Source organism: Pseudomonas sp. LBUM1651, from assembly GCF_059716135.1.
Genome location: NZ_CP166805.1, coordinates 3494465 through 3550783 on the forward strand (window position 1 = coordinate 3494465; position 56319 = coordinate 3550783).

At 59.8% G+C, this 56319-nt stretch carries 55 protein-coding genes and 1 pseudogene (2 of these 56 only partly in view); 37 read left to right on the forward strand and 19 right to left on the reverse strand.

Translation table 11 applies throughout. The features are described from left to right. From ACA066_RS16165 to ACA066_RS16205, 9 genes are all read left to right on the forward strand, one after another. On the forward strand, positions 1-202 hold the final stretch of the coding sequence (locus ACA066_RS16165) for an alginate O-acetyltransferase AlgX-related protein (RefSeq protein WP_497695711.1). Its footprint begins 1193 nt before the window's first position; the window shows 202 of its 1395 coding nt (coding positions 1194-1395); its start codon lies beyond the left edge, outside the window; it ends in the stop codon at positions 200-202. Next, on the forward strand, positions 202-1293 hold the full coding sequence (locus ACA066_RS16170) for a mannuronate-specific alginate lyase (RefSeq protein WP_497699892.1): 1092 nt from the start codon (positions 202-204) through the stop codon (positions 1291-1293). Before ACA066_RS16165 ends, ACA066_RS16170 begins: the two co-directional genes overlap by 1 nt. A 135-nt stretch (positions 1294-1428) precedes the next feature. After that, entirely contained in the window at positions 1429-2850 is a 1422-nt protein-coding gene (locus tag ACA066_RS16175; protein ID WP_497695712.1) for a mannose-1-phosphate guanylyltransferase/mannose-6-phosphate isomerase, read from the forward strand. 118 nt (positions 2851-2968) lie between these two features. Beyond that, positions 2969-3601 carry a CGNR zinc finger domain-containing protein gene (locus ACA066_RS16180; RefSeq protein ID WP_497695713.1) on the forward strand — a complete coding sequence of 211 codons (633 nt, stop codon included), beginning with the start codon at positions 2969-2971 and terminating at the stop codon, positions 3599-3601. A 112-nt stretch (positions 3602-3713) separates the two neighbouring features. Next, complete coding sequence (locus tag ACA066_RS16185; RefSeq protein ID WP_497695714.1) at positions 3714-4589, forward strand: alpha/beta fold hydrolase; 876 nt, start codon at positions 3714-3716, stop codon at positions 4587-4589. Positions 4590-4708: 119 nt separating this feature from the next. Then, on the forward strand, positions 4709-4927 hold the full coding sequence (locus ACA066_RS16190; protein ID WP_214384194.1) for a PLD nuclease N-terminal domain-containing protein: 219 nt from the start codon (positions 4709-4711) through the stop codon (positions 4925-4927). Positions 4928-5503: 576 nt separating this feature from the next. Then, positions 5504-5797, forward strand: a complete 294-nt coding sequence (locus ACA066_RS16195) for a fructose-bisphosphate aldolase (protein ID WP_497695715.1) — start codon at positions 5504-5506, stop codon at positions 5795-5797. Between the two features lie 199 nt (positions 5798-5996). After that, positions 5997-6359 (forward strand): hypothetical protein, encoded by a 363-nt coding sequence (locus tag ACA066_RS16200; protein WP_497695716.1) that lies wholly within the window; start codon positions 5997-5999, stop codon positions 6357-6359. Positions 6360-6440: 81 nt separating this feature from the next. Next, positions 6441-7079 (forward strand): ATPase, encoded by a 639-nt coding sequence (locus tag ACA066_RS16205; RefSeq protein WP_497695717.1) that lies wholly within the window; start codon positions 6441-6443, stop codon positions 7077-7079. Positions 7080-7211: 132 nt separating this feature from the next. Here ACA066_RS16205 and ACA066_RS16210 read toward each other — a convergent pair whose 3' ends face one another. The 6 genes from ACA066_RS16210 to ACA066_RS16235 form a co-directional block, all read right to left on the reverse strand. Further along, complete coding sequence (locus ACA066_RS16210; RefSeq protein ID WP_497695718.1) at positions 7212-7637, reverse strand: hypothetical protein; 426 nt, start codon at positions 7635-7637, stop codon at positions 7212-7214. A gap of 71 nt (positions 7638-7708) precedes the next feature. Next, on the reverse strand, positions 7709-8155 hold the full coding sequence (locus ACA066_RS16215) for an NUDIX hydrolase (protein ID WP_497695719.1): 447 nt from the start codon (positions 8153-8155) through the stop codon (positions 7709-7711). Between the two features lie 116 nt (positions 8156-8271). Further along, entirely contained in the window at positions 8272-8820 is a 549-nt protein-coding gene (locus ACA066_RS16220; protein WP_007946335.1) for a cupin domain-containing protein, read from the reverse strand. A 443-nt stretch (positions 8821-9263) separates the two neighbouring features. After that, on the reverse strand, positions 9264-10547 hold the full coding sequence (locus ACA066_RS16225; RefSeq protein ID WP_497695720.1) for an NAD(P)/FAD-dependent oxidoreductase: 1284 nt from the start codon (positions 10545-10547) through the stop codon (positions 9264-9266). 52 nt (positions 10548-10599) lie between these two features. Then, entirely contained in the window at positions 10600-12090 is a 1491-nt protein-coding gene (locus ACA066_RS16230) for an aldehyde dehydrogenase (RefSeq protein ID WP_497695721.1), read from the reverse strand. A gap of 200 nt (positions 12091-12290) precedes the next feature. Further along, entirely contained in the window at positions 12291-13667 is a 1377-nt protein-coding gene (locus tag ACA066_RS16235) for a glutamine synthetase family protein (protein ID WP_497695722.1), read from the reverse strand. A 280-nt stretch (positions 13668-13947) separates the two neighbouring features. On the opposite strand from ACA066_RS16235, the gene ACA066_RS16240 reads away from it, so the two are divergent. The 5 genes from ACA066_RS16240 to ACA066_RS16260 all read left to right on the forward strand — a co-directional run bounded on the left by ACA066_RS16240 (position 13948) and on the right by ACA066_RS16260 (position 19310). After that, positions 13948-14709: a gamma-glutamyl-gamma-aminobutyrate hydrolase family protein gene (locus ACA066_RS16240; RefSeq protein WP_497695723.1), complete on the forward strand. Its 762-nt coding sequence runs from the start codon at positions 13948-13950 to the stop codon at positions 14707-14709. A 325-nt stretch (positions 14710-15034) separates the two neighbouring features. Beyond that, the gene (locus ACA066_RS16245; RefSeq protein WP_497695724.1) at positions 15035-16177 is read left to right on the forward strand and encodes an ABC transporter ATP-binding protein; all 1143 of its coding nucleotides are present in this window, start codon (positions 15035-15037) and stop codon (positions 16175-16177) included. Between the two features lie 29 nt (positions 16178-16206). Then, positions 16207-17088: an ABC transporter permease subunit gene (locus ACA066_RS16250; protein ID WP_497699893.1), complete on the forward strand. Its 882-nt coding sequence runs from the start codon at positions 16207-16209 to the stop codon at positions 17086-17088. Next, positions 17085-17969, forward strand: a complete 885-nt coding sequence (locus ACA066_RS16255) for an ABC transporter permease subunit (protein WP_497403481.1) — start codon at positions 17085-17087, stop codon at positions 17967-17969. Before ACA066_RS16250 ends, ACA066_RS16255 begins: the two co-directional genes overlap by 4 nt. 243 nt (positions 17970-18212) lie before the next feature. Next, positions 18213-19310: a polyamine ABC transporter substrate-binding protein gene (locus ACA066_RS16260; RefSeq protein ID WP_497695725.1), complete on the forward strand. Its 1098-nt coding sequence runs from the start codon at positions 18213-18215 to the stop codon at positions 19308-19310. A gap of 261 nt (positions 19311-19571) precedes the next feature. Here ACA066_RS16260 and thpR read toward each other — a convergent pair whose 3' ends face one another. After that, complete coding sequence (thpR, locus tag ACA066_RS16265) at positions 19572-20111, reverse strand: RNA 2',3'-cyclic phosphodiesterase (RefSeq protein WP_497695726.1); 540 nt, start codon at positions 20109-20111, stop codon at positions 19572-19574. Between the two features lie 60 nt (positions 20112-20171). Here thpR and ACA066_RS16270 point away from each other — a divergent pair, with 60 nt between their 5' ends. After that, complete coding sequence (locus ACA066_RS16270; protein ID WP_214384218.1) at positions 20172-20366, forward strand: hypothetical protein; 195 nt, start codon at positions 20172-20174, stop codon at positions 20364-20366. Positions 20367-20381: 15 nt separating this feature from the next. On the opposite strand, the gene ACA066_RS16275 is transcribed toward ACA066_RS16270, so the two are convergent. Both ACA066_RS16275 and ACA066_RS16280 read right to left on the reverse strand, forming a co-directional pair. Beyond that, positions 20382-20735, reverse strand: a complete 354-nt coding sequence (locus ACA066_RS16275; protein WP_497695727.1) for a DUF1428 domain-containing protein — start codon at positions 20733-20735, stop codon at positions 20382-20384. Between the two features lie 16 nt (positions 20736-20751). Then, a complete protein-coding gene (locus ACA066_RS16280) occupies positions 20752-21819 on the reverse strand; it encodes a hypothetical protein (RefSeq protein WP_497695728.1) in 1068 nt (355 codons plus the stop codon). Between the two features lie 367 nt (positions 21820-22186). On the opposite strand from ACA066_RS16280, the gene ACA066_RS16285 reads away from it, so the two are divergent. Then, entirely contained in the window at positions 22187-22447 is a 261-nt protein-coding gene (locus ACA066_RS16285) for a hypothetical protein (protein WP_497695729.1), read from the forward strand. Between the two features lie 43 nt (positions 22448-22490). Here the strand turns inward: ACA066_RS16285 and ACA066_RS16290 are convergent, their stop codons facing one another. Further along, positions 22491-23414 (reverse strand): LysR family transcriptional regulator, encoded by a 924-nt coding sequence (locus ACA066_RS16290; protein WP_497695730.1) that lies wholly within the window; start codon positions 23412-23414, stop codon positions 22491-22493. A 135-nt stretch (positions 23415-23549) separates the two neighbouring features. On the opposite strand from ACA066_RS16290, the gene ACA066_RS16295 reads away from it, so the two are divergent. Continuing rightward, a complete protein-coding gene (locus ACA066_RS16295) occupies positions 23550-24968 on the forward strand; it encodes an MFS transporter (RefSeq protein WP_497695731.1) in 1419 nt (472 codons plus the stop codon). 100 nt (positions 24969-25068) lie between these two features. Here ACA066_RS16295 and ACA066_RS16300 read toward each other — a convergent pair whose 3' ends face one another. Further along, positions 25069-25518 (reverse strand): cupin domain-containing protein, encoded by a 450-nt coding sequence (locus ACA066_RS16300; protein ID WP_497695732.1) that lies wholly within the window; start codon positions 25516-25518, stop codon positions 25069-25071. 137 nt (positions 25519-25655) lie between these two features. Continuing rightward, positions 25656-26042, reverse strand: coding sequence for a DUF1801 domain-containing protein (locus tag ACA066_RS16305; protein WP_497695733.1), 387 nt, complete (start codon positions 26040-26042; stop codon positions 25656-25658). A 207-nt stretch (positions 26043-26249) separates the two neighbouring features. On the opposite strand from ACA066_RS16305, the gene ACA066_RS16310 reads away from it, so the two are divergent. Both ACA066_RS16310 and ACA066_RS16315 read left to right on the forward strand, forming a co-directional pair. Next, the gene (locus ACA066_RS16310) at positions 26250-27626 is read left to right on the forward strand and encodes a pyridoxal-phosphate dependent enzyme (protein ID WP_497695734.1); all 1377 of its coding nucleotides are present in this window, start codon (positions 26250-26252) and stop codon (positions 27624-27626) included. Beyond that, a complete protein-coding gene (locus ACA066_RS16315) occupies positions 27623-28801 on the forward strand; it encodes a cystathionine gamma-synthase (RefSeq protein ID WP_497695735.1) in 1179 nt (392 codons plus the stop codon). The genes ACA066_RS16310 and ACA066_RS16315 overlap by 4 nt, the downstream gene beginning before the upstream one ends. A 138-nt stretch (positions 28802-28939) precedes the next feature. Here ACA066_RS16315 and ACA066_RS16320 read toward each other — a convergent pair whose 3' ends face one another. After that, positions 28940-30040, reverse strand: coding sequence for a polyamine ABC transporter substrate-binding protein (locus ACA066_RS16320; protein WP_497695736.1), 1101 nt, complete (start codon positions 30038-30040; stop codon positions 28940-28942). A gap of 1556 nt (positions 30041-31596) precedes the next feature. Here ACA066_RS16320 and ACA066_RS16325 point away from each other — a divergent pair. Beyond that, positions 31597-31866, forward strand: a complete 270-nt coding sequence (locus ACA066_RS16325; protein WP_497695737.1) for a DUF2790 domain-containing protein — start codon at positions 31597-31599, stop codon at positions 31864-31866. 253 nt (positions 31867-32119) lie between these two features. Here ACA066_RS16325 and ACA066_RS16330 read toward each other — a convergent pair. After that, positions 32120-33193 (reverse strand): annotated as a pseudogene (locus ACA066_RS16330) (HlyD family secretion protein); the annotation flags it as partial. A gap of 225 nt (positions 33194-33418) precedes the next feature. On the opposite strand from ACA066_RS16330, the gene ACA066_RS16335 reads away from it, so the two are divergent. The 10 genes from ACA066_RS16335 to ACA066_RS16380 all read left to right on the forward strand — a co-directional run bounded on the left by ACA066_RS16335 (position 33419) and on the right by ACA066_RS16380 (position 44221). Then, a complete protein-coding gene (locus tag ACA066_RS16335; protein WP_497695738.1) occupies positions 33419-34042 on the forward strand; it encodes a TetR/AcrR family transcriptional regulator in 624 nt (207 codons plus the stop codon). A 12-nt stretch (positions 34043-34054) separates the two neighbouring features. Further along, positions 34055-34582 carry a G/U mismatch-specific DNA glycosylase gene (mug, locus tag ACA066_RS16340; protein WP_497695739.1) on the forward strand — a complete coding sequence of 176 codons (528 nt, stop codon included), beginning with the start codon at positions 34055-34057 and terminating at the stop codon, positions 34580-34582. Between the two features lie 100 nt (positions 34583-34682). Then, the gene (locus ACA066_RS16345) at positions 34683-35111 is read left to right on the forward strand and encodes a nuclear transport factor 2 family protein (protein ID WP_497699894.1); all 429 of its coding nucleotides are present in this window, start codon (positions 34683-34685) and stop codon (positions 35109-35111) included. A 230-nt stretch (positions 35112-35341) separates the two neighbouring features. Further along, on the forward strand, positions 35342-36472 hold the full coding sequence (locus tag ACA066_RS16350) for a PAS domain-containing protein (protein ID WP_497695740.1): 1131 nt from the start codon (positions 35342-35344) through the stop codon (positions 36470-36472). Next, the gene (locus ACA066_RS16355) at positions 36469-37896 is read left to right on the forward strand and encodes a sigma-54 interaction domain-containing protein (RefSeq protein ID WP_497695741.1); all 1428 of its coding nucleotides are present in this window, start codon (positions 36469-36471) and stop codon (positions 37894-37896) included. Before ACA066_RS16350 ends, ACA066_RS16355 begins: the two co-directional genes overlap by 4 nt. A gap of 338 nt (positions 37897-38234) precedes the next feature. Further along, positions 38235-38837, forward strand: a complete 603-nt coding sequence (locus ACA066_RS16360; RefSeq protein ID WP_497695742.1) for a dimethylamine monooxygenase subunit DmmA family protein — start codon at positions 38235-38237, stop codon at positions 38835-38837. After that, a complete protein-coding gene (locus ACA066_RS16365) occupies positions 38834-39802 on the forward strand; it encodes a PDR/VanB family oxidoreductase (protein ID WP_497695743.1) in 969 nt (322 codons plus the stop codon). Before ACA066_RS16360 ends, ACA066_RS16365 begins: the two co-directional genes overlap by 4 nt. Positions 39803-39820: 18 nt before the next feature. After that, the gene (locus tag ACA066_RS16370) at positions 39821-40861 is read left to right on the forward strand and encodes a heme-dependent oxidative N-demethylase family protein (RefSeq protein ID WP_497695744.1); all 1041 of its coding nucleotides are present in this window, start codon (positions 39821-39823) and stop codon (positions 40859-40861) included. A 196-nt stretch (positions 40862-41057) separates the two neighbouring features. After that, the gene (locus tag ACA066_RS16375) at positions 41058-42596 is read left to right on the forward strand and encodes an APC family permease (RefSeq protein ID WP_497695745.1); all 1539 of its coding nucleotides are present in this window, start codon (positions 41058-41060) and stop codon (positions 42594-42596) included. Between the two features lie 200 nt (positions 42597-42796). Continuing rightward, entirely contained in the window at positions 42797-44221 is a 1425-nt protein-coding gene (locus ACA066_RS16380; protein ID WP_497695746.1) for a gamma-aminobutyraldehyde dehydrogenase, read from the forward strand. Between the two features lie 124 nt (positions 44222-44345). Here ACA066_RS16380 and ACA066_RS16385 read toward each other — a convergent pair whose 3' ends face one another. Beyond that, positions 44346-44582, reverse strand: a complete 237-nt coding sequence (locus ACA066_RS16385; RefSeq protein WP_497695747.1) for a hypothetical protein — start codon at positions 44580-44582, stop codon at positions 44346-44348. 181 nt (positions 44583-44763) lie between these two features. Between ACA066_RS16385 and ACA066_RS16390 the strand changes: the two genes are divergently transcribed. The 5 genes from ACA066_RS16390 (at position 44764) to ACA066_RS16410 (ending at position 51626) form a co-directional block, all read left to right on the forward strand. Beyond that, a complete protein-coding gene (locus ACA066_RS16390; protein WP_497695748.1) occupies positions 44764-46527 on the forward strand; it encodes an L-lactate permease in 1764 nt (587 codons plus the stop codon). An 889-nt stretch (positions 46528-47416) separates the two neighbouring features. After that, complete coding sequence (glcD, locus tag ACA066_RS16395; RefSeq protein WP_497695749.1) at positions 47417-48916, forward strand: glycolate oxidase subunit GlcD; 1500 nt, start codon at positions 47417-47419, stop codon at positions 48914-48916. Continuing rightward, positions 48916-49980, forward strand: a complete 1065-nt coding sequence (gene glcE / locus ACA066_RS16400; RefSeq protein ID WP_497695750.1) for a glycolate oxidase subunit GlcE — start codon at positions 48916-48918, stop codon at positions 49978-49980. Before glcD ends, glcE begins: the two co-directional genes overlap by 1 nt. 3 nt (positions 49981-49983) lie before the next feature. Then, on the forward strand, positions 49984-51225 hold the full coding sequence (glcF, locus tag ACA066_RS16405; protein WP_497695751.1) for a glycolate oxidase subunit GlcF: 1242 nt from the start codon (positions 49984-49986) through the stop codon (positions 51223-51225). Further along, positions 51222-51626, forward strand: coding sequence for a heme-binding protein (locus ACA066_RS16410; RefSeq protein ID WP_497695752.1), 405 nt, complete (start codon positions 51222-51224; stop codon positions 51624-51626). The genes glcF and ACA066_RS16410 overlap by 4 nt, the downstream gene beginning before the upstream one ends. A 39-nt stretch (positions 51627-51665) precedes the next feature. Here ACA066_RS16410 and ACA066_RS16415 read toward each other — a convergent pair whose 3' ends face one another. From ACA066_RS16415 to ACA066_RS16430, 4 genes are all read right to left on the reverse strand, one after another. Further along, positions 51666-53150, reverse strand: coding sequence for a bacteriocin immunity protein (locus ACA066_RS16415; protein WP_497695753.1), 1485 nt, complete (start codon positions 53148-53150; stop codon positions 51666-51668). Between the two features lie 91 nt (positions 53151-53241). Then, positions 53242-53517: a bacteriocin immunity protein gene (locus tag ACA066_RS16420; protein WP_497695754.1), complete on the reverse strand. Its 276-nt coding sequence runs from the start codon at positions 53515-53517 to the stop codon at positions 53242-53244. A gap of 2 nt (positions 53518-53519) precedes the next feature. Continuing rightward, positions 53520-53816 (reverse strand): pyocin-S2/colicin E7-DNase domain-containing protein, encoded by a 297-nt coding sequence (locus ACA066_RS16425; protein ID WP_497699895.1) that lies wholly within the window; start codon positions 53814-53816, stop codon positions 53520-53522. Positions 53817-53819: 3 nt separating this feature from the next. Beyond that, positions 53820-55088 carry a pyocin-S2/colicin E7-DNase domain-containing protein gene (locus ACA066_RS16430; RefSeq protein WP_497695755.1) on the reverse strand — a complete coding sequence of 423 codons (1269 nt, stop codon included), beginning with the start codon at positions 55086-55088 and terminating at the stop codon, positions 53820-53822. Positions 55089-55208: 120 nt separating this feature from the next. On the opposite strand from ACA066_RS16430, the gene ACA066_RS16435 reads away from it, so the two are divergent. Both ACA066_RS16435 and yghX read left to right on the forward strand, forming a co-directional pair. Continuing rightward, the gene (locus tag ACA066_RS16435; protein WP_497695756.1) at positions 55209-55550 is read left to right on the forward strand and encodes a hypothetical protein; all 342 of its coding nucleotides are present in this window, start codon (positions 55209-55211) and stop codon (positions 55548-55550) included. Between the two features lie 619 nt (positions 55551-56169). Further along, positions 56170-56319, forward strand: partial view of a YghX family hydrolase gene (gene yghX / locus ACA066_RS16440; protein WP_497695757.1) — the 5' end (the start) only. 759 nt of this gene lie beyond the right edge of the window; only the first 150 of its 909 coding nucleotides appear in the window; it begins with the start codon at positions 56170-56172; the stop codon falls past the right edge of the window.

Sequence of the window (56319 nt, forward strand, 5' to 3'; positions counted from 1 at the left end):
GAGCCGTTCGCCAACGATCAATACCCAGGGCCGCTTCGCCTTCGAGCTGCGCGCTGACGGGGACTGGGACGAACAGACTTTTCTTTCCATGGACGTGCAGCCACCGCCAGGAACGAGCTCCATGGAGCTCTCGACCCGCTTGTGTGCCAAACCAGTCATCACGGCACCTTCCCTGCGCACCGCGCAGACGGAGGGGCAATGATGAGTCAGGCACACTGGGCCGCCTTTGGCGTGGCCTTCATTCTGGCGGTGTCGGGCGTGCAGGCGGCGGCCGCTCAACTTCGCCCGCCGCAGGGCTATTACGCGCCGGCCGTGGACAAGAAAGGCGACGCGCCGAGCTGTCCGGCGACGCCAAAACCCTATACCGGTGACCTGATGATCCCCAGTAAGTACGAGGGCTCGGGCAAGGCGCGTGACCAGTTCAACGCGCAATCCAACCAGCGCTACAAACAAATGTCGGCCGATATCAACGAATTGGAAAAGGGCGTCAACAAACAAGTCGCCGCCTATTTACGGCTCGGCCGCACAGGTCATGTGGATTGCACCCTGATCTGGCTGGGCGATTGGGCCAAGGCGCAGGCGCTGCTGAGCACGACCTACACCCATACCGGCAAGTCGATGCGCAAATGGGCGCTGGGCAGTATTTCTTCGGCCTGGCTGCGGCTCAAGTATTCGAGTTCGCAGCCGTTGAAGGGCCGTGAGGCGCAGACCCGCCCGATCGAGGCCTGGATCGGCCTGGTCGCCGATCAGGTGGTGCGGGATTGGCGCGACCAGCCGCTGGACCGGCTGAACAATCACCAGTATTGGGCGGCCTGGTCCGTGATGGCGGCCTCGGTGGTGGTTGATCGGCGCGACCTGTTCGACTGGTCGGTCGCGCAGTTTCGCATCGGCGCTTCCCAGGTCGATGCAGACGGCTATCTGCCCAACGAACTGAGACGCGAAACCCGTGCACTGGCTTACCACAACTACGCGATGGGGCCGCTGATGATGATCGCCGCCTTTGCCCAAGCCAACGGCGTCGACCTGCGCGAAGAAAACCACGGCGCCATGCGGCGTCTGGCGGCGCGGGTGGAAGAAGGCATCAAGGATCCCCGCTCGTTTGAACGCAAGACCGGCTACAATCAAGAACTCGAGGACCTCAACGAGGACGGCAAGTTTGCCTGGCTGGAACCTTACTGCGCGCTGTACGACTGCTCGGAGCAAACCAACCGCTGGCGCCAATCGTTCGAACCGATGAAAACCTACCGTCTGGGCGGCGACATCACCCAGCTCTTTGCTGACCAGAAAGAATAAAGGCATCAGCCGGCACGCTCCGGAGACCCGGTGGAGCCATTCTGAATTGAGCTTGTGTTTCAAATAATGGAAGGCAGTCCTTCGCTGTGCGAAGCGCCTTCATGTCGAGTGATGAAGGTGCGGGAGGTAAGAGAAATGATTCCAGTCATTCTGTCCGGCGGCAGTGGTTCGCGGTTGTGGCCACTGTCGCGCAAGCTGTATCCCAAACAATTCCTGAGTCTGGCCGGCGAAGGATCGCTGTTTCAGCAAACCCTGCAGCGCCTGGCGTTCGATGGCATCGGCAAGCCGATCGTGGTCTGTAATCAGGAGCATCGCTTTATCGTCAATGAACAACTCGCCGCCATCGGCTGCACGCCGCAGACGATCCTGCTCGAACCCTTCGGTCGCAACACTGCACCGGCAGTAGCACTGGCGGCCCTCAAACTGATCGCCGAAGGCCGTGATGAGCTCATGCTGGTACTACCTGCCGACCATGTGATCGGCGACGTTCCCGCCTTGCGCGCCACACTGGCACACGCGCAGGAAGAGGCGCTCAAAGGCAATCTGGTGCTGTTCGGCATTCCGGCGACGCGTCCGGAAACCGGCTTCGGCTACATCAAGGCTGACTGCAGTGATGCCGGCGCCAGTGCTTTCAAGGTCGAAAAATTTATCGAGAAACCCGACTCGCAAACTGCCGCCGAATTTGTCCGCTCCGGCGAATACTTCTGGAACAGCGGCATGTTCCTTTTCCGTGCCAGCCGCTACCTCGACGAGCTGCGCACTCACGAACCGGACATTTACGAGAACTGCGTGCTCGCCCTGGAGCGTAGCCCCAGCAACGAAGGCGTGACCAGCATCGATCGGGCCACCTTCGAATGCTGCCCGGACAACTCCATCGACTATGCGGTGATGGAGCGCACCAACCGTGCCTGGGTTGTCCCGCTCAGCGCTGGCTGGAGTGATGTCGGTTGCTGGTCTTCGCTATGGGATGTGCACGACAAGGACGCCGATGGAAATGTGCTCAAGGGCGATGTCGTCAGCTACAACAGCCGCAGTTGCTACGTGCATGGCAATAGCAAGCTGGTGACCCTGCTCGGGGTGGAAAATCTGGTCGTGATAGAAACCGAGGACGCACTGATGGTCGCGCACCGCGACACCGTGCAAGACGTGAAAAAACTGGTGAATGCGCTCGACGCCCAACACCGCTCGGAAACCCAGAACAACTGCGCGGTGTATCGTCCCTGGGGCAGTTACCATTCGGTGGACAACGGCATCCGCCACCAGGTCAAACACATCACCGTGAAACCCGGCGCTCAACTGTCCCTGCAAATGCATCACCACCGCGCCGAACACTGGATCGTGGTCTCAGGCACCGCCCAGGTAACGTGCAACGAAAAGGTCTTCCTGCTCACTGAAAACCAGTCCACCTACCTCCCGATCGCATCGGTACATCGCCTGGCCAACCCCGGAAAAATTCCGTTGGAAGTTATCGAAGTGCAGACCGGCAGCTACCTGGGCGAGGACGATATCAAGCGTCTGGAAGATGTCTACGGCAGGAACCAAGAGGTCAAGAGTTGAGCCCATTTAGTAACCATACCGAATATGATGAAGAGGTTATCAACCCAATAGTAACTTGTCGAATGCATTTTGAGTGGTTACGCTAAACCTTATCAATCCAGGCTTAGTGGACATCCTCATGAACAGCACTCCCCGTGGACCGGCCCTCTTCGTCGCCGACGCCGCCGCTCTCGATTTCCTGAACTCGATAGCAACGCCCGTCGATGAACCCGTCGACTGGATCGACGACGGCAACGGCTGGCTGGATTGGCTGAAACAATCGGGCTGGGTGGAAGACGAGATACTGCAACGGCTTCAGGCACAAGCGATGCCGGGCGAGCTGGAAACGGTTGCAGCGCAGGCACGCTCATTGCGCGAATGGTTTCGTGGCTTTGTCCTGAAATACAAAGGCAAACCGCTGGAAGCCTCGGCCCTGACAGAGTTCGAGGCCTTGAATCGCTTGCTCGAACGGGACGAGAAGTACACGCAGATCACGCTGCTGGACGGCGAAACACCGAAGCTCGCCTGGGAACTGAAACGCCGCTGGCGCAGCCCGGATTCCCTGCTGCTGCCGCTGGGCGAAGTGCTCGCGCAGTTCGTCAGCGATGAAGATTTCACCAACGTGAAATGCTGTGAAGGACCGAGCTGCACCCTGATGTTCGTCGACCACACCCGTGGCAGAAAACGCCGCTGGTGCAGCATGGCGGTCTGCGGAAACAGGGCCAAAGCGGCGGCCCATCGCGAACGGCAAAAGAAAGTCATCGATGCTTGAGGCCGGGAATTAGTAACCTATTAAAATTGTTTTGACAGGTTACTTTTATCGTGCCAGATTCAGTCTCGCAAACCGGCTTGAACTCATCCAAGCGGTTACGAGGACAATGGTCATGACGACTACTACTGCACCCATCAGCTACAAATTCGCCGACGTCGACGGCGTCCGCGTCTTCTACCGGGAAGCAGGAGAACCGGCCAAGCCGACCCTCCTTCTGCTCCATGGCTTTCCCAGTTCATCCCACCAGTTCCGCCAACTCATCCCGTTACTGTCGGCGCACTTCCACATCATCGCCCCGGACCTGCCCGGTTTTGGATTCACCGAGGTGCCTGCCGAGCGCGAATACGTCTACACCTTCGACGCACTGGCAGAAACGCTGGGCCATTTCGTTGAGGCCCTCGGACTGAAACGCTACGCGATGTACGTCTTCGATTACGGCGCACCGACCGGCCTGAGACTGGCGGTCAAACACCCCGAAAGAATGACCGCGCTGATCTCGCAAAACGGTAACGCGTACCTCGAAGGACTGGGCGATGCCTGGGCGCCGATCAGAGCCTACTGGGCAGAACCGTCGGCCGAGAATCGCCAGGTCATCGCTGACGCGGTCCTGCACCTGGAAGGCACGCGCTGGCAGTACGAACACGGCGTCAGCACGCCGGAACTCATCGCGCCCGAGTCCTACACTCTCGACGCACTGCTGATGGAGCGGCCGGGCAACAAGGACATCCAGCTCGACCTGTTCCTGGACTACGCGAACAACCTCAAACGCTACCCGGACTTTCAGCGGTTCTTCCGCGAGACCCAGCTTCCGACATTGGCGATCTGGGGCCAGAACGACCCGTTCTTCATCCCGCCGGGCGCAGAGGCGTTCAAGCGCGACAATCCGAATGCGGTTGTCGAATTGCTCGACACCGGGCACTTCGCCCTCGAGACACACGTGGACTACATCGCGCAGCGCATCATCGAAGTGATTGGTCACGCGGTATAGAGGAATCACAGGCGGACGCGAAAGTGCGTCCGCCTGCGAGTCGCCCACAAAACCTCAAAATTTAATGAACCCCACCGCCCCCTGCCCACCTAACTGAAAGACCATCAGGAGGGCAACCTATGCAAACCGAAACCATCTGGATCGTACTCGCCGCCGTTCTTGTGCTGGTCGAGCTATGGGCAATCAACAAAGTGCGCAAAGCCGAAGGCAAATCCAGCAACAAACTCGTATGGATGGTGGTAATCGTGTTTGTGCCGCTGTTCGGGCTGATCGCGTGGGCATTGGCCGGGCCGAAACACACCGACCCCAATCCGCATTCGCCGCAGGCTAGACAATAATGTCAGGGGATCCACGATAGCGATTTGAAAAACACCCCAGTTTGAAACGACAAAGCCCCAATGATTGGGGCTTTGTCATTTCTGACCATCCGACTTTCAAACCAGACGTCCGAAAATCTCGTAGGAATTCACCCTTTGTGGCGAGGGGATTTATCCCCGTTGGGCTGCGAAGCGGCCCTAAAACCTGCACCCCATTTCCCAAGGCACTCCACAGGCCCCGAATCACCGTGACAAGCCCGAAAACAGTGGCATTCAGCCTTGTCACAACAAACGCGAAAGCGTCCTACAGCCCGGTTGTGAGCACCAAAATCGGCACATATAGTTCGGTCAGTCGCAGATACAAGTCAGCGACGGGGGTTTCGCAGCCCTTAAGATACGTGTAGAACGCAGCACCATAAATGGAATGACGGTCGCAACAGTGCCCGAAACCCGTTTTATGGTGGCTGTGTGTGGGAGACCTTCGGGTCTGCCGGGCTCCTCGTATCCTTGGTCTGCGAACCCGCACACAGCTACCACCCAATTCGTTTCGCAGCGAATGGCGGCAGCTCTTCTTTCAAATACGAGGAAGATTTATTTATGCCAATGAATAACCCGTCTCAACGCTTCACCCCGATGTCCCAATTCGCCACCGACTACCCCGTCCTCCTCATCGACAGCGACGCCCCCATCCGCGAACTGCACAACTGCGTAAGCGAACGCCTCAACGCCGTCCTCAAATATCTCAACCTCATGGCCTGCACCAGCCTGCCGGACTACGCCGAAAACGACATCAACACCGTCACCAACATCGCCTTGATCCTGCTCCGGGATGTAGGTGATGTGTTTCGGGTGATTGAGCAGCGTGGTTTTGAGGCACCCAAAGGGTACTGATCAGCTCTTGAACCGCAGCAACACTCGTTGTTGCGGTTTTTTTGTCGCTTGAACACACGCTGTAATGGTCGTTTTCTTTTCAGTGAGCAGGTTTCAGGGGATCGTTACAGAGAGCTATCGGCAAAAGCCCCCGCATTTCATGTTGGAAACATCTGTCCTTCACACAGTGATCAAGGCTTACACTACCGAGGAAATTGATATGGAACTGATGACGTTCGAAAGCCCGGTTAATGCGGTATTATCCGGACAAGAAGCAGCAGAGCGCTCGCTCAAGCGGAGAGTCCCGATGACTGCAAGAACCAAAAAGCTTTCGGACAAGGAGATGGACGCTCTCGAGCGCCAGATACCTGATCTCGCTCAAATAGCCACCAAGGCTGCTTATGCTCGCGCACTGTTGGTGAGTGATAGCGTACTTCGTGTCGATTCCGGCGATTTGGTACGGATCTCACTTGATGGCAGCAAGACTGTTGTAGCCAAAGCCAAGCCGCGTCGCAAAGTTAAAGTAGGTGAGGTGATCACCGTGCGCCGTATCGAAGATCAAACGGCTGGTGGTCGTGCCTAGGTTTCGGGTATTTGCGGGACCGAACGGATCAGGCAAAGCACCATCAAGGGAGAAATCGATCCCGCCCTTATCAAGATGTACGTGAATGCCGATGATCTCGAGAAGGAAGCGAAAGCAACCGGATTCATCGATTTGGCTACATTTGAAGTCGCCACGACATTATCCGAGTTGCTCACGTTCCATGCCGAACACTATCTGATAAGAAACAAAGAGCTCAGCGGTTGCGCCAAACAAATTGGTTTGCTGGGCACTAAAGTTGACTACCGAAACGTACACGTCAATTCCTATCTGGCTTCCGTGATATCGGACTTCATACGCCAGCGCCTGCTGGAAAAAGGTGTGAGTTTTACCTTCGAAACGGTGATGTCACATCGCAGCAAGGTCGACTTCATGAAAGAAGCCCAAGCTCACGGTTATCGGATATATCTTTACTTCGTTTCGACTGAAAACCCGGAAATCAACATAGACCGCGTACAAATCAGAGTCCGCGAAGGTGGTCATCCCGTGGCATCTGACAAGGTGCGCGAACGCTATTACAAATCGCTGGGCCTACTGCCAGAAGCCATTGCTGTCAGCAATCGGGCTTACATCTTCGATAACTCCGGCGACAGTACGGTTCTTCTAGCGGAGATTACTGATGGGGACAGCCTTGAATACCGGACTGAAGACATCCCTGACTGGTTCTTCGAGTCTTATGTCGATAAAGTCGAAAATACATAAGAGTCAATGAATCATTCAATCAGTAAAAAATCAAAAAGATGACAATCAAAAAGGTGACAGACCAGTTTGTTAAATAGATCTGTCACCTTTTTTCGTCACCTTTTTTCCTTAATTTCCCCATCAACCATTCAATCAGCGTTTATAGCTCTCACATTCATTGCGGACATCCGCATTGTCGATACTCGCGCAACTGCCACTGCCTGTTTTGGCTTCGCAAAGCAGGCGCTGGTCATGGTTGTCGATGCTGTTACACCCGCCATGGCCCGTCTCTGCATTGCAGGTACGGCGAAGGTCGGCGTTGTCGATGGTCTCGCAATTGCCACCGCCTTTCTTGGCTTCGCAGTATCGGCGCTGGTCAGCGTTGTCGATGGTGTTACACGTGCCACCGTTGGTTTCTGCTTCGCAGGCGCGGCGAAGATCGGCGTTGTCGATAGTGGCGCAGCTACCGCCGTTAGTCCTTGCTTCGCAGAGTCGGCGCTGATCGCTGTCATTGATGGTGGAACAACCGGCGTAGGCGTAACCGCTAAGCATCAACAACACCGCAATAATGGCTCTCATCTCACTCTTCCATGATTTGCCAGGAAACAGCCTGACGCTGATTGCTCCGGGGGATTATTGGGTGCCGGGCGTCAGTCCAGCAGTGCTACCTTCTTCAGCAGTTCGTAAAGTCCATCAGGAACCAACGGCGCTTCGTCAGTAAAACTTGCGCACGAGAGCCACTTTGCGATGAAGGCTGCACCATCGCTTTCTTGGGCGTTCAGTTGAGGAGACTCATAGACGCTCGCATCCACGAACTTCGCATCGTAGACCTGCACGATTTCGTGCCCTGGTATGCCGTTATACGTAAAGATGCTTTCTAGAGTGCCAAGCAAGCGAACATCGGTGATGGGCAAACCGAGTTCCTCCTGCACCTCTCGCACAACGGCTTGGGCACTGGTTTCGCCGAATTCGATTCCGCCACCGATCGGACGGAAGAATGGCTTTTCAGTGATGGGGTCGCGAGCTTCGTTCACCAGTATCTTGCCATCGTGATGGAAGATGCAGAGTGCCAGGGGGCGGATGCGGTGTGCAGTCATGAGGTGAAGTCCATTTACTTTGATAAATCCCTGTAGCCGCTGCCTCAATTCGGCATTGGTGTTGGCTGCGGACGCAGCCTTTGGCACCGGCTACAGGCTGGCGTCCGTTTTTGAGATCAAAAGTTGGCCGGAGTGTTCGCGCTGATGATTTCCGCTTCGTCCTGGCCAATATTGCGAAACTTGTGCGGCAACGTCGTCGGAAAGTAATACCCATCCCCGGCATTCAACACACTAATCTGCCCATCAACCGTCAACTCAACCGTCCCCCGCGTAACCAGCCCACACTCCTCCCCTTCCGAATGCACAATCGGCTCTTCCCCCGAGCTCGCCCCAGGTGCGTATTGCTCGCGCAACAAGCGCATCTGCCGACTCGGTACCGAAGCGCCAATCAACAACAACCGCAACCCATGACGCCCAAGATCCGGCTGTTCATTGGCGCGGAACACGTATTGATGCTCACGCGGCGGCTGATCGAAGGTAAAGAAATCCGCCAAAGACATCGGTATGCCTTCGAGCAGTTTTTTCAGGGAGCTGACGGAAGGACTGACGCGATTCTGTTCGATCAGGGAGATGGTGGCATTGGTGACGCCGCTACGCCGGGCCAGCTCGCGCTGGGAGAGTTTGTAGCTTTCGCGTACTAGTTTGAGTCGTGAGCCCGTGTCCATGACAGCCTTATGCGAGGAAAACTTAAGGGTTATGGGGGTGGATGGCGGGCGACTTTTGGCCGCGAAAGTACCGCTTCCCTGTCCCGGAATTGTGAAAGGCGGGTATTAAATCACGTTTGTGGGGGTTGCTGTAGGAGCAAGCTTGCTCGCGATTGCGGTACATCAGCCGACGCAATTATCGCTCGGACAAACGCCATCGCCAGCAAGCCGGCTCCTACACAGTTGTGATGTGTCAGGTGGGATGGGCGGTGGCTGATATGGCCTCTTCGCGAGCAGGCTCGCTCCCACAGCTTGGTCCCGGCTGGTTACAGAATTTGTGTACACCATAAATCTACTGTAGGAGCAGAGCTTGCTCGCGAAGGCGGTGTGTCAGGCGGCATCGATGTTGGCTGTGCCGCCGTCTTCGCGAGCAAGCTCTGCTCCTACAGGGATTTGCGTTGGAGTTAGATGCCGAAACGATCGCGCAGTGCGTAGTACGCGGCGCCCATGGCGGTGAGTGGGGCCTGGAAGGTGCGGCCGCCGAGCATGGGCATGTGCGGCAAGGATGCGAAAGCATCGAAGCGTTCGGCGTCGCCGCGGATCATTTCCGAGATAAGTTTGCCGGCCAGGTGCGAGCAGGTGACGCCGTGGCCGCTGTAGCCTTGCATGTAGTAGGCGTTTTTCTCGATGCGGCCGAATTGCGGCATGCGCGACATGGTCAGCAGGAAGTTGCCGGTCCAGCGGTAGCCGATCTTCACGTCCTTCAGTTGCGGGAAGGTCTTGAGGATTTTGGGTTTGATCAACTGTTCGATGTCGTCCGGTTCACGGGCGCCGTAGACCACGCCGCCGCCGTACAGCAGACGGTTGTCGGCGGTGAGGCGGTAGTAGTCGAGCAGGTAGTTGCAGTCTTCGACGCAGTAGTTGTTTTTAATCAGGCTGCGCGCAACCTTTTCAGACAACGGCTCGGTGACGACGATTTGCGAGCCACACGGCATGCTTTTGCTGGTCACCCGATTGTCGAGGCCCTGCGGTAAGTAGGCGTTACCGGCGATCAGCAGGTACTTGGCCTTCACCACGCCTTTGGCAGTGCGCACGGTGATCGGTTCGCCGTAGGTGATTTCCACGGCGGCCGATTGTTCGTAGATTTTGCCGCCCAGTCCGATGATGGCCGAGGCTTCGCCGAGGGCCAGGTTCAGCGGGTGGATGTGGCCGCCCTGCATGTCGAGCAGGCCGCCGACGTAGTTGTCGCAACCGACTTCGCGCTTGATGTCCGCCGCGTCGAGCAGGGTCAGGTTTTTGTTGCCGTAGCGTTCCCAGCTGCTTTTCTGCTCGGCCAGGCCTTTGAGTTGCTTTTTGTTCAGCGCGGCGAAGATGCCACCCGGACGGTAGTCGCACTGGATGTCGTAGTGTTGTATGCGCTGACGGATGATGTCGGCGCCTTCGAAAATCATGCTGCCGAGGACTTCGGCGGTCTTGTCGCCGTAGCGTTCTTCGATGACATCGACGTCGCGGCTGTAGGAGTTGACCAGTTGGCCGCCGTTGCGACCGCTGGCACCGAAACCGACTTTGGCGGCTTCGAGCACGGTCACGCTGTAGCCGGCTTCGGCGAGGAACAGCGCCGAGGACAAACCGGTGTAGCCAGCGCCGATCACGCAGACGTCGCAGTCCACCGCCTGTTCAAGCACCGGGAAATCGCCGATGCGGTTGGTGGTGGCGGCGTAGTAGCTGTTTACATGTGCTTGTTTCATAGGTTTCTCCGATGGCCGCTGGCCTGTGCCCACGGCCGCCGTTGTAGAAGTGTTAGAGCTTGATCCAGGTCGCTTTGAGTTCGGTGTATTTGTCGAACGCGTGCAGCGATTTGTCCCGACCGTTACCCGACTGCTTGTACCCGCCAAACGGCGCGGTCATGTCGCCACCGTCGTACTGGTTGACCCAGACGCTGCCGGCACGCAAGCCGCGGGCGAAGGTGTGGGCCTTGCTCAGGTTGCTGGTCCAGACGCCGGCGGCCAGGCCGAAGATGCTGTCGTTGGCGATGGCCAAGGCTTCTTCAGCGGTGTCGAAGGTGATCAACGACAGCACCGGGCCGAAGATTTCTTCACGGGCGATGGTCATGGCGTTGGTCACGCCGTCGAAAATCGCCGGTTCCACGTACAGGCCACCGGTGGCTTCGAGGGTGCGGCTGCCGCCCGCGATCAGTTGCGCGCCCTGATCTTTGCCGACCTGGATGTAGCGCAGCACGTTGTCCAGTTGACGCTGATCGACGACCGCGCCGACGGTGGTTTCCGGGTCCAGAGCGTGCCCCGGTTTCCAGGCTTGCAGCGCTTCCACCAACAGCGGAATGAACTGCTCGCGAATCGAACGCTCCACCAGCAATCGCGAACCGGCGGTGCAGACTTCGCCCTGGTTGAAGGCAATCCCGCTGGCCGCTGCTTGTGCTGCCGCGTGCAGATCCGGCGCGTCGGCGAACACCACGTTCGGGCTCTTCCCCCCTGCTTCGAGCCAGACGCGTTTCATGTTGCTTTGCCCGGCGTAGATCAGCAGTTGCTTGGCAATCGCGGTCGAGCCGGTGAAGGCCAGCACGTCAACGTCCATGTGCAACGCCAGCGCCTTGCCGACGGTGTGGCCGTAGCCCGGCAGGACGTTGAACACGCCTTTCGGGATGCCGGCGTCCAGTGCCAACTGGGCGATGCGGATCGCGGTCAGTGGCGACTTTTCCGAAGGCTTGAGGATGAACGAGTTGCCCGCCGCGAGAGCCGGGGCGAACTTCCAGCTGGCCATGATCAACGGGAAATTCCACGGCACGATGGCGGCGACGACACCGGCAGGTTCGCGGGTGATGAGGCCGAGTTGGTCGTGGGGTGTGGCGGCGACTTCGTCGTAGATCTTGTCGATGGCTTCGGCGGTCCAGCGGATCGCGTTGGCGGTCGCCGGGATGTCGATGTTCATCGAATCGTTGATCGGTTTGCCCATGTCGAGGGTTTCGAGCAGGGCGAGTTCTTCCTGGTTGGCCAGGATCAAATCCGCGAAGCGAATCAAAATGCGCTTGCGCTCTACGGGCGCCAAACGCGCCCAGATGCCGGAGTCGAAGGTGCGACGTGCGACGGCCACGGCTTCGTTCGCGTCGGCTTCGTCGGTGCTGGCGACGTTGGCCAGGAAGCGACCGTCGACCGGGCTGATGCATTCGAAGGTGTCACCGCTGAGGGCGGCGCGGTATTGGCCATCGATGAAGGCGCGGCTTTCGATGGTTAGGGACTGGAAGCGTTGCTCCCAATCGCTGCGAGTGTTTGTCATTGTTGTGACTCGACGCAGAGGAATAAGTAGTCGTTGGAGAACCTGTAGGAGCCGAGCTTGCTCGCGATAGCGGTGTATCAGGCGACATCCATGTTGAATGTGCCGCCGTCTTCGCGAGCAAGCTCAGCTCCTACAGAGAGATGCGGCGAAGGGGCCATCACATTCAACATCGAGGGCGATTGCCCCACCGCTCAGGTCCATCAAACGGTGTGCAAATACCAGTTGTACTCAAGATCCGAAATGGAGTTCTCGAACTCGGCCAGCTCGCTTTCCTTGCACGCCACGAACACGTCGATGTACAGCGGGTCGATGTATTTGGCCATGACTTCGCTGTCGTCCAGTTCGCGCAGGGCATCGCGCAGGTTGTTCGGCAGGCTTTGCTCGTTCTGCTCGTAGCTGTTGCCTTCCACCGGAGCACCCGGTTCGATCTGGTTGGTCAAGCCGTGGTGAATACCGGCCAGCACCGAGGCCATCAGCAAGTACGGGTTGGCATCCGCACCGGCAACGCGGTGTTCGATGCGCACGGAGTCCGGCGAACCGGTCGGCACACGTACCGCGACGGTACGGTTGTCGATGCCCCAGCTCGGCGAGTTCGGCACGTAGAACTGCGCGCCGAAACGACGGTACGAGTTGACGTTCGGGCAGAGGAACGCCATCTGTGCCGGCAGGGTCTCGAGCACACCGCCGATCGCGTGTCGCAGCGCGGCGTTCTGCTCGGGATCCTCGCTGGCAAAGATGTTGTTGCCCTGCTTGTCGAGAATCGAAATGTGCACGTGCAAACCGTTGCCCGCCTGGCCCGGATACGGTTTGGCCATAAACGTGGTGTCCATCTCGTGGTCGTAGGCGATGTTCTTCACCAGACGCTTGAGCAACACCGCGTAGTCGCAGGCCTTGATCGGGTCATTGACGTGATGCAGGTTCACTTCGAATTGCGCCGGGGCGCTTTCCTTGACGATGGCGTCGGCAGGAATGCCCTGCTCTTTCGCGCCTTCGAGGATGTCTTGCAGACAATCGACGTACTCGTCGAGGTCGTCGATCAAATACACCTGGGTCGACACCGGACGCTTGCCCGATACCGGCGAACGCGGCGACTGCGGACGACCGTTCACGTTGTCCTGATCGATCAGGTAGAACTCCAGCTCGAACGCCGCGCAGATAGTCAGGCCAAGTTCGTCGAATTTGCGCACCACGTTGGCCAGCACTTCGCGCGGATCGGCGAAGAAAGGCTCGCCTTCCAGTTCGTGCATGGTCATCAGTAACTGAGCGGTCGGGCGCTTCTGCCACGGCTCGATGCTCAGGGTGCCAGGGATGGGAAAGCAGATCCGGTCAGAGTCGCCGATGTCCAGACCCAGGCCGGTGCTTTCCACCGTGGAGCCGTTGATGTCCAGGGCAAACAGAGACGCCGGGAGGTTGATGCCTTTTTCGTAGACCTTATGAAGACTGGTGCGCTCGATGCGCTTGCCGCGCACCACACCGTTCATATCCGCAATCAGAAGGTCGACGTACAAAACCTCAGGATATTTCTTAAGGAATGCGTTTGCTTCGTTGAGTTGAACGGCACGCAGAGGGACCGACATGATGCACCTATTAGCTGTTAATTATTATGTTCACTGCTGTTTCGCCGAGCCAGTCAACCCGAACGGCAAAGTGAAGTCAATAGCGAACACCCAGCCTCTCATCCTTTATTTTCGGGCCTTTTATGGGCACAAGAGTGCCCGATAAGCCTTGAGCGCCGCGCAAAGACTAGCGATCGGACGTGCGGCGTTTAGAATTTTTTACATGAGAGTTGTTAATTAAAATCAACAAGGCTAAGCTCCGGAAAAGCTCGTTCAAGTGTGAAACTTCGAGGTGATAAAAATGGCATTCAAGCCATTGATCGGTGTTACTGCGTGCGTCAAACAGATTGGCCTGCACCCCTACCACATCAGCGGCGACAAGTACTTGCGTGCTGTCAGCGTCGCGGCTCTGGGGCTGCCTGTGGTCATTCCTTCCTTAGGCGAACTGACCGAAATCGAGGATGTGCTCGCGCACCTCGACGGTCTGTTGCTGACCGGCTCGCCGTCGAATGTGGAGCCCTTCCACTATCAAGGCCCGGCCAGCGCTCCCGGCACGGATCACGATCCGGCGCGGGACGCCACGACCCTTCCTTTATTGCGTGCGGCCATTGCGGCGGGCGTTCCGGTGCTCGGCATCTGCCGCGGCTTTCAGGAAATGAACGTGGCGTTCGGCGGCAGCCTGCACCAGAAGGTGCATGAACTGCCGGGCATGCTCGATCACCGTGAAGCGGACAGCCCCGAGCTGGCGGTGCAATACGCCCCGGCGCATGCAGTGACGGTGCAACCGGGTGGCGTGTTCGAAGCGCTGGAGCTGCCGGCCGAATTCATGGTCAATTCGATTCACAGCCAGGGCATCGACCACCTCGCGCCTGGCCTGCGCGCCGAAGCGATTGCGCCGGACGGTCTGATCGAGGCGATCTCGGTGGACCACAGCCCGACCTTCGCCGTCGGCGTGCAATGGCACCCGGAATGGCAGGTGCTTTCGAATCCTCCTTATTTGAGAATTTTCCAGGCGTTCGGCGATGCATGCCGGCGACGGGCCGCGCTGCGTAAAACCCGCTGACCTAAAACACCAATTTACTGCCCCCGTGAGTCAGGCGGGCGTGCCTTTGCGCGTCCGTGACTCGCGAAACAACACACTGCAATAACAACAAGTACGACCCAGGCAGCCAGGACGGCGGCGCCGAATAAGCCGGACCGGTATGGATAACCCTGTAGGAGCCGAGCTTGCTCGCGATGAGGCCCTCACAGTCAACATCAATGTTGCCTGCCCAGCCGCCATCGCGAGCAAGCTCGGCTCCTACAAGGGCCATGCTGGCAAAGGCTTGCAATCCACTCTTAAGTCAGGCCGCGTTGGCCCGACGACTGAAACCTGTTGGGAGTTTCACATGGCAAACGCCTCCAGCATTTACAGGAAGGCTCTTGAAGGTCACCAGGCACCGAAAAAGGTGTTGGTGAAAGTCGACCGCGTCACCAAGAAATTCGACGAAACCACTGCAGTGGACGATGTTTCGCTTGAGATTCATCAAGGCGAAATCTTCGCCCTGCTCGGCGGTTCCGGCTCCGGCAAATCGACGCTGCTGCGCATGCTCGCCGGCTTCGAGCGCCCGACCGAAGGGCGGATTCTGCTCGATGGCGTGGACATCACTGACATGCCGCCGTACGAACGGCCGATCAACATGATGTTCCAGTCGTACGCCCTGTTCCCGCACATGACCGTCGCGCAAAACATCGCCTTCGGCCTGAAGCAGGACCGTTTGCCCGCCAGTGAAATCGACGCCCGCGTGGAAGAAATGCTGCGCCTGGTGCACATGACTCAATACGCCAAACGCAAACCCCATCAGTTGTCCGGCGGTCAGCGTCAACGTGTGGCCCTCGCCCGCTCCCTGGCCAAGCGCCCGAAGTTGTTGCTGCTCGACGAACCGATGGGCGCACTGGATAAAAAGCTGCGTTCGCAAATGCAGCTTGAGCTGGTCGAGATCATCGAGCGCGTCGGCGTGACCTGCGTGATGGTGACCCACGACCAGGAAGAGGCCATGACCATGGCCCAGCGCATCGCGATCATGCACCTGGGCTGGATCGCCCAGATCGGCAGCCCGGTCGACATCTATGAAGCCCCGGTCAGCCGCATGGTCTGCGAATTCATCGGCAACGTGAACGCCTTCGAAGGCACGGTCGTGGAAGACCTTGAAGGTCACGCGATCATTCACAGCAAGGATCTGGAACAGAAGATCTACGTCGGTCACGGCGTCAGCACTTCGGTGCAGGACAAGTCGATCACCTACGCGATCCGCCCGGAAAAAATGCTGGTCAGCACCACCCAGCCCGAAAGCCGCTACAACTGGTCCCAGGGCAAAGTGCATGACATCGCCTACCTCGGCGGTCACTCGGTGTTCTATGTCGAATTGCCTGGCGGCAAAGTCGTGCAGTCGTTCATGGCCAACGCCGAACGCCGTGGCGCGCGTCCGACCTGGGACGACAAGGTCTACGTGTGGTGGGAAGACGACAGCGGCGTGGTACTGCGCTCATGAAAACACTCAATCAGCAGTTCATGCGGCTGATGCCGAGTGGTCGAAAGCTCGTCATCGGGATTCCATTCCTTTGGCTGTGTCTGTTTTTCCTGTTGCCGTTCTTCCTGGTGATGAAGATCAGCTTCTCGGAAGCGGCGCTGGCCATTCCTCCTTACTCCGAGATCTACACCTTCGCCGAACAGAAACTCCAGGTGTTCCTCAACGTCGGCAACTACCTGCTGCTGACCGAGGATGAGTTGTATATCTCGGCTTACTTCGGCTCGTTGAAGGTCGCGTTTTTTAGCACGCTGATGTGCCTGGCGCTCGGTTTCCCGATGGCCTACGCGATCACCAAGGCGAGCAAGGAAACGCAAAACGTCTTGCTGCTGTTGATCATGATGCCGACCTGGACCGCAATCCTGATCCGCGTTTACGCGTGGATGGGCATCCTCAGCAACAACGGTTTGCTCAACGGGTTTTTGATGTGGACCGGGCTCACCGATCACCCGATCGAGATCCTCAACACCAACACGGCCGTGTACATCGGCGTGGTTTACGCCTACCTGCCGTTCATGGTGTTGCCGCTGTACGCCAACCTGGTCAAGCACGATCAGAGCATGCTGGAAGCGGGTTCGGATCTGGGTTCGAGCAACTTCAACAACTTCTGGAAAATCACCGTGCCGCTGGCCAAGAACGGGATCATCGCCGGCTGCATGCTGGTGTTCATTCCGGTGGTCGGTGAGTTCGTGATTCCGGAACTGTTGGGCGGCCCGGAAACCCTGATGATCGGCCGTGTGCTGTGGCAAGAGTTCTTCAACAACCGCGACTGGCCGGTGGCGTCTGCCCTGGCGGTGGTGATGCTGTTGATCCTGATTGTGCCGATCCTGTTGTTCAACCGTAGCCAGGCCAAAGAGATGGAGGGTCGGGGATGAAACGCTTCGGATTTTCAAAGTTCATGCTGATTTTCGGCCTGTCGTTTATCTACCTGCCGATGCTGATCCTGGTGATCTACTCGTTCAACGCCTCGAAACTGGTGACGGTGTGGGGCGGCTGGTCGGTGAAGTGGTACGTCGGCTTGCTCGACAACACGCAACTGATGGGCTCGGTGGTGCGCTCGCTGGAAATCGCCTGCTACACCGCGATTGCGGCGGTAGCGTTGGGGACGCTGGCGGCGTTTGTGCTGACCCGCGTGACGCGCTTCAAGGGTCGTACGCTGTTTGGTGGCCTGGTCACCGCGCCGTTGGTGATGCCGGAAGTGATCACCGGGCTGTCGCTGTTGCTGCTGTTCGTGGCCATGGCGCAGCTGATCGGCTGGCCGATGGAGCGTGGCATCGTCACCATCTGGATCGCCCACACGACGTTCTGTGCGGCGTATGTGGCGGTGGTGGTGTCGGCGCGTTTGCGTGAGCTGGACCTGTCCATCGAAGAAGCGGCCATGGACCTCGGGGCGAAGCCGTTCAAGGTGTTTTTCCTGATCACCATTCCGATGATCGCGCCGTCACTGGCGGCCGGCGGCATGATGTCGTTTGCCCTGTCGCTGGATGATTTGGTGCTGGCGAGTTTCGTGTCCGGCCCGGGTTCGACGACCTTGCCGATGGAAGTGTTCTCGGCGGTGCGTCTGGGCGTGAAGCCTGAGATCAACGCCGTGGCCAGCCTGATTCTGCTCGCGGTTTCGATCGTGACGTTCATGGTCTGGTACTTCAGCCGCCGCGCCGAAGCCACCCGTAAACGGGCGATCCAGGAAGCGATGGACCAGACCGCCAGCGAGTCCTGGCAACAACCGAAAAAACAAATGGTAGAAGCGACGGCTTAGTGCGTATGGCTTGACCTGTGTGGCGAGGGGGCTTGCCCCCGTTGGGCTGCGAAGCGGCCCCAAATCCAGCAACCGAGGTGTATCAGGTACACCGCGTACGGTGGGTTTACGACTGCTGCGCAGCCGAACGGGGGCAAGCCCCCTCGCCACAGGTTTTGTGTGTACTCAACAGCTTTTGTGTTTACTGCACAGGTTTTGTGTTCACTGCATTTGTGATTTGAAAAGAGAATTGGAGTTGTACCGATGAAAATGTTTGGCAGGACTCTGCTGACACTGTCCTTATTGGGCGCGATCGCCACGGTTGCCCAGGCCAATGACAAGGAACTGCGCGTCTACAACTGGTCGGATTACATCGCCCCGGACACCGTCAAGAAGTTCGAAGACGAGACCGGCATTCGCGTAACCTACGATGTGTTCGACAGCAATGAAACCCTTGAAGCACGCCTGCTCGCGGGCAAATCCGGCTACGACATCGTCGTGCCGTCCAACAGCTTTTTGGCCAAGCAGATCAAAGCTGGCGTCTATCAGGAACTAGACAAGTCGAAGCTGCCGAACTGGAAAAACCTCAACCCGGTGCTGCTGAAAAATGCTTCGGCCAGCGACCCGGATAACGGTCACGCCTTCCCGTACATGTGGGGCTCGATCGGCATTGGTTTTAATCCGCAGAAGGTCAAGGAAGTGCTCGGCGCCAACGCCCCGACCAATTCCTGGGACTTGCTGTTCAAACCGGAAAACGCGGAAAAACTGAAAGCCTGCGGCATCAGCTTCCTCGATTCGCCGACCGAGATGCTGCCCGCGGCTTTGCACTATCTGGGTTACCCGGTGAACTCGCAGGACAAGGCGCAGATCGCCGAAGCGCAAGCGCTGTTCATGAAGATCCGGCCGTCGGTGGCGTACTTCCATTCGTCGAAGTACATCTCCGACCTGGCCAACGGCAACATTTGCGTGGCGGTCGGTTACTCCGGCGACGTGCTGCAAGCCAAGGCCCGCGCGCAGGAAGCGGGCGACAAGGTGAAGATCGATTACAGCATTCCGAAAGAAGGCGCCGGCAGTTTCTACGACATGGTCGCGATCCCGCGGGATGCGGCGAACGTCGAGAACGCCTACCTGTTCATGAACTTCCTGATGCGTCCGGACATCATCGCCGAGATCACCAACAACATCGGCTACAGCAACGCCAACGCGGCGGCGACGCCCTTGGTGGATGAGGCGATTCGGAATGATCCGGGGTCGTATCCGCCTTTGGCCGTGATGGCGACGTTGTATGCGATTCCGGACATGCCGATTGGGGTTCAGCGAGTGATGACGCGCGGTTGGACGCGGGTGAAATTGGGTAAGTAATTGCGCGTCCCCCTGTAGGAGCGAGCGGGCGGCGTTCCGACTTGCCCGCGAAAGCGATGTATCAGTCACCATTGATGTTGAATGTGACGGCCTCTTCGCGGGCAAGCCTCGCTCCTACAGGGCTAGGCCAGACACAAATATGTGGTTTTTACTATTTTCCGTTCACGCAGCGCCTTACCACCGCTGCACTCCTCTCTGACGAACGGCCTCACCTGGCTTCCTCGGTTAAGGTGAATTTGGCGCCCTCCTCGGGCGCTTTTTTTATGCCGGAACGAGCGGCCATTCCGCCAGCGCCCGATAGCGGCCCTTATGCGATTCGAACAAAGCAAATCGGTCAGCCCGCAGAAAAAACTCCGGCGGCGTCGCCGATTCAGGCACCGGCGCCCGATAGTCGCGCATCAACGTCAGGTGCGGCCGGAACTCCTTCGGCACCTCTTCAAACCCAAACGACAACATCGCCTGCTCCAGCGCATACACCAGCCGCAACAACTCCGGCGGCGCTTGCTCCGGCGCGAGGACCAGCACCCCTGCCCTGCGCCAGACATCCAGCCGATCCAGCGCCACCCGCAACGCCACACCGGGAACACGGACCTTTGCGGCCGCCACGCAGATCTCGGCAATCTGTGCCACGCCCACCGCGCCCAGAAACAGCAACGTCAGATGAAAGTTTTCCGCCGGCACCGGGCGCCCATTGCGCAATTGCAGCGCGCTGCGCCATTGGGCGATGGCCTTGCGTTGCTCGGGCGGGCAGCTCAACGCGAAAAACAGCCGTTTGACCGGCTTCTGAGTTTCGTCGCTCACGCCTGGCACCTCCTGACATGCACGTTATAGTTGAACCAACCGAATCTACGGGAGGGGGCCATGCGAGAAATCATCAGCAAAGAGCCATGGTGGGCCATGCCACCGCAACCGGGTCAGGATGAGTCAGAGCTGGAATGGGGCTGGCTGGTTCACTATAGCGAAGGTGAGCCGCGTTTCGAGTTCGTCAGGGAGCGACCGACGGACAGCGAGATCCGCAATCGAAAAAGTTGCAGGATCACCCCGGCGTCGGAGTGATCCCGTGGTTGATGCTCAAGCCTTCACGATCATTTCAAAACCACCGAACACCAGGCGCTGCCCATCGAACGGCATCGGATTGACGTCCGGCTGCATCCGCGGATCGTTCATGAATTTTTCCATTCCGGCGTCGCGGGTCGCCTTGTCCGGCCAGATGATCCAGGAAAACACGACGGTTTCGTCTTCCTTGAGTTTCACCGCCATCGGAAACGAAGTCACCTTGCCGTCAGGCACATCGTCACCCCAGCACTCGGCGAGGCTCAGCGCGCCGCTTTCCTTGAAAATGGCCGCGGCGGTTTCGGCGTGTTTTTTGAATTTTTCGCGGTTGGCGGTGGGTACGGCTGCGAGGAAGCCATCAACGTAGGACATGGTCGTTCTCCTTGGGTTATGGGTCGATCTGCGGGTTAGTCGGTTCGGGCGGACTCCAATCGACAGCGCCGCTGCTCGAACTGACCGACGGTATTTCGGCACTCCCCGCCAGATTGCCCTCGATCTGCCCTGCCATGTACAACGTCCCCGCCATCACACCGGTGGTCGGGTTCTGCACCATTTTCATCCAGGCCTTGTCGAACGTGTTGCCCAGGCTGCTGCGAATCAGCGCCTCACTGTCCGGCCGGTCGCTGGCCTGAATCAACGCGCGAATCCCCGCCACGCCCACGGTAATCAAGCCCCCGGCGAGTTTGCCCGCCGCCGCGGCCACGGCACTGGCGGCACCGCGCGGGACCATTTCGGCTTCCATCCGCTTGCTGGCGCGCTTGGCCACGGGCGCCATGGCGGTGTCGGTCGAATCAACGCCCTTGTCACCGCCGGCCTTGTGGATCTTGTCAATCAGCGCCGCGTAGGCCGGCAGTGTGTTCAGCGGTTGGGTTTGCACGACCTGGTACAGCGAAGCGTCCCGCGCGGGGGGCGGCCCCAGGGCGATGGCCGGGATTTTCTGGATTCGGCCGTTGAGTTGCGCCATCGGCACGCCGTGGCGCTGGGAGATTTTCTGTAGCTCTTCCTGAAGAATGTCCACGTAGAACGCCGTTGCCAGGCCGAGAATCTGGTCGGGATCAATCTCGACCGCGACCGGGGCCAGCACGCGTTTCTGGTATTGCTCCAGCAGATAGGCCGCCAGGCGCTTGACCGAGGCATCCTGCTCGCCCTTGGCGTTGAGGGTGTACCAGCTGACCTTCATCGACAGCCATTCCTGGGTCCAGTAGCTACTGAACCAGGGAATGAAGTTTTCTTCGGTCAGTTGATAGACCCGGGTGCGCCAGTAATCCATGGCGCCACGCGAGTAGATTCTTGCCTGTTCAGTGGCGGACTGGGACGCCGCGACAATGTCCCGATCGACCTGCTGCCAGGTGATCGGGGAAATGATCACCGGCGGCGCTGGCGCCGGCGCGCGCGCAGGCATGACGCAACCCGCCAACACCAGCAGCACGGCGACGATCAGCGAACGCAGGCTCAAGATCGTGGTGTCCTACAGTCTTCCCCCGGACAGGATATCCGGGGGTTAAAGCACCCTGATTTGAGTATAGGCGGCGGTGGGGGCCTGGTCTGGAGTTGATGGTGTTCTCAAGGGCCTAATCGCGAGCAGGCTCGCGATGAGGCCCGAATGAACACCACAGAACACCGACCATCACTTCCGTCGATATTCACCATCGCCGTGAATGCCTTCCGCTCATAAACCGTCAGCGTAGGATCAACCTCAACCCGACACAAAACCCCGAACCGGAGGGGCAAATCATGTTGATTCATCTGCTGACCTGCCTGGCCCTGACAGCCTTCACGCTGACCGTTTTTTCATGGTACGTCCTGACCGAGGAGCGCACATCATGATCCACACCGTCACCCTCGCCGTGAGCTTTCCGGTGTTTGGCAATAACTACTACTCGCAGCAGGTCGTCTCGCGCAAAGTGCTGTCGCTGGTGTTTGACAAGAACTTCGAAGCGCTGCTGATGCCGGCCGCCGCCAACCACTTCAGCAACGAAGTGGTCGGGCTCAACGATCAGTTCCGCTTTTTGAATGATGTGCTGGCCGAACATCTGCTGGATGCCGAACTGGCTCAGCACTCGGCCCGTTCGTTCACTTTTTGAGGCTGCCCGTCAACGCCATTCCGTGACATAGGCCGGCGCGACCCTACAGGCGTCCTCCGGCACCGGTGGCAGCGGTCGCTATTGCACAGACCTCACGAACACAAGCTCTTAACCAGCGATGCACCGGATCGGCGTCCAGCCGTGGATGCCAGAGCATCGCAACGGTGAACTCCGACAAGGGAAACGGCAGCGCAAAGCTGTGCATGCCCGCCCGCAGGTTTTCGGTGTGGCGCTCAGGAACAGTGGCGATCAGGTCGGTAGCCCGAGCGAGCGCCAACGCGGTTGAGAAACCGGCAACGATGGTCACGATCTGCCGTTCCTGTTGCAGCGTCGCCAGCGCTTCATCGACAGGCCCCTTGTCGAGCCCACGCCGCGAGACGCTGATGTGGCCGCCCGCCGCAAAACGTTCCGGGGTGATCTCGCCCAGGCTCAACGGGTGACCCGTGCGCACCACGCCGATGAAGCGGTCGCGAAACAAACCCTGCGTCCGCAGTTCAGGCCCGGCGGCCTTCCCCACCACGCCGGTTTCCAGATCAACGGTCCCGTCACGAAGCGACGTGCTGTCCTTGTCAGGTTTGTGCATGAAGCGCAGACGCACGCCCGGGGCTTGGTCGGCGAGGCGTTCAATGAGCGGCGCGCCGAAGTTCTCCACAAACCCCTCGCTGGTGCGCAACGTGAAGGTGCGGACCAATTGCTTCAGGTCAGGCTGCTGCGCCGGACGCAACACCGCTTCGGCGTCCTGCACCAATTGGCTGACCCGCTCGCGCAGTTCCAGCGCCCGAGGCGTGGCGACGAGCCCACGCCCGGCCCTGACCAGCAGCGGGTCGCCCGTGGTTTCACGCAACCGCGCCAACGCCCGACTCATCGCTGAAGGGCTCAACCGCAAGCGTTTGGCCGCACGCGCCACGCTGCCCTCGGCGAGCAGCACATCGAGAGTGACCAGCAGATTGAAATCGGGAGTAGACATGGATCGCCCCGCGGCAAAGTGAGATGGCGTTGAACGCACGAGTACAATGCAAACCGTGCGCCTTCCGCCATGTTAGGCGCCGGCGTAGATTTCTGACAGCTCCGCTTCGGGAGTGGCCAGATCAAGAGAGACAGAATGAAGCCGACTATTGCCCTCGTAGACAGCGCACCAGCGACACCCTCCGTGCGCTGGGCGCTGATCAGCCTGTCGCTGTCGATGCTGCTGTCGTCGCTCGGCACCAGCATCGCCAATGTGGGGTTGCCGACGCTGGCGCAGGTGTTCAACGCGACGTTCCAGGAAGTGCAGTGGATCGTCATTGCTTACCTGCTGGCGATCACCGCCCTGATCGTCAGCGTCGGTCGGCTCGGTGACCTTATCGGACGTCGACGGCTGCTGCTCGGCGGCATCGGCGTGTTCACCGTGGCCTCGGCGCTGTGCGCTTGTGCACCGACACTGGGAATGTTGATTGGCGCCCGGGCACTGCAAGGGCTCGGCGCGGCGATCATGATGGCGCTGACCATGGCCTTCGTTGGCGAAACGGTAGCGAAGAACAAAACCGGCAGTGCCATGGGTTTGCTCGGGACGATGTCGGCGATTGGCACCGCGATGGGCCCGTCGCTCGGCGGTCTGCTGATTGCCGGTTTCGGCTGGCGGGCGCTCTTCCTTGTCACCGTGCCCTTGGGCCTGATGACGTTGCTGCTCGCGCATCGTTATCTACCCGCCGACCGCCAGAAGCCAGCAACCGGGAGTGCCCGTTTCGACACGTGGGGCACGCTGGTGTTGGCGCTGACGTTGGCGGCGTATGCGCTGGCCATGACCCTCGGTCGCGGCCATTTCGGGCTGTTCAATATAGGTTTGCTGTTGGCGGCGGGGGTCGGCGTGGGGCTCTTCGCGTTCGTCGAGACGCGAGTCGCCTCGCCGTTGATTCGACTGACGATGTTTCGCAACCCGGTGCTGAGCAGCAGCCTGGCGATGAGCACGCTGGTAGCAACGGTGATGATGGTGACGCTCGTCGTCGGGCCGTTTTACCTCGCCCATGGACTCGGACTGGAAGCGGTTGTCGTGGGACTGGTGCTGGCGGTCGGGCCGTGTGTCGCGGCGTTGACGGGTGTGCCCGCCGGCCGGATCGCCGACCGTTTCGGCGCACAACGGATGACTGTCGCCGGGCTGATCGCGATGGCCATCGGATGCCTGACGTTATCGGTGTTGCCACAGACAGTCGGCATCGGCGGTTACGTTGCGCCGATGGTGGTCATCACACTCGGCTATGCGGTCTTCCAGACGGCCAACAACACCACGGTCATGACGGATGTTGCGCCAGACCAGCGCGGTGTTGTCTCGGGCATGCTCAACCTGTCGCGAAACCTCGGACTCATCACCGGAGCCTCCGCGCTGGGCGCCGTGTTCGCCCTCGCCTCGCAGGCAGCCGACATCGCCAACGCGCAGCCCGAAGCCGTGGCCCACGGAATGCGGATTACGTTCGCGGTAGCGCTGGGGCTGATCTTTGCTGCACTAGGCGTTGCGCTAGCCCGTCGAGCGCTGAAACCCCTGTAGGAGCCGGCTTGCTGGCGATGGTGTGTCAGTCGACATCGACTCAGCTGACACACCATCGCCAGCAAGCCGGCTCCTACAGGGGATTTACGGCGCCTTTTAGTTACTGTTTGATCACAACCAGCGGTTCGCCTTTCTTCACGATGTACGTCGCCAGTTCGGAGCTGGTTTTTGTCCCGATGTTCTTCGCGATATGCGCGACGCCAGCCGGGATGTACAGCGAGTCACCGGCCTTCAGCGTGACCGGAGGCTGCCCTTCCAGTTGATATTCGAACGTGCCGTCGATGACATAAGCCACTTCCACGCCTGGATGGGAGTGGTTGGGCGACGAGACGCCCGGATCGATATCAACCCGTACCTGGATCACTTCGCGACCGTCGACGTCGAGATCCTTTTTCAGGAGATCGGTGCGATGAATCCCTGTCTGCCAGCTTTTTGCAGGGGCCTTCACTTCTTCGGCCTGAGACACGCCGGAGAACGCGGCGAGCGCGGCAGTGGTGACAACAGCGACACCGAGCATTTTGACGGTGTGACGAGCGTTGATGCGGAACATGGCGTTTCTCCGGTTATACCGTTGTGGTGCCTCATTAGGCGGCCGCCGTGTATCCCGTACGTGTCGCGGATGCCATGGATTTGTAAGCGAAGATAGCTGCGGACGCGGCAGATACGTAGGGATACAAACGGGCCAACTCATTTGGAGGTGTTAAGCACCACCGCCGCACGAATGAGCGCCTTCAACGCCTTTTCATCAATCGCTTCGCCCTCATGCACATCAATCGCCCGTCGGGTGTTGCCCTCAAGGCTGGCGTTGAAGAGGCCCGAAGGATCGTCCAGCGAGGCACCCTTGGCGAAAGTCATCTTCACGGCGGTCTTGTACGTCTCGCCCGTGCAGATGATCCCGGCATGCGACCACACCGGCACGCCTCGCCACTTCCATTCCTCGACCACGTCGGGGTCTGCCTGTTTGATGATCGCCCGGACACGCGCGAGCGTCTCGCCCCGCCAGTCATTCAATTCCTTGATTCGTGTGTCGATCAGCGCAGAGGCCGATTCGCCCCCGCTGCTTTCCTTCTTCATGGTGCTCGCTCCTGCGGAATAATGGTCGACTGAGTATTGCCGACTTGCGCAATCTCTCCAGCCGCAACGTGACCGGCTGGCCGCACAAGGTTGCGAGTGAGGCAATCGCGGCCTATGGTCCAAGCGATGCATTGTTGGCAACGGGCGCGCGAGGACGTGCCGCCGGTTGCCGTCCTTCAGTGCGAATACCCGCGAAGAGGTGACAACATGCCGAACGATTCCCGCCCTGCCGTGCTTGAACTGATTGGCAACACGCCGCTGGTGCGCGTCAGCCGTTTTGATACCGGCCCGTGCACGCTGTTTCTTAAGCTCGAATCGCAGAACCCCGGCGGCTCGATCAAGGACCGCATCGGCCTGGCGATGATTGACGCCGCCGAGCGCGACGGTCGGCTCAAGCCCGGTGGCACCATCGTCGAAGCAACGGCCGGCAACACCGGACTCGGCCTGGCGCTGGTCGGCCGCGCCAAGGGTTATCGGGTGGTGTTGGTGGTGCCGGACAAGATGTCCACCGAGAAAGTCCTCCATCTCAAGGCCATGGGCGCCGAGGTGCACATCACCCGCTCCGACGTCGGCAAGGGCCATCCCGATTATTACCAGGATGTCGCGGCGCGGCTGGCACTGGAAATTCCCGATGCATTCTTCGCCGACCAGTTCAACAACCCGGCCAACCCGCTCGCCCACGAGTGCAGCACCGCGCCGGAGATCTGGGCGCAGACCCAGCATGACGTGGATGCCATCGTCGTCGGTGTCGGTTCGGCCGGCACGCTGACCGGGTTGACCCGTTTCTTCAAGCGCGTACAACCGAACCTGACCATGGTGCTGGCCGACCCGGTCGGCTCGGTGATGGCTGAATACAGCCGCAGCGGCACCATGATCACGCCCGGTTCGTGGGCGGTGGAAGGCATCGGCGAAGACTTCATTCCGTCGATAGCCGACCTGTCCAGCGTGGGCCACGCCTACTCGATCAGCGACGAGGAAAGCTTCGACCACGCCCGCCAGCTGTTGCGCGCCGAAGGCATTCTTGGCGGCTCTTCGACCGGCACCTTGCTGGCCGCGGCGCTGCGCTACTGCCGCGAGCAAACCGAGCCGAAGCGCGTGGTCAGCTTCGTCTGCGACACCGGCACCCGCTACCTGTCGAAGGTCTACAACGACCAGTGGATGAACGATCAGGGGTTGCTGGCACGCAAGCCTTATGGCGATCTGCGCGACGTGATCGCCCGGCGTTTCGAGGATGGCCGGGTGATCAGCGTCGGCCCGGACGACACTTTGCTCACGGCATTCCAGCGCATGCGCCTGGCGGATGTGTCGCAATTGCCGGTGCTGGTGGACGGAAAGAAACTGGTCGGCGTGATCGACGAATCCGACATTCTGCTGGGCATGCAGGAAGACCCTTCACACTTCCGCTTGACCGTGGCCAGCGCAATGACCGACAAAGTGGAAACACTGCCAGCCAGCGCCAGCATGGCCCAGCTGCAGACAGAACTCGATCGCGGGCTGGTGGCGATCATCGCCGACGCGTCGGGCTTCCACGGCCTGATTACCCGCGTCGACCTGCTCAATCATTTGCGGAGATCCCTTGCATGAGTCAACACGATGAAAACGCCGCGCCACGCGCCTTCGCCACTCGGGTGATCCACGCCGGGCAGGCGCCGGACCCAACCACCGGGGCGTTGATGCCGCCAATTTATGCCAACTCCACCTACCTGCAACAGAGCCCCGGCGTACACAAGGGCTTCGACTACGGCCGTTCGCATAACCCGACGCGCTTTGCCTTGGAGCGTTGCGTCGCCGACCTTGAAAGCGGCACCCAGGCCTTCGCGTTCGCCTCCGGGCTGGCGGCGATCTCCACCGTGCTGGAGCTGCTCGACGCCGGCTCGCACATTGTCTCCGGCAATGACCTTTACGGCGGCACCTTTCGCCTGTTCGACAAGGTGCGCAAACGCAGCGCCGGGCATCGCTTCAGTTTCGTCGACCTGACTGACCTCGCGGCTTTCGAAGCGTCCCTGCAGGACGACACCCGGATGGTCTGGGTCGAGACACCGAGCAACCCGTTGCTGAGCCTCACGGACCTCGCCGCCGTCGCTCGCATCTGCCGCGCGCGCGGCATCATTTGCGTCGCTGACAACACCTTTGCCAGCCCGTGGATCCAGCGGCCGCTGGAGCTGGGTTTCGATATCGTGCTGCACTCGACGACCAAATACCTCAACGGCCACTCCGACGTGATTGGCGGCATCGCCGTCGTCGGTCAGAACCCTGAGCTGGCGGAGCGCCTGGGTTTTTTGCAGAACTCGGTGGGTGCGATCGCCGGACCGTTCGACGCCTTCCTGACCCTGCGCGGCGTGAAGACCCTGGCGCTGCGCATGGAGCGTCACTGCAGCAACGCGCTGGAACTCGCGCAATGGCTGGAACGTCAGCCGCAGGTAGCGCGTGTCTACTATCCGGGCCTGCCGTCACACCCCCAACATGAATTGGCGAAGCGGCAGATGCGCGGTTTCGGCGGGATGATTTCTGTCGATCTGAAAAGTGATCTGGCCGGCGCCACGCGCTTCCTCGAGAGCGTGCGCATCTTCGCCCTGGCCGAGAGCCTGGGCGGCGTGGAAAGCCTGATCGAGCACCCGGCGATCATGACCCACGCCACCATCCCCGCCGACACCCGCGCACAACTTGGGATCGGCGATGGGTTGGTGCGTTTGTCGGTGGGGGTTGAGGATGTCGAGGATTTGCGTGCGGACCTGGCTCAGGCGCTGGCGCGGATCTAAGCAACGCAGGGTTGCCCTAAAAACGTTACCTATGTAGGAGCGAGCTTGCTCGCGAAAAAACGTTCGGACAACGCGTTCATTCAGGCAGCACGCGTTATCGTTAACGTCCATCGCGAGCAAGCTCGCTCCTACAAAGTGTTACGCGCCGGACTTGATGCTGGTCCAGACCCGCGTACGAACCCGCTCAAGTTTTTGCGGCAACGGTTGCACCACATAGAGTGTTTTCAACGCTTCGCTGGTCGGCGTCAGGTTCGGGTTGCCGGTGATCTCTTTGTTGATCAGCGCGATCGAGTCCTTGTTTGCATTGGGGTAGCCGAGGAAGTCACTGATCGGGGCGATGACTTTCGGGTCCAGCAAGGTGTTGAGAAACTCGTGGGCCTCCTCGACGTTCTTCGCGCTTTTGGGGATGGCGAAGGTGTCAAACCAGATCGGCGCACCCTCCTTCGGCAAACGCCAATCGACCACCACGCCGTTGCCCGCCTCTTTGGCGCGATTGCCGAACTGGTAGAAGCTCCCGGAATAGCCGATGGCAACGCAGATATCGCCGTTGGCGATGTCGGTCATGTACTTGGCGGAGTTGAAGTAGGTGACGTAAGGACGAATTTTCAACATCAGCGCCTTGGCTTTTTCGTAGTCTCCCGGGTTCTGGCTGTTAGGGTCCAATCCCAGGTAGTGCAACGCCAGCGGCAGGATTTCCGAAGGTGAGTCGAGCATGGCCACGCCGCAGGATTTGAGCTTCTCCATGTTCTCCGGTTTGAACACCAGATCCCAACTGTCCACCGGTGCATTCTCGCCCAGCGCGGCCTTGACCTTGGCCGGGTTGAAGCCGATCAGCACGGTGCCGTACATGTAAGGCACGCCGTACTGATTGCCGGGATCGTTCTTGTCCAGCAACGCGAGCAGTGCCGGGTCCTGATGCTTCCAGTTCGGCAGCTTGGACTTGTCGAGCTTCTGGAACACACCGGCCTTGATCTGGGTTTCAATGAACTGGTTCGACGGCACCACCAGGTCATAGCCCGAATTGCCGGTGAGCAACTTGGCCTCCAGCGATTCGTTGGTATCGAAGGTATCCCAGGTCACTTTGATGCCGCTTTTCTCGGCGAAGTCCTTGGGCACGGACGGCAGGATGTAATCCGCCCAGTTGTACACCCGCAGTTCCCGCTGTTCGGCGTGCACGGCGCTGGCCAGCAGCGTCAGCCCACACACGGTGGCGCCCAGTATGCGTTTCATCGTGACCATGAATGAATTCCCCAAGTGTGTCGCTCGTTGGTTTTTATGTTCTGTACACGGCAGGACTTGAAAATTGCCAAGGGCAAGGAAAACAGGTTTCTCGTTGTGGTGTTGCGAACGTGCTGGAACAGCAGTGATGCTTCGATTCTTGCTGACGAACTGGACAGTTCATAGAGTGATGTCGGCCAAAAGGGGATTGAAATGGCCAATATCGGTGTCCCGCTTGGTCTGGTCATTAGTGGGGGCGTTGTTCTCGCGTTTGGGGGATATCCATTATTTTGGTGATGCCGGCTATTGGTTCCGCCCTTACGGCGGGTTACTTGGAAGAGCGCCAAGTAACCAAGCGCTTTTGCCCCTTTCGTTCGGCCCTTCGCTTAGGCTCAGGGTGCCCTCGCTCTGGTCCTGCTCCGTGGGCCCGCCGCCATCGGCCATCCATGGCCGGGGGCGGCTAACCCGAGGCGGCCTGCGGGCCGACCTGGCTCTTCGTGTGTATGCATTTCCCCTGTGGGAGCTAGCCTGCTAGCGATGGACGTTAACGATTACGCGTACGGTCTGAATGAACGCGGTGTCTGGACGTCCATCGCTAGCAGGCTAGCTCCCACAGGGGATTTTTGGCGGGCATGATATGGGTGTTCACCACCGATGGCCTTGACGGAAAACAAGTCGGCTATCAGGCCGCCTCGCTTTGGCTTTTGATCTGGCTTTTGATCTTGATCTGCCCCGTCGGAAGGCCGAGTGGAGGTTCTGCGCAGTGGGCAACCCGGCATGGATGCCGGGTTAGCCGCCCCCGGCCATGGATGGCCGATGGCGGCGGGCCCACGGAGCAGGACCGGAGCGAGGGCATGGCGAGCCTTAGCGATGCACCGTACGTCAGGGGCGCTAGCGCTTGGTTACTTGGCGCTTTTCCAAGTAACCCGCCGTAAGGGCGGAACCCAAAGTGGCCGTTACCGCAGGAACGGATATGTACACCATCAAAAAACTCACCGCCTGACACACCGCTATCGCGAGCAGACTCGCTCCCACAGGGGCTCCCAAAGGGGGGTTGCAGTGCGGGAGATGACGGCGAAAACGACAAAGCCCGCACAAGGCGGGCTTTGGGATTCGAGTAGGTGGCCGGCGCTGGTCTCCGGCTTACAAGGTTTATCAGGACTCTCACAGAACAGTTTTGTGCTCTTCTGCTTCACACGGCATAAGGGCTGGATCTCAGCGCGGAGATCTTTCTAACCGTGTACCCTTCGGAACGCGCCCCACGTGTCCTTGCCATCCGCTTGCGCATCAGTCTGCGTCTTCACCTACATGTTCAATAATAGCCCACCGTCAGCAATGCGAAACGGCATTTTTAGATCGATTTGATCCGCAACGAAGCCCCGCAGGAAGCAAAGAAAATAACCATCCCGAAACGGCATTCCCCGCATACCTGCGCAATCTGGCAACAGTGTTTGTCCAGCGGACCGCTATTTGAGGAAAGAGTAAACTCCTAGCATCGACTTCACCCGGCGAACAAACGAATCAAGCAGCCACTCAGTCACCGGGACCCACCGAAACTCGATGCGAAGGTGAACACCATGAAAACTTTAAAGATCGCGATGTTTCTGGCACTTGCCGGTGTAGCCGTACAGGCATACTCGGATGAAACCCCCACTAATGCGGCCAGCCAGATTCCGGTTGAAAGTTACTCTTACGGCATGAAACTCGATATCCAGAAAATCATTACCGTGTCGGATACGGGAGACGAGTGCGCGCCAGTGCCGAAGCAAATGACCTATGAAGACTCGAAGGGTCAACGCCATATCCTTCAGTACCAGGTGATGGGAACCGGCTGTTCAAACGGTTGAGGACCGTGCGGACGATGGGGGGTCGACACTCCATGCCTGCCGCCCCCCTGCATTATCGTCCTGCGGCTGAACCGGCGATCTCTTCATCGGATGCCAACAGCACCGGGATGTAATCCTTCACAAATTCCACCCATGTCTTTATTTTTGCGTCCACGAACTTACGTGAAGGGTAGATCGCAAACAAGTTGAACTCTTCAAAGTGATACTCCGGCAATACACGCACTAACGTGCCTGCTCTCAGGCCGTCAACTGCAGTGTCGACCTTGACCGTGGCACTGGTGCCCGAGTACAGCGGCAGCGCCGGGCTCATTTCGTCGAGTTCAAGACGAACCGGTACCCGCTGCACGACCTTGACCCAGTTACCGGTCGCGTTTTCCGGCGGCAGCAAGGCGAAGTCCGATCCGGCGCCGGGGCTCATGCTGATCACGTGGGCTTTGAAAACGTGATCAGGATAGGTGTCGATGCGGATGGTCGCTGCCTGGCCGGGGCGCATGTGCGTCACCTCCGTTTCACGGAAGTTGGCCTCGATCCAGATCTCGCGCTCGGACAGCAGCGCAAAAGCAGGCGCGCCGTTGTTGACGTAGTTGCCCACCTGCAAATCGTCGACCTTGGCGACGATGCCATCGTCCGGCGCGTACACCGTGGCATACGAGAGGTAAAGCTGCGCCTCGTCGAGCTGCGCCCTGGCTTCGCGCACCTTCGGGTGGCTGTCAGCGTTGATGTCGGGATTGCCGTTCAACGCAACGACGGTGTTGGCGATCTGTTGTTCGATGGACGCAATGCGTTGCCGTGCCACTTTAAGGTCGGTGTCTGCACGCTCGTAAACCGCACGCGAGACAAATTCGGAAGCCACCAGCGTCTTCTTGCGGACGAACTCTTTCTGATCGAAATTTGCCGACTCTCTGGCCGATTGCAACTCAGCCTGTTGCTGGCGATAGCTGGCCTTGAGCCCGTCGATGCGCAACCGCGCCACGCTCAACTACGCTTCTGCGCGGTCAACCGCGATCTGCAACGGTTTCGGGTCGATGCGGAACAGGACCTGGCCTTTGTGAACGAGCTGGTTGTCCTCAACCGCAATGTCGACCACTTGCCCGGAAATGCGTGCGTTGATCGACGCTTTCGCCACCCGGGCGTAAGCGTTATCGGTGGAAACAAACGGAACGCCCGCCAAATAGTGCGCGTACCCGTACGCCGCGAAGAGCACCGGAACGCCCACCATCAGCAGTGGCCGCAGTTTTTCCTTGAGCGGTTTTTTGGGCGCGTCTGGATAGGCCGGCCCTGGATGCTCGAAGGTCTGGGTTGCTGGAATATCGAACTGTCTGGTCATGATCGAATGCACCTCTAACCGGGAAATCGGGCTAATACCCACTAAAAACAGCCTTACCGTGCGCTAACAGGAGGATCGCTCCGCCGCACCTGTTTCGTAGCCGCTTCACCCCGTTCGAGCTCCGCTACAACAAACCTGCAACCAAGGAATTTCTGATTCCTTAATTTTGTGCGATGGTGTAAGAATATCCCCACGCAAACCTCCAATTCAATGAATTTGTACGACATGGCACAAAATAAACCCACTGTGGGAAAAGGTCGCGGCCGCCCTCGCGCGTATGACCCGCAAACAGCGCTGCAACAGGCGCTGGGTGTTTTCTGGAGCACCGGTTATTCCGGCGCCTCGCTGGACAGCATCGCCACGGCGGCCGGCATGAATCGCCCGAGCCTCTACGCCGCATTCGGCGACAAGCACGCGCTCTATATAAAAGCGCTTGAGCAGTACTGGGAATTTGCCGCAGCCGCCATGCACGCCGCGCTGACGGACAATGAGCTGACGTTGCGCCAGGCGTTGACGCAGTTCTATGAAGGGCAATTGGCGATCTACTTCTCGGGTGACGGCCAACCCCGTGGTTGCTTTGCGATCGGCACGGCGACCACTGAAGCCGTCGAGGACCCGGAAATACGCGAGGTGTTGTCGGAACGGCTCAGCCGTCTGGATGCCGATCTGGAAACGCGGCTGCATGCGGCCATCGACAAGGGCGAGTTGAACAACGATGTCGACCCGGCCGCCCTCGCCGTCCTCGCGTCATCGTTGCTGCACAGCATTTCGATCCGGGCGCGGGCAGGCAAATCCCGTGAAGAGTTGACGGAACTGGCACGCAACGCGGTCAACGTGATGTGCGGTTGAGGGGTTCTTGAAGTGAGCGAAGGACTCGAAGACATTCTGGCCGAGCACTTGGCGGTGCTTTTTTGCGGGATCAATCCGGGCGTGATGGCCGCGGCCCAAGGGCATCACTTCGCCGGCAGGGGCAATCGCTTCTGGCGCACGCTGCATCTTGCCGGTTTCACGTCGGAGGAAGTACGCCCGGAAAACGACCGCACTATATTGCAGTACCGATGTGGTTTAACCGCCGTGGTGGATCGGCCTACGGCGCGAGCGGATCAGCTCTCGGTAGATGAATTCACCGCCGCCGCTGCGAATTTCGAACAGAAAATCGCACGCCATGCGCCACGCTTCGTAGCGTTTCTCGGTAAAGCGGCGTATTGCGCGTTATCCCGCCAGCGAGAAATCGCCTGGGGCGTGCAACCAACGACATTTGGCAATGCCGCGGTGTGGGTGCTGCCCAATCCGAGCGGTCGGAATCTCGCCTTCAGCCAGGAACAGCTGATTGCCGCTTACCGCCAACTCTATCTGACCACCCACGAGGGTCAGCCATCGACCGCTTGAATACTCCGCCATAAGCAGCGCTTCAGACCCATTGAGATACAGTCGTTGGCAATGCTTTCAGAACAACCACAAACTGGAGTTGAACATGTCGGAGCTGAACATGCCGGAGCTTAAACTGCACCCCAACGCCGCTGAATCCTTGGCCCAATGGCACGACATGATCCGCCAGGGTGACTTGCAAGCCCTGCCCCGGTTGCTGGACCCGCAAGCGGTGTTCCGCTCGCCGATGGCGCACACGCCTTACCCCGGCGCGCCAGTGGTCACGATGATCCTCAACACCGTGTTCGAGGTTTTTGAAGATTTCACCTACCACCGCGAATTGGCGACTGCGGACGGCTTGAATGTCGTCCTCGAATTCAGCGCCAAGGTTGGCGGAAAAGAGCTCAAGGGCATCGACATGATCCGCTTCGACGAGCAAGGCAAAATCGTTGAATTCGAGGTCATGGTCCGTCCGATGAGCGGTTTGCAGGCCCTTGGCGAAGAAATGGGTCGCCGCCTCGGCGCTTACCTGGCCGCCAGCAAGGTCTGACCACGATTGGGTCACCGATCGGATTGACCCAACCACCTCCCGCCTCCGGACTACGCTCAACGTGAGCGCTGCATAAATGCCTATTTCGTTGCATTATCGCAGCGCTCAAGGACTCACCTGCCCTCGTGCTCCCTATTCGCAGCGCCTTTCAGTTGGCATGCGATATGCCCCGCTTTGACTGCCTGAGTGATTTCAGCCAGGTCCCATTAGCCAATCGAGCCGATCCATCGATGGATATCCTGAATTTACTGACCAACAAGGCGCAGCCGCTGACCAGCACCCTCAGCGCTGACGGGCAACTGATCAGCCTGTCCGCCAGCCTGAGCGATCAACTGGGCTATGACCCCGAAGCGCTGCTGAACCAGCCGATCGAACGCATCTTCAGCGTCGAATCTTTGCGCGTCGTGCAGTCGCTGTTTGCCAATCCGCCCGCCGACGAGCAAGTCCACAGCCTGGAGCTGACCCTGATTCGCCACAACGGCGGCTTGCTGCCCGTGGTCGCCTGCGGATTGCTGGAATGGCGCTCGGAGTATCCGGCGCGCCTGCATCTATTGAAAATCCCCCTTGGCGCGCTGGGCCATCGACTGCGGGAAATGCACAACGCCAATGAAGTCATGAGCCAGATGCTGCAGAGCGCCAAGGTCGCGTATTGGTGCATCGAGTTTGCCGAGGCGGTGGACATCAACACCTCGCCGGACGAAATCGTGCGCCAGGTGTTCGAAAACGACTCCCACTGGCGGCTGTGCAATCGCGCCATGGCCGACGTGTATGAAATGCCTTCGGATGTCGATTTCAACCAGCAACCGGTGCGCCTGTACTGGCCGCGCAGCCCGGCCAACGAAGAGTTTGTGCGGCGCCTGATCGAAGCCGGGTTCAGTGTCGATTGCGCGCTGTCGGTGGATCGACGCCACGACGGCTCGCCGGCCTACGTCGAGAACGATGTGCGCGCGACCATCGTCAACGGTCATCTGTTGCGCATGTGGGGCAGCATTCGCGATGTCAGTCAGGAACTGCGCATGCAGTACGACGCCGAGCAGCGCATCGACGCCTTGCGCCGGGTGTTCGATGCGGTGCCCGACGCGGTGCTGGTGATCGATGAGCACCTGCAACCGCAATGGCGCAACGCAGCCTTCGAAGAGACCTTTGGCATCACCCATGGCGCCGGCATCGCTCGGTTGCTGCTGGACAACGCCCTGCCCGAGCGCACCTGGCACAGCCTGCCCCTGCCGGACTTGAGCGGACGCCAGCTGAATTTCAATGTGCATTGCTCGCGCATCCTGATTCGTGAAGGGGTGGCCTGGCGAGTGGCGGTGTTTCGCGAAAGCCAGGGCGTGCGCCGCGCCGAAGAGTTGCACCCATGAAAGACAAGAACCTGCCACCCACGCTGCAGATGGGCATGCGCTCTTCGGTCAACGTCAGCAGCGAAGTGCTCGGTGCGTTGCTGGAAACCCCCGCACTGCACGCCTTGCTCGACAGCTTCAGTGACGCGCTGATCGTGACGGACGGTGAAGGCCGGGTGCGCTTTCTCAACCTTGCCGCCGAGCGCGTCAACCGGTTGTCCCGACAGCAAGCCAGCGGTTTGTCCGATAGTGAGTTTTTCCAGCGCTCGGCGCTGAATTACGAAGACTTTCTGGCTGCGCTGAATCGCGGCGGCAACAGCGCGCTGACCCGCTCGCGGGAAGGTCGGGTTCTGCTCAGCAGCACCCACGCCATTCCCACCGGAGCCTACGAAAAACCGTTCAGGATGCTGACCCAGAAAGACTTCGACGGCAGCCAGCCGCAGCGTCGCGCTTCGCTGGGCAACCGGCCAGTGGAAACCCAGGGCCTGCGCGACCCACAGGACAACGCATTGCACCTGTCACCGCAGCTCTCGAGCATCGCCGACACCGGCGTGCGTGCGTTCCGGCGGCGTGCGCGGTTGTTGCTGTTGGGCGAACCGGGCGTCGGCAAGACCGCCATCGCACGGCATATCCACCGCGCCGCCGGTTGGGGTGATCGGCCGTTCATTCATGTCAACTGCGGGAGCATCCCGGAGAGCCTGTTCGAATCGGAGATGTTCGGCTATGAACGCGGCGCCTTCACCGGCGCGTTGCAGGGCGGCAAGCAAGGCTATATCGAGGCGGCTTCGGGCGGGACGCTGTTCCTTGACGAGATCGGTGAAATCCCCCTGCACGTGCAGGCCAAGCTGCTGAAGTTTCTTGAAGACAGCACCATCCAGTCGGTCGGTTCACCGTTGAGCAAAACAGTACAGGTGCAGGTCATTGCCGCCACCAACAAAGACTTGCGTCATCTGGTGAGCATCGGTGAGTTTCGCGCCGACCTCTACTATCGCCTGGCGGTCCTGCCGGTGGAAATCCCGCCGCTGCGCCAGCACCGGGATGACTTGCCGTTTCTCATCGACATCCTGCTGAGCCGCATCAACGGCGATCGCGAGCCGTCTCTGAGCCTGTCCGCCGGTTGCCGCAAGCGGCTGATGGGTTACGACTACCCCGGCAACATCCGCGAACTGGTGAACATCTTCGAACGGCTGGCGGTGCTCGCCGACGATGAAGCCCAGGAGCATCATTTGCCGGCCGAAATGCTTGAACCGGCGCGACCTCAGGAGCGGGTAAAACCGGCGGTGGCCGACGAAGAGGCTGCGGAGCAAAACCTCAAGCTGCAGGTTCAGCATTTCGAACGCCAGGTCATCCTCAGGGCCGTGCATTTGTGCGGTAGTAAACGTAAAGCGGCGGTGCATCTGGGTATCGACATCGGGACGTTGATTCGCAAACTCCAGCGCGATTGATTCCATGAACTGATCTGCCCCCTGTAGGAGCGAGCTTGCTCGCGATGGATTCGTGAACGACGCGTTTATCCAGACAGTACGCGTATTCGTTGACGTCCTTCGCGAGCAAGCTCGCTCCTACAGTGGTTTTGTTTGCTGCAGATACCGCTGCGAAAACGCATACATATCTAGTTACTTTTGCCTTTACCCCGCCCCCTCAAAACAATAAACCCCTTATTTTCAATAACTTAAATAACTGGCACGACCTGTGCTCCTGCTACCTGCAACCCACCATCGTTGGGCTTTGCATCAGGGCCGGCTTTCATCAGCTGCGCCGGTAGCCAGGAGGAATAATAAAAATGTTGATCACCGGGATCAAAAGCCGACCGGTCTATGACCGGTTGCAACCGCTGCCGGGAGGTATCCGGCACATCATTGCCGGGCAAGGCAGCGGCGGTCGCGCCATGTTGCGCTTGCTGGAAGAAATGGCCGGCCAGGATCGGCCGATTACCTTGCTGTACTCCCTGGAATCCTTTTCCGGCCAGGACTTCCTCACGCAGTTGCAGCAGCACCCCGAGCACCCGCTGCATGTGCATGCGACCAACCAGTCGTTGATCGACGCGCTGAAAACCCTGCTCGGCGAAGCGCGCATGGGCACCCGCCTCTATCTCGCCGGTTCGGAAAGTTTCCTCGGCAGCGCCATGCAGGTGGCTACGCATTTCGACCTGAACTACGACGAGGTGCTGCGCGAGCACTCCGGCACGTTGGTTCGCCGCGTCTGGTGCGTGCACTGCGACACCTACACCGAAAACGTGACTCAACGCGTCTATGACTGCCCCGGCTGTGGCCTGACGCTGGTGGTACGCGATCACTATTCCCGGCGGTTGGCGGCCTTTCAGGCGGTCAAGGCCGATGCCGAAGTCCCGGGTGAATTGCCCGAAGCCGAGGAGCTCGACACATGAGCCAGAACAATGGCACGTTGAACCTGCGGGTGGCCCGAATCGAAGCGGTGACCCCGGAAATCAAGCGCTTCACCCTGGTGTCGCCGACCGGCGCGCACTTGCCGGCCTTCTCCGGCGGCAGCCACGTCGTGGTGCTGATCGCCAATCAACAAAACACCCTGCGCAATCCGTATTCGCTGCTGAGTTCGCCGTACGACACCAGCAGTTATCAGATTGCCGTGCGCCGCGTGGACAGCGGGCGCGGTGGTTCGGCGTCGCTGCACGACAACGTCAGTGAAGGTGATCTGATCGAGGTCACCCCGCCGGTCAACCTGTTCCCGCTGATCAAACAGGCGCGCCTGCACCTGTTCATCGCCGGTGGCGTCGGCATCACGCCGGTGATTTCTCAGCTTGAAGAGTTGCGCCTGAGCAAGGTGCCGTTCGAGCTGCATTACGCGGTGCGCGGTGAAGAACATGCGCAGCTCGGCAAGGAGCTGCAGGCCACTTACGGCGAGCAGGTTCACCTGTACCGCAAGGGCATTGAAACGCGCATGGAAATCGGCCGGGTGCTTGCCGACCGCCCGTTGGGCAGCCACGTCTATGTGTGCGGCCCGGACAGCATGATCGACGCCACTTTGGCCTGCGCCCGGGATCTGGGCTGGACCGACAGCCACGTGCACTTCGAGCGTTTCCTCGAACAGAGCAGCGGCGGCGAAGCCTTCAGTTTCACCCTCGGTCGCAGCGGCGCGACGATTGAAGTCTCGCCCGACCAGACCATGCTCGAAGCGGTCGAAGCCGCCGGCTACAGCATGCCGTACCTGTGTCGCGGCGGTGCCTGCGGGCATTGCGAAACCGAAGTGCTGGAACTCGACGGCGAGCTGCTGCACAGCGATGACTGGCTGTCCGACGAAGACAAGGTCGGCCGCAAAAAAATCATGCCCTGCGTATCCCGCGCCAAGTGCAATCGCCTGGTCATCGACCTCTGATCGACGGAGAAAAAAACAATGAATATCAAATTCAATCCCGACGAAACCTACCGCGACGACTACACCTTCGCCAACAGCCCGGAAACCATCGCCCGCGCGCCCTTCCCGTTCCCCGATGACGACTACATGTATTCGATGAACCTCGAACCGCATGTGTCCGTGGGCGATGGTGCGTTTCGTGCCGCGTTCGATATCGACGAGCACTACATCAGCGAATGCCGGGACCGCGCGATCACCCTGGAGAAAGATCCGGGCATGCACTACGTCTCGGCGCCGCACATGATGGAGGCGCAATGGGATTTGCTGGAGCTGATCATGGAGTCCTACGCCCGGGACTATCCGCAGTACTTCAGCCTGGCGCGTGAAGGCCGGCAATGGCACTGGACCAACCGTTTGCTGGATATCGACGATCACTTCACCTTCGGCGATCCGGCCACCCTGCCCTACGAGCCGATGGAGTACGTGACCCGTCAGGCCCAGGGCGATTGGGTGTTGCAGGAGGAACGCGACGGCACGCTGTACTGGGGCGCGGGGATCGCCACCCAGCGCGCGGATTATTCACTGCGTTTCAACCTCGGCATGAGCTGGGAGGAGTTCCACGGGCCGGTGCCGCTGGTGAAGGAAATCGGCATGCTCGACCGCGCCTTGAAGTTTCTGCTGCGCCTGCGCACTGGCCATCCGGTGCGTCGCCTGAACTGGTCGCTGACGGTCAACCCACGTCTCGAGGTCTCGGCCGAAAGCCTGCCGGAATGGGCGCCGGACCGGACCATCGTCACCGCGCAAAACGCCGGCAAACTGGTTTACCTGCGCATCGAGTTGCAACCGCTGCATCGCCTGCCGCGCAGCAACGCCATCGTCTTTCCGATCCGCACGTACCTGCTCAGCCTCGAAGACATCGCGACCAACCCTGCGTGGGCCCGGCGCATGCATCGGGTGCTGCGGGATTTGAATCAGCAATTGGTTGATTACAAGGGTTTCAGTCGCTATCGCGATGCTGCTGTGGAGTGGCTGTCGCAATACGACGATGGGCGTGACAGCGAATCAAAAAAACAGGCTTGAACCTCACCGCTTAACCGCTCTTCGTAGGAGCAAGGCTTGCCCGCGTTGGCGTCCCTGAGATCGCAATCGCGGGCAAGCCATGCTCCTACAGGCCCGGGGTGTTCTTACGGTTTCAGTAAAACAACAAGCTCAAAACGAGCAACGGCGGGCCAACCCGCCAGCACCAATCCACTGCCATTGATAATGAGGAAATAAAATGAGTGGCTCATCCAACGCGCGTGCAAGCGTCAGCGCCGATCAGGATGCGGAACAGCTCCGCGCCCTCGGCTACAGTTCGGATTTCAACCGCAGCATGAGCCTGTGGGAGAACTTCTCCCTGGGCTTTACCTACCTGTCGCCGGTCGTCGGCGTCTACACCCTGTTCGGTTTGTGCCTGGCCGCCGGCGGCCCGCCGATGTTCTGGTCCTACCTGCTGATCGGCGCCGGGCAATTGCTGGTGTGCCTGATCTTCGGTGAAATCGTCTCGCAGTTCCCGATTTCCGGGGGTGTCTATCCGTGGGCCCGTCGTCTGGTGGGCAAGCGCTGGGCGTGGATGGTCGGCTGGGTGTATGCCTGGGCGTTGTGCGCCACCATCGCCGGCGTCGCCGTGGGTGCCGGGCCGTACCTGGCGATCATGCTGGGCTTCAGTCCCGGTCCCGAAGCCAACATCTACATTGCCCTGACGATCATCCTGCTCTCGACCGCCCTCAACCTGGTGGGCACCAAACTGCTGGCGCGGGTAGCAATGTTCGGCTTTCTCTGCGAGCTGGTCGGGGCGATTCTGGTCGGCGGCTATCTGTTGATTTTCGAACGTCATCAGCCGTTCAGCGTGCTGTTCGACACCTTCAACCTTGAGGTCAACGGTTCGTACCTGCCGGCGTTCCTCGCGGCCTCGTTGGCGGGCCTGTTCCAGTACTACGGTTTCGAGGCTTGCGGCGATGTAGCCGAAGAAACCCCGAACCCGGGCAAGCGCATTCCGAAGGCCATGCGCATGACCATTTACATCGGTGGCGCGGCGGCGATGTTCGCCTGCCTGGCGCTGATCCTCTCGGTGCCGGACATGGCCAAGGTCCTGGCCGGAGAAGACACCGACCCGGTGGCCACCATCCTCGCCAATGCTTTCGGCCCGGTGGGTTCGCGACTGGTGATGGCGGTGGTGATGGTGTCGTTCATCTCTTGCGTGCTGAGCCTGCAAGCGGCGGCCAGTCGCCTGCTGTTCGCCTACGCCCGTGACGAAATGATCATCGGCAGCTCGCTGCTCAAACGTCTCTCGGGCAACCACGTACCGTCGTTTGCGTTGCTGATCAGCGGCCTGGTGCCGGCAGCGATTGTCTGCGTGGGCATGTTCATGGCTGATGCCGTGGCGACCATCGTCGGCTTCGCGGCGATTGGTATCTACGTGGCGTTCCAGTTGATCGTCGTCGCCGCGTTGATCGCCCGCGCCAAAGGCTGGCGCCCGAACGGGCAGTTCACGCTGGGTGCATGGGGGTTGTGGGTGAACCTCGCCGCGTTGATCTACGGCCTGTGCGCCATCGTCAACATGGTCTGGCCGCGCTCGCCGGATGCGCCTTGGTACATCAACTATTCGATGATCCTGACCACGCTGGTGGTGATGGGCGCGGGGCTGGTTTACATGCTGCTCGGCAAGCCGTACGACAAAGGCACGGCGCCGGCGGGGGATGCGTGGAAGTTTTCGAAACCGTTGGTTAAGGCAGCTGATATTTCCAGTGCGCCGGTAAACAGATCGGCTATTTGATAACAGCCATCCCTGTAGGAACCGGATCCCTGTAGGAGCGAGCGGTGCGACGATTCGACTTGCCCGCGAAGGGGCCATCACATTCAACATTGATGTTGGCTGACACACCGCCTTCGCGGGCAAGTCGAATCGTCGCACTGCTCGCTCCTACAGGGATTCGGTTCCGACAGAAAAATAATAGCGTCAACGAGGACAACGCCATGCAAACCCAACTCCTGATCAACGGCCAACTGCTCGACGGCGAAGGCCCCGCCCAACCGGTGTTCAACCCGGCGCTCGGTCGCGTGCTGGTGGAAATCAACGAAGCCAGCGAAGCCCAGGTTGACGCCGCCGTGCGGGCCGCCGACGCGGCGTTCGACAGCTGGTCGCACACCCCGCCGAAAGAGCGTTCGCGGCTGCTGCTCAAACTCGCCGACGCCATCGAAGCCCACGGCGAAGAACTGGCCAAACTCGAATCCGACAACTGCGGCAAACCCTACAGCGCTGCGCTGAACGACGAGATCCCGGCGATTGCCGACGTGTTCCGCTTCTTCGCCGGCGCCAGCCGCTGCATGAGCGGTTCGGCCGGCGGTGAATACCTGGCCGGCCACACCTCGATGATCCGCCGCGATCCGGTGGGCGTGATCGCTTCCATCGCGCCGTGGAACTACCCGCTGATGATGGTCGCCTGGAAAATCGCCCCGGCCCTCGCCGCCGGTAATACCGTGGTGCTCAAGCCGTCGGAACAAACGCCGCTGACCGCATTGCGCCTGGCCGAGCTGGCGTCGGAAATCTTCCCGGCCGGCGTGCTCAACCTGGTGTTCGGCCGTGGTCCTACGGTCGGTAGCCCGCTGGTCACCCACCCGAAAGTGCGCATGGTGTCACTGACCGGTTCCATCGCCACCGGCTCGAACATCATTTCCAGCACTGCCGACAGCGTCAAACGCATGCACATGGAACTGGGCGGCAAGGCCCCGGTGATCATCTTCGACGACGCCGACATCGACGCCGCTGTTGAAGGCATTCGCACCTTCGGTTTCTACAACGCCGGCCAGGACTGCACCGCCGCGTGCCGCATCTACGCGCAGGAAGGCATCTACGACACATTCGTCGAGAAGCTCGGTGCGGCGGTCAGCAGCATCAAGTACGGCTTGCAAGATGATCCGGCGACCGAACTGGGGCCGCTGATCACCGCGCAACACCGCGATCGTGTGGCCGGGTTTGTCGAGCGCGCCGTGGCGCAATCGCACATCCGTTTGATCACTGGCGGCAAGGTAGTCGAAGGCAACGGCTTCTTCTTCGAACCGACGGTGCTGGCCGACGCGCTGCAGGACGACGAGATCGTCCGTCGCGAAGTGTTCGGGCCGGTGGTGTCGGTGACGAAATTCACCGATGAAGCACAAGTGCTCGGCTGGGCCAACGATTCGGACTACGGCCTGGCGTCGTCGGTGTGGACCGCCGATGTCGGTCGCGCGCATCGCCTGTCGGCGCGCTTGCAGTACGGCTGCACCTGGGTAAATACGCACTTCATGCTGGTCAGCGAAATGCCCCACGGCGGTCAGAAATTGTCCGGCTACGGGAAGGACATGTCGATGTATGGGCTGGAGGATTACACCGTTGTGCGGCATGTGATGTTCAAGCATTAAAAGCTTCGCGAGCAAGCTTTGCTCCTACAGGTTGGAGGGTGTTCGCAAAAATTGCGTACGACGCAAAACCTGTAGGAGCGAGGCTTGCTCGCGAAGGCCTCACCGCTAATCCAACGCCAGGCCCCTACAACGTCCTCTGCCCGTTGCCGATGCCCTTGGCTTTCTCGATCCCCCACTCCATCGCCGCCTCCATGTCGAGAAAATGCAGCGCGGGATGATCGTTCTCCTCAATGGCCGCGCCATCAGGTCGGTAGACACCTATGAACATTCCCAACGAACCGTCCCGCAGGATCTTGGCCTTGACCTCGATGCTGCATCCGTTCGACAGCGTTTCCGTGTGGAGCAAATGGCGTTCAGTCATTGTTGCGTTCCTCCGGGTAGTGAAGTCGGTTAACGCGTACCGCAGCCCTTATTTTTAGTTCAACAAAACCGCCAAAAGGCTTGATTTACGGGGCTACAAGACAGCGGCGCAATGCCACCTATACTACAAGCCACCGCCCCTCGGGGTCTGCACTCCCAACAATAAAAAGCAGAGGTGGAACATGGTCTGGCAGCAAATCTACGATCCGTTCGGCAACCCGGTCATTTCAACCATCATGGCTGCAGTGCCGGTCGTGGTGATGCTGGCAGCCCTGGCGTTCTTCCACATCAAAGCACATCTGGCGGCATTGCTCGCCCTCGCCTCGGCCCTGGTCATCGCGATTTTCGCCTTCGGCATGCCGGCGAACATGGCTGGCTCGGCCGCCCTTTATGGCGCCGCCAACGGCTTGCTGCCGATTGGCTGGATCGTGCTCAACATCATCTTCCTGCACCGACTGACCACCGAGAACGGCTCGTTCAAAGTGCTGCAAGACTCGCTGGCGCGCATCACCGACGATCGTCGCCTGCAATTGTTGCTGATTGCCTTCTGCTTCGGCGCGTTTTTCGAAGGGGCTGCCGGGTTCGGTACGCCGGTGGCGGTGACCGGGGCGATTCTGATCGGTCTGGGCTTTTCGCCGCTGGCCGCGTCCGGCCTGGCATTGATCGCCAACACCGCGCCCGTGGCGTTCGGCGCCCTGGGCACGCCGATCATTACGCTGGCCAAGGTCACCGGCCTGGATGAAATGGAGCTGTCGATGATGGTCGGTCGGCAGTTGCCGTTTTTCTCGGTGATCGTGCCGTTCTGGTTGATCTGGGCCTTTGCCGGCTGGCGCAAGATGCTGGAAATCTGGCCGGCGATCCTGGTCGCCGGTGTCAGTTTTGCCGTGCCGCAGTTCCTGGTGTCCAACTACCACGGGCCGATGCTGGTGGACGTGATCGCCGCGCTGATTTCTATGGCCTGCCTGACCGGTTTCCTCAGGGTGTGGAAACCCGCGACTGTGCACACCTCTGCCGCGCTGTCCGGGCGCGTCGACAACTCCAAAATAGCCGAAGAGCATGATGAAACACCCGTCGCCAGCGCGACTTTCGCCAGCGACGCCAAGCCTGCTGTCATGCGCGCCTGGATGCCGTGGATCATCCTCACGGTGTTCGTTTTCGCCTGGGGCACCCAGGGCTTCAAAAACATGTTCGATACCCGCCCGGCGATCGATCCGGTCACCAATTCTGCCAAGCTCGACCCTCAAGGCAAGCCGCTGCGCGAAGCGAATCCGATCTTTGCTCCGGTCGTCACCTTCGGCACGATCCACCAGCAAATCGAAAAAGTCCCGCCGGTGGTGCCTGCGCCTAAAACCGAGGAGGCGGTCTACAAGTTCACCTGGCTGACCAGCACCGGCAGCGGCATCTTGCTGGCGGCGATCCTTGGCGGGCTGCTGATGGGCTATTCCATCCCGCAGCTGGTCAAGCAGTACCTGCGAACCATCTGGGTTGTGCGTTACTCGCTGATTACCATTGTGGCGATGCTCGCCCTCGGCTTCCTCACCCGCTATTCGGGACTGGACGCGACCATGGGCCTGGCGTTCGCGGCGACGGGGATTTTCTACCCCATGTTCGGCACCCTGCTCGGCTGGCTCGGCGTGGCGCTGACTGGGTCAGACACGGCGTCCAACGTGCTGTTTGGCGGCTTGCAGAAAGTGACTGCCGAGCAACTCGGTCTGAGCCCGGTGTTGATGGCGGCGGCCAACAGTTCCGGTGGGGTCATGGGCAAGATGGTTGACGCTCAGTCGATCGTGGTGGCCTCGACCGCCACGCGTTGGTACGGCCACGAAGGGGAAATCCTGCGTTATGTGTTCTTCCATTCCATCATTCTGGCGATTCTGGTTGGCGGGTTGGTGACGTTGCAGGCTTATGTGTCGCCGTTTACGCAGATGGTTGTGGGTGGGCATTGAGCGGAGTGGGCTTCTTTTCGGTAATGGCGGCTATTGGTTCCACCCTTGCGGCGGGTCATTTGGAAGAACGCCGAGAGAGAAGTGGGCATATCCGTTTTTTCGGTAACGGCGGCTATTGGTTCCGCCCTTACGGCGGGTTACTTGGAAAAGCGCCAAGTAACCAAGCGCCTGCGCCCCTGACGTACGGTGGCTCGCCTAGGCTCGCCATGCCCTCGCTCCGGTCCTGCTCCGTGGGCCCGCCGCCATCGGCCATCCATGGCCGGGGGCGGCTAACCCGGCATCCATGCCGGGTTGCCCACTGCGCAAAACCTGCGCTCGGCCTTCCGACGGGACAGATCAAGATCAAAAGCAGGATCAAAAGCCAAAGCCAAAGCAAAAGCCAGATCAACCACTGGAGCGAACTCATACCTGTGGGAGCTAGCCTGCTAGCGATGGACGTCCAGACACCACGTTCATTCAGACAGCACGCGTTATCGTTAACGACCATCGCTAGCAGGCTAGCTCCTACAGGGGGAATGCATACGCTTGAAGAAACAGGTCGGCCCGCAGGCCGCCTCGCGGTGCTGTGGCGGTAGTCGCCCCCTCGAGAGGCTTCGTTCCGGTTCTGCGCAGTGGGCAACCCGGCAGGGATGCCGGGTTAGCCGCGCACGGCCATGGATGGCCGATCGCGGCGGGCCACGGAGCAGGACAGGAAGGAGGGCATGGCGAGCCTAAGCGAGGCACCGAACGAAAGGGGCAAAAGCGCTTGGTTACTTGGCGCTTCTCCAAGTGACCCACTGCAAGAGCGGAACCCTAAGCGGCCGTTACCGCAGAAACGGATATACACCCAAGCGCTCAAATAAACAGACCGCTGCCCCGGCTTTCATGAACGGAGTATCGTAAAACGACTATGAACATTCTCTACGATGAACGCGTTGATGGTGTGCTGCCGGATGTCGACAAGGAAGCACTGCTGCGGGCCCTGCAAACCCGCTTGCCGAAACTGGAAGTGCTGCATCAACAGGAAGAGCTGAAACCGTACGAATGCGACGGCCTCTCGGCTTATCGCACCCCGCCCCTGCTGGTGGTGCTGCCACGCCACCTCGACGAGGTCCAAGGCGTGCTTCGGCTCTGTCATGAATTGCAGGTCCCGGTGGTCGCCCGTGGTGCCGGCACCGGTTTGTCCGGCGGCGCATTGCCGCTGGAAAAAGGCGTGCTGCTGGTGATGGCGCGCTTCAACAACATTTTGCACATCGACCCCGCCGCCCGCACCGCACGGGTCCAGCCGGGTGTGCGCAACCTGGCGATTTCCCAGGCAGCGGCGCCGTTCGGCCTGTACTACGCGCCCGACCCATCTTCGCAAATTGCCTGTTCCATCGGTGGCAATGTCGCCGAGAACGCCGGCGGCGTGCATTGCCTGAAATACGGCCTGACCGTGCACAACCTGCTCAAGGTCGACATTCTGACGGTCGACGGCGAACACCTGACGTTGGGCTCCGATGCCCTCGACTCGCCCGGCTTCGACCTGCTGGCGCTGTTCACCGGCTCCGAAGGCATGCTCGGGGTGATCACCGAAGTCACGGTCAAACTGCTGCCCAAACCGCAGACCGCCAAGGTGCTGCTGGCGGCGTTCGATTCCGTCGAAAAGGCCGGTCGCGCGGTCGGTGACATCATCGCCGCCGGCATCATTCCCGGTGGCCTGGAAATGATGGACAACCTGGCGATTCGCGCCGCCGAAGACTTTATCCACGCCGGTTATCCGGTGGACGCCGAAGCCATCCTGCTGTGCGAACTCGACGGGGTCGAAGCCGATGTCCACGACGACTGCGACCGCGTGCGCCAGGTGCTGGAAAACGCGGGCGCCACCGAAGTGCGTCAGGCTAAGGATGAAGCAGAGCGCGTGCGTTTCTGGGCCGGGCGCAAGAATGCCTTCCCGGCAGTGGGACGTCTTTCGCCGGATTACTACTGCATGGACGGCACCATCCCGCGCCGCGAGTTGCCCGGTGTGCTGCGTGCGATTGCGGCGCTGTCCGCCGAGTATGACTTGCGCGTCGCCAACGTTTTCCACGCCGGTGACGGCAACATGCACCCGCTGATTCTGTTCGATGCCAATCAACCGGGCGAGCTCGACCGCGCCGAAACCCTGGGCGGCAAGATCCTCGAATTGTGCGTGAAGGTCGGCGGCTGCATTACCGGAGAACACGGTGTGGGTCGCGAGAAAATCAATCAGATGTGCGCGCAGTTCAACAGCGATGAGCTGACCGTGTTCCATGCCGTCAAAGCCGCGTTCGATCCGAGTGGTTTGCTCAATCCGGGCAAGAACATTCCGACCTTGCACCGCTGTGCCGAGTTTGGCGCCATGCACGTGCACATGGGTCAACTGCCCTTCCCTGAGCTGGAGCGTTTCTGATGCGCAGTGAACGGGATATCGATGACAGCGCCGTGCTGCTGGAGCAGGTCAACCAGGCACTGGAAAACGCCACGCCGCTGCGTATTCAGGGCTCCAACAGCAAGGCGTTTCTGGGACGCATTGTCGCGGGGGAAGTCCTCGATACACGCTCGCACCGTGGCATCGTCAGCTATGACCCGACCGAACTGGTGATCACCGCCCGTTGCGGCACACCCTTATCAGAACTGACCGAAGTGCTGGATGAGGCGCAGCAGATGCTGGCCTGCGAACCGCCCTCCTTCGGTGACGACGCCACGGTCGGCGGGATGATCGCCTGCGGGCTGTCGGGACCACGACGCCCATGGTCTGGCTCGGTGCGCGACTTCGTCCTCGGCACGCGGGTCATCACCGGGCATGGCAAGCACCTGCGCTTCGGCGGCGAAGTGATGAAGAACGTCGCCGGCTATGACCTTTCGCGTCTGATGGCTGGCAGCTTCGGCTCCCTTGGCGTGATCACCGAAGTCTCGCTCAAGGTTCTGCCCAAACCACGCCAGTGCCTGAGCATCAGCCTGGAAATGGACAGCGAACGCGCCTTGTTGCGCCTCGCGGAATGGGGCCAGCAACCGCTGCCGATCAGCGCCGCGTGCCACGACGGGCAGCGCCTGCACCTGCGGCTGGAAGGTGGTGAAGGCTCGGTGACGGCGGCCCATGACCGGTTGGGTGGCGAGTTGTTGGACAGTGCTTACTGGACGGATCTCAACGAACACCGGCTGAGTTTCTTCGACGAGGATCAGCCGCTTTGGCGCTTGTCCGTGCCGCACAACACCGCTCGGTTGTCCCTGCCCGGCCGGCAATTGATCGACTGGGGCGGTGCCCAGCGCTGGCTCAAGTCCGACGCTGAAGCGGCGTTCATTCGCAAGCTCGTCGAAGAGGTTGGCGGCCACGTCACCTGCTACAGCCATGGCCTGATCGACAGCCCGTTCCAGCCGCTGCCTGCCGCGTTGATGCGCTACCACCGCAGCCTGAAGCAACAACTCGATCCACGGGGCATCTTCAACCCCGCACGCCTGTACGCGGAGCTTTGAACCATGCAGACGACCCTGAGCGACACCGCCCGGCTCCTGCCCCGTGCCGAAGAAGCCGAAAGCATCCTGCGCACCTGTGTGCACTGCGGGTTCTGCAACGCCACGTGCCCGACTTATCAATTACTGGGTGATGAACTCGATGGTCCACGGGGCCGCATCTACCTGATCAAACAGGTGCTGGAAGGCAACGAGGTCACGCAGAAAACCCAGCAGCATCTGGACCGCTGCCTGTCCTGCCGCAATTGCGAAACCACCTGCCCCTCCGGTGTCGATTATCACAACTTGCTCGACATTGGCCGCGCGGTGGTCGATGCAGCGGTGCCGCGTTCCATCGACCAACGCCTGTTGCGTGAAGGATTGCGCAGCGTTGTGCCCAACCCGGGACTGTTCAAGGCGCTGGTCAGCAGCGGTCAGGTTTTTCGGGCGCTGCTGCCCAACACCTTGCAGGCCAAGTTGCCTCGTCATGTTTATCCCTCCAGGCCTCGCCCCGCCACGCGCCACGCTCGCCAGGTGCTGATGCTCGAAGGCTGCGTGCAGCCGAGCCTGTCACCGAACACCAATGCGGCGGCTGCGCGGGTGCTGGATCGACTGGGCATCAGTGTCACCTCGTCCAATGGGGCGGGCTGCTGCGGTGCCGTGGATTATCACCTCGACGCGCAGGCCGCCGGTCTCGACCGCGCCCGGCGCAACATCGATGCGTGGTGGCCGAGCATCGAGAATGGCGCCGAAGCCATCGTGCAAACCGCCAGTGGCTGTGGTGCCTTCATCAAGGACTATGGCCATCTGCTCGAGCGCGATACGGCCTATGCCGAGAAGGCGAAAAGGGTCAGCGCGCTGGCCAGGGACCTGGTGGAAGTGCTGGGCGACGAACCGCTGGAAACACTTGGCGTCGACAGCGACCAGCGCCTGGCCTTCCATTGCCCCTGCACCTTGCAGCATGCGCAAAAACTCGGCGGCGCGGTGGAAGCGATGCTGATTCGCCTCGGTTTCAACCTCACGGCCGTGCCCGACAGCCATTTGTGTTGCGGTTCGGCAGGCACCTATTCGATCACCCAACCCGAACTGTCCCGGCAACTGCGCGACAACAAACTGAACGCGCTGGAAAGCGGCCATCCCGACGTCATTGTCACGGCCAATATCGGCTGCCAGTCGCACCTCGACGGTGCCGGCCGAACCCCGGTCCGGCACTGGATCGAACTGGTCGAAGCCGCGCTGCCCTCAACGATCCCCGGAGAAACCCCATGAAGAGCAAAGCCATCCTCAGCCAGGCCGAAGTCAGCCAGATCCTCGCGGCCGCACGCACCGAGGCACAGAACAACCAATGGGCCGTGACCATCGTGGTTGTCGACGACGGCGGCCATCCCCTCGCCCTCGAACGCCTCGACGGTTGCGCGCCCATCAGCGCCTACATCGCCACCGAAAAGGCCCGCACCTCGGCGCTCGGGCGGCGTGAATCCAAAGGTTATGAAGAGATGGTCAATGGTGGTCGCTATGCGTTTTTGTCGGCACCGCTGCTGACGTCCCTTGAAGGTGGCGTGCCGATCATCGTTAACGATCAGGTGGTCGGCGCGGTCGGGGTGTCTGGCGTCAAGGCCGAGCACGATGCGCAAGTGGCGAGGGTTGGGGCGCAGTGTTTGCACGGATGATCCTTCCCCCGCTCCTTGTCACGAATGTCCGGTAAAAGTCTAGGGTGCAGGTCGGTTGAAAACGATGTAAAGCGGGCCAAGCCCTGACTCGACCGGGAACACCAGGATGTAGTCGTCAAACCGGTCATGCGCCTGCTCTGCATTGGCCTCAATTGTCGGCACTCGCGCGGACTGAACAAACCCCACACCACGCTGTTGGGTCGGTGTTGCATCCGGACCGGTTTCAAGGGAAATCGGAGCAGCCCAGTGGACAGTAACGGCTGAAGAACCCTCAGGAGAAAAGCTGAAACTGTTCCGGTGCCGATCCTGCTTCACCGCTCTGACCCTGACGCCAGAGATCGAACGACAGCCTCCGCAAGCCGTGACGTAAACCTGCGACAACGTTTTGATCTCGCGCAAACCCTGGAACATTTTGCCGGGCTTGGCGGGAACTGCCGCGGCGCTCATGCGAAAAGGTAGATCGGCCTCGGCCTGGTTCGCGGCCAGGTGTTGCCAATCCTGCCCTTCGATGGGCAGAAGTTCGGACAACGGGACGCTGACACCGAACAGCTGAGTGTCTGCCCGGCTGGAAAAGGCGAAGCTCAATACGGCAGCACGCTGGTTCCCTGTGTCCGGTTCGCTTGAGGTGTTCTGCCAGGAAAACTCGGCAACCGTCGAGCGTATCGCTTTAAGCAAATCCGTCTGCTGAGATGCCAGCAACGCAGGTGAACCGCCTGTCAGCAAAAGATCGGGACGTTTCTCGGCGAAAGCGAGCGGGGCGCTGATCGTGTACACCGTTTGTGTAGAACTGCGCGAATCAATCAAGTGTTGATGCGCCGCTATCAGCAATGCTTCCGCTTCATCATGCAGAGTGCGATGGCGCTGGGAAATGCTTGCCAGTCGTGAGATGTAGCGATCATGGGTGGCGTTGATCTGCTGCACAAGGCTCTGCCATTGCGCTTGCCCGGATTGCGCATATGTCAGGCTTCGCTGAGCGCCGCTTTGGACAAACTCCACTCTCATTTTCCAGAACTCATACTTTCTGACGGCCATCAGTGCTTTATGCTGAGCAACTTCCAGGGTACGTATGCCGGTTTCCTGATTGGGGATGTCCAGACGGGTGTTCTTTTGACTTTGAAGGTTCCTGATCTGCAGCTCGAAATGGCCGAAAGCTTCTTCAACGACCTGACCTGAGACAGCCACATCCGCCGCGATTTTTTCGACCTCGGCCTGGCTCCTGAGCAAAGGGGTTAGCGGCGCAACGGGTGGTTTGGCAACAGGAATGTCCTCGCCTTTGAATGCCGGCATTCCTTGTTGGTGATGCCATGTTCTGACGTGGTGGACCATGGCTGCCGGGCTGTTGGTGTTGGACTTGTCTGTAGGGTAGAACAGCAAGTCAGCCCCTTGGGGATGACCAACGATCCGGTCGAAATGGTTGATCAGTCGGTCATGTTCCGGTTTCGGTAGATCAACGGCCCAGATTTTGTTGACCAGTGCCTGGAATTCCAGAGCGGTGTAATCCTTGAGCGTGGCTTTAAGTTCCATCTTGAATTCTTCCTTGGTTATTCGCACGACGAAGACAGCGCACCTGTTCACTCCAGATGAACAGGTGCCAATCTATTACGGCTGGTATTGGTTATTCCGGCTTGAATCCTGGTTTGTTACTGGCTGCACGCCATTCCTTGACTTCTTTCAGGATGCCTTCGGGACTGTCTTCCTGGCCTTCCTTTGGGTAGAAGATGACGTCGGAACGGTCTGGATGTTCGGAGACCACCTCAAAATGCTCCACGCGTTCAATTGAAAATTTATCAAACTCGTCCGAGGTTAAACCCTCCCCTCCATAAAAAAGTTCTCTCAGGAACTCCAGAAATTCAGACTCTGTGTAATCTTCAAGACGTGTAGTGTTTTTCATAATCAATTACCTCCTTTATGTACCAGAACATGCCGTCTCGGCGTCATCACGACAATATTTTCCATGTCGTAAACCGCTCCTCCTTGTGCAATTTCCAATTGATGATGAAGCTCGAATTTTACTCGACCTCCGTACTGGTCATTTGCGCTCGGGTAAGGCGCCAGCCCCTTTTGCATAAACCTCAGATTTCTAGCACTGAATTGCGTTCTCAGCTCAGGATCCGCCGCAACCGCCTTCCAGAACGCCCGCCTAAATTCATGAAAATTACGAAACTCCTTCCACCGCAACTGTTCTGCAATTTCTCATGGCACCGGTGCTCCCTCACCCCTCGCATCGTCTCCAAGCCAAACCTCCGAGACGTCGGATCCCCAACCTGTAGCAATGCCGGGGTCATCACGTCGGTCTCGGAACAGCACATCCGACGAGGGCAGTACCATATCCCCTGGGAACCCGGGAATACTCGCACCAATCTCCCCTTCATCAACCGCCGGAAATGTCTCGTTTTGCGGTAGGACCGGGATGGCCGGGTTGCCGGGATAAACCACCGGTGGGATGGAGGGGATTGGCGATGTCGTCGAACCCAGATGTTCGCTGCCCGGCGGCACCAACGGTGTCCAGGTGCCAACAGGCGGAATCGGCCACGGCACAACCGCTGGAACGATGCCCAACCACCCTTCTGCACTTTGCGGTGTCTTGATGCTGATTTTGTCGAGGTTGAACGGATCAGCCCAGAACTCCGGCCGCTCCTGATATCGCAATTCGAACTCGCGGTTCTCACCCACCCATGCACTTTTCGGCGCGTACGGGGCGAAGCCTTGTTCGACTCGTTTTTTGTTCACCTCATCGAGTGGATGGCTCAGGACTGAGTGCTCGCCGAGCATTCGCCACAACGCCTCATCGAACGCCCCGAAAGACTTGAATTCCCTGCCTCGGAACTGATCGCCAATCTGACTCGGGATCGCTGCGCCCGCCGTCTGACTCGCGCCTTTCCACCAATCAGCCGTCGGTGATTGGCCGGTTCCGGTGACAACACCAGTGCCCATGGGTGGAACGTTGAAGGACAGGTAGGTCGGTGGAAGGCCGGGCACGCAGATAATGCAATCCTGAATGCGCAAATCAACACCCGTCGGGATGTCCTGAATCTGCGGTTCCGTGACGGTCAGTCGAGCCTGACTGCCGATATTCGCCGTGGCGTCAGGAGTGAACTGCACATACCTGGCCGGTGAGCCAGGAACCTCGGCGGTGTAGATGCCTGTCTGCGGGTCGAGCACTGCATTAACGACCGGGACGCTTGAATCGATATCGCCACCCGTCGCGGCGACAACGATCGCGGTTCCTTCCGGTGTCGCTACAGGTTTGAGCCGGTATTCCACCTCCACCGAACCGCCTGCATCAGCAGCTGCCCGCATCTCTTGAGGGTCATGAAGCTCCAGAGCGTGAGCCGGGACTGCGACAGCCTCAAATAACCGATGTCGTTGCTCAGGGGTTAACTCGCCGTTGCCCAGTTCACGAGTCGGATAAAACACTCCCGCCATTAACAACGCAGCTTGCGGACGCGTGACCGTGCTCAAGACGCTGCGTACAACGAAGGCCGCACGCGTTACTGCGGTTACCAGATTTCGCGCATCAGCCCATTCTCCCCCGTGGCTGGGCAATACCCCGGCAGAAAGCGCTGACGATGTGGCCGGTAATTGAAAGGTGTTGGCCTGCCTGACCCGTTCGAGGCGAGCATCCTCATCAACCTGCTGCTTGAACCGCATGCGTGCGTCACGCTGCTCGGCGTGTTGCAGATGGCGTTCCCAGAGTGCCTCCCGCTCACGCCAGACGATGCTCTGCTCGGCATGGTGAGTGGCCAGTGCGTTGGATTTATGGGTGAGCGCGTCGATTTGCGCCGGCAGCAGTCGCGCTTCATGAGCCGCGTTGTAAGCGCGCTCCCAGATCTGATGGCCACCCGTCAGCGCATCACCGAACTGCCCGAGTCGTGTCTGATAGTCGTCGGCGGTACGCGCGAGCGGATCGTGCCCGTCGAATGACCGGGCAAGTGCCTCGAGTCGCCAGCGTGGTGCCGTTTTGCCGCCGATATTTCATTTTCAAGTGACGAAGCGGGTTGCTCGGCTCTGGCGGCAAAACTTCGGTCAATTTCAGCTCTGGTTGCGTTTTGAAGCTGGGTGAATTGTGCGAGTAATTGATTGCGCGCATAGATGCGTGCCTGCTCCCGGGCTTGCGCGGCGGCGGCCAGTGCCTGCGCTTCTTGCTCTGCCTTGTTCCGGTTGTACTCTTCCTTGGCTCGCCTTCGTGCCTCTTTCGTGCTTTTGCTGGGACCACTAATTGCGCCTGAGGCTCCTACGCGGTTGCCTCCAGAACTTCCGCCCGCCACCTCCCGAGCCACCACCGCCGCCCGAAGCAGGCGGGCCGGACCTGATGACGACGTCTCCTGACGTCCCATCGTTGAATCGTTGTGCCATACAGTCTCTCCTTGTCTGTAGGGCACAGCATGTCGATGGGGGAATGGCGAGGTGCGGTACATATGTATCGCAGGGGATTTATTTCGTAGATTGACGCTTTCTGCACGGCTGAGTCGCGAGCCTACATAAACCCTGTTCATGCGCTTAACTGACAGGGACTCGTCAACGTCAAAGAGGAAGCGCACCGATGCCCCGTCTCACTGCGAAAGACTTCGCCCCGGAACTGCTCGAACTCTACGACTACTACGCCCATGGCAAGATCAACCGGCGCGAATTCCTGGACCGTGCGGCGTTGTTCACCCTGGGCGGTTTGACGGCCAGCGCCTTGCTGGCCGCT

Excerpts from the sequence above, each read along its gene's own strand:
- ACA066_RS16270 (WP_214384218.1), top strand. The coding sequence starts at position 20,172 with ATGCGAGAAATCATCAGCAAAGAGCCATGGTGGGCCATGCCACCGCAA.
- ACA066_RS16175 (WP_497695712.1), top strand. The coding sequence starts at position 1,429 with ATGATTCCAGTCATTCTGTCCGGCGGCAGTGGTTCGCGGTTGTGGCCA.
- ACA066_RS16325 (WP_497695737.1), top strand. The coding sequence starts at position 31,597 with ATGAAAACTTTAAAGATCGCGATGTTTCTGGCACTTGCCGGTGTAGCC.
- ACA066_RS16315 (WP_497695735.1), top strand. The coding sequence starts at position 27,623 with ATGAGTCAACACGATGAAAACGCCGCGCCACGCGCCTTCGCCACTCGG.
- ACA066_RS16215 (WP_497695719.1), bottom strand. The coding sequence starts at position 8,155 with ATGACTGCACACCGCATCCGCCCCCTGGCACTCTGCATCTTCCATCAC.
- ACA066_RS16365 (WP_497695743.1), top strand. The coding sequence starts at position 38,834 with ATGAGCCAGAACAATGGCACGTTGAACCTGCGGGTGGCCCGAATCGAA.
- ACA066_RS16170 (WP_497699892.1), top strand. The coding sequence starts at position 202 with ATGAGTCAGGCACACTGGGCCGCCTTTGGCGTGGCCTTCATTCTGGCG.
- ACA066_RS16310 (WP_497695734.1), top strand. The coding sequence starts at position 26,250 with ATGCCGAACGATTCCCGCCCTGCCGTGCTTGAACTGATTGGCAACACG.
- ACA066_RS16260 (WP_497695725.1), top strand. The coding sequence starts at position 18,213 with ATGAAAATGTTTGGCAGGACTCTGCTGACACTGTCCTTATTGGGCGCG.
- ACA066_RS16295 (WP_497695731.1), top strand. The coding sequence starts at position 23,550 with ATGAAGCCGACTATTGCCCTCGTAGACAGCGCACCAGCGACACCCTCC.
- ACA066_RS16335 (WP_497695738.1), top strand. The coding sequence starts at position 33,419 with ATGGCACAAAATAAACCCACTGTGGGAAAAGGTCGCGGCCGCCCTCGC.
- ACA066_RS16195 (WP_497695715.1), top strand. The coding sequence starts at position 5,504 with ATGCCAATGAATAACCCGTCTCAACGCTTCACCCCGATGTCCCAATTC.
- ACA066_RS16285 (WP_497695729.1), top strand. The coding sequence starts at position 22,187 with ATGATCCACACCGTCACCCTCGCCGTGAGCTTTCCGGTGTTTGGCAAT.
- ACA066_RS16390 (WP_497695748.1), top strand. The coding sequence starts at position 44,764 with ATGGTCTGGCAGCAAATCTACGATCCGTTCGGCAACCCGGTCATTTCA.
- ACA066_RS16190 (WP_214384194.1), top strand. The coding sequence starts at position 4,709 with ATGCAAACCGAAACCATCTGGATCGTACTCGCCGCCGTTCTTGTGCTG.
- ACA066_RS16275 (WP_497695727.1), bottom strand. The coding sequence starts at position 20,735 with ATGTCCTACGTTGATGGCTTCCTCGCAGCCGTACCCACCGCCAACCGC.
- ACA066_RS16370 (WP_497695744.1), top strand. The coding sequence starts at position 39,821 with ATGAATATCAAATTCAATCCCGACGAAACCTACCGCGACGACTACACC.
- ACA066_RS16350 (WP_497695740.1), top strand. The coding sequence starts at position 35,342 with ATGGATATCCTGAATTTACTGACCAACAAGGCGCAGCCGCTGACCAGC.
- ACA066_RS16230 (WP_497695721.1), bottom strand. The coding sequence starts at position 12,090 with ATGACAAACACTCGCAGCGATTGGGAGCAACGCTTCCAGTCCCTAACC.
- ACA066_RS16290 (WP_497695730.1), bottom strand. The coding sequence starts at position 23,414 with ATGTCTACTCCCGATTTCAATCTGCTGGTCACTCTCGATGTGCTGCTC.
- ACA066_RS16210 (WP_497695718.1), bottom strand. The coding sequence starts at position 7,637 with ATGAGAGCCATTATTGCGGTGTTGTTGATGCTTAGCGGTTACGCCTAC.
- ACA066_RS16320 (WP_497695736.1), bottom strand. The coding sequence starts at position 30,040 with ATGGTCACGATGAAACGCATACTGGGCGCCACCGTGTGTGGGCTGACG.
- ACA066_RS16300 (WP_497695732.1), bottom strand. The coding sequence starts at position 25,518 with ATGTTCCGCATCAACGCTCGTCACACCGTCAAAATGCTCGGTGTCGCT.
- ACA066_RS16385 (WP_497695747.1), bottom strand. The coding sequence starts at position 44,582 with ATGACTGAACGCCATTTGCTCCACACGGAAACGCTGTCGAACGGATGC.
- ACA066_RS16185 (WP_497695714.1), top strand. The coding sequence starts at position 3,714 with ATGACGACTACTACTGCACCCATCAGCTACAAATTCGCCGACGTCGAC.
- ACA066_RS16415 (WP_497695753.1), bottom strand. The coding sequence starts at position 53,150 with ATGGAACTTAAAGCCACGCTCAAGGATTACACCGCTCTGGAATTCCAG.
- ACA066_RS16305 (WP_497695733.1), bottom strand. The coding sequence starts at position 26,042 with ATGAAGAAGGAAAGCAGCGGGGGCGAATCGGCCTCTGCGCTGATCGAC.
- ACA066_RS16420 (WP_497695754.1), bottom strand. The coding sequence starts at position 53,517 with ATGAAAAACACTACACGTCTTGAAGATTACACAGAGTCTGAATTTCTG.
- ACA066_RS16360 (WP_497695742.1), top strand. The coding sequence starts at position 38,235 with ATGTTGATCACCGGGATCAAAAGCCGACCGGTCTATGACCGGTTGCAA.
- ACA066_RS16410 (WP_497695752.1), top strand. The coding sequence starts at position 51,222 with ATGAAGAGCAAAGCCATCCTCAGCCAGGCCGAAGTCAGCCAGATCCTC.
- ACA066_RS16355 (WP_497695741.1), top strand. The coding sequence starts at position 36,469 with ATGAAAGACAAGAACCTGCCACCCACGCTGCAGATGGGCATGCGCTCT.
- ACA066_RS16225 (WP_497695720.1), bottom strand. The coding sequence starts at position 10,547 with ATGAAACAAGCACATGTAAACAGCTACTACGCCGCCACCACCAACCGC.
- ACA066_RS16250 (WP_497699893.1), top strand. The coding sequence starts at position 16,207 with ATGCCGAGTGGTCGAAAGCTCGTCATCGGGATTCCATTCCTTTGGCTG.
- ACA066_RS16180 (WP_497695713.1), top strand. The coding sequence starts at position 2,969 with ATGAACAGCACTCCCCGTGGACCGGCCCTCTTCGTCGCCGACGCCGCC.
- ACA066_RS16220 (WP_007946335.1), bottom strand. The coding sequence starts at position 8,820 with ATGGACACGGGCTCACGACTCAAACTAGTACGCGAAAGCTACAAACTC.
- ACA066_RS16240 (WP_497695723.1), top strand. The coding sequence starts at position 13,948 with ATGGCATTCAAGCCATTGATCGGTGTTACTGCGTGCGTCAAACAGATT.
- glcE (WP_497695750.1), top strand. The coding sequence starts at position 48,916 with ATGCGCAGTGAACGGGATATCGATGACAGCGCCGTGCTGCTGGAGCAG.
- ACA066_RS16255 (WP_497403481.1), top strand. The coding sequence starts at position 17,085 with ATGAAACGCTTCGGATTTTCAAAGTTCATGCTGATTTTCGGCCTGTCG.
- glcF (WP_497695751.1), top strand. The coding sequence starts at position 49,984 with ATGCAGACGACCCTGAGCGACACCGCCCGGCTCCTGCCCCGTGCCGAA.
- ACA066_RS16235 (WP_497695722.1), bottom strand. The coding sequence starts at position 13,667 with ATGTCGGTCCCTCTGCGTGCCGTTCAACTCAACGAAGCAAACGCATTC.
- ACA066_RS16245 (WP_497695724.1), top strand. The coding sequence starts at position 15,035 with ATGGCAAACGCCTCCAGCATTTACAGGAAGGCTCTTGAAGGTCACCAG.
- ACA066_RS16375 (WP_497695745.1), top strand. The coding sequence starts at position 41,058 with ATGAGTGGCTCATCCAACGCGCGTGCAAGCGTCAGCGCCGATCAGGAT.
- ACA066_RS16200 (WP_497695716.1), top strand. The coding sequence starts at position 5,997 with ATGGAACTGATGACGTTCGAAAGCCCGGTTAATGCGGTATTATCCGGA.
- ACA066_RS16345 (WP_497699894.1), top strand. The coding sequence starts at position 34,683 with ATGCCGGAGCTTAAACTGCACCCCAACGCCGCTGAATCCTTGGCCCAA.
- glcD (WP_497695749.1), top strand. The coding sequence starts at position 47,417 with ATGAACATTCTCTACGATGAACGCGTTGATGGTGTGCTGCCGGATGTC.
- ACA066_RS16380 (WP_497695746.1), top strand. The coding sequence starts at position 42,797 with ATGCAAACCCAACTCCTGATCAACGGCCAACTGCTCGACGGCGAAGGC.